Annotated in this window: 41 protein-coding genes; 29 read left to right on the forward strand and 12 right to left on the reverse strand. The window is 71.9% G+C overall.

Translation table 11 applies throughout. The features are described from left to right. From LG632_RS13525 to LG632_RS13540, 4 genes are all read left to right on the forward strand, one after another. Positions 1–1,204, forward strand: a 1,204-nt coding sequence (locus tag LG632_RS13525) for a vitamin B12 dependent-methionine synthase activation domain-containing protein (RefSeq protein ID WP_308108377.1), incomplete at its 5' end; no start/stop codon positions are given. 113 nt (positions 1,205–1,317) lie between these two features. Continuing rightward, on the forward strand, positions 1,318–2,019 hold the full coding sequence (locus LG632_RS13530; protein WP_226727273.1) for an HAD family hydrolase: 702 nt from the start codon (positions 1,318–1,320) through the stop codon (positions 2,017–2,019). A gap of 430 nt (positions 2,020–2,449) precedes the next feature. Beyond that, positions 2,450–4,054, forward strand: coding sequence for an ABC transporter substrate-binding protein (locus LG632_RS13535; protein WP_226727274.1), 1,605 nt, complete (start codon positions 2,450–2,452; stop codon positions 4,052–4,054). 73 nt (positions 4,055–4,127) lie between these two features. Next, positions 4,128–5,705, forward strand: a complete 1,578-nt coding sequence (locus LG632_RS13540) for an ABC transporter substrate-binding protein (protein ID WP_226727275.1) — start codon at positions 4,128–4,130, stop codon at positions 5,703–5,705. Positions 5,706–5,807: 102 nt separating this feature from the next. Here the strand turns inward: LG632_RS13540 and LG632_RS13545 are convergent, their stop codons facing one another. Together LG632_RS13545 and LG632_RS13550 are read right to left on the reverse strand one after the other, a co-directional pair. Beyond that, positions 5,808–6,479, reverse strand: coding sequence for a response regulator (locus LG632_RS13545; protein ID WP_226727276.1), 672 nt, complete (start codon positions 6,477–6,479; stop codon positions 5,808–5,810). A gap of 25 nt (positions 6,480–6,504) precedes the next feature. Continuing rightward, positions 6,505–7,392 carry a RecB family exonuclease gene (locus LG632_RS13550; protein WP_226727277.1) on the reverse strand — a complete coding sequence of 296 codons (888 nt, stop codon included), beginning with the start codon at positions 7,390–7,392 and terminating at the stop codon, positions 6,505–6,507. Between the two features lie 134 nt (positions 7,393–7,526). Between LG632_RS13550 and LG632_RS13555 the strand changes: the two genes are divergently transcribed. The 3 genes from LG632_RS13555 (at position 7,527) to LG632_RS13565 (ending at position 10,443) form a co-directional block, all read left to right on the forward strand. Continuing rightward, positions 7,527–8,726: a site-2 protease family protein gene (locus LG632_RS13555; protein WP_226727278.1), complete on the forward strand. Its 1,200-nt coding sequence runs from the start codon at positions 7,527–7,529 to the stop codon at positions 8,724–8,726. Positions 8,727–8,742: 16 nt separating this feature from the next. Then, positions 8,743–9,651: a tRNA (adenine-N1)-methyltransferase gene (locus LG632_RS13560; protein WP_226727279.1), complete on the forward strand. Its 909-nt coding sequence runs from the start codon at positions 8,743–8,745 to the stop codon at positions 9,649–9,651. Between the two features lie 219 nt (positions 9,652–9,870). Further along, positions 9,871–10,443, forward strand: a complete 573-nt coding sequence (locus LG632_RS13565; protein WP_226727280.1) for a hypothetical protein — start codon at positions 9,871–9,873, stop codon at positions 10,441–10,443. A gap of 4 nt (positions 10,444–10,447) precedes the next feature. Here LG632_RS13565 and LG632_RS13570 read toward each other — a convergent pair whose 3' ends face one another. Then, positions 10,448–10,768: a ferredoxin gene (locus LG632_RS13570; RefSeq protein WP_226727281.1), complete on the reverse strand. Its 321-nt coding sequence runs from the start codon at positions 10,766–10,768 to the stop codon at positions 10,448–10,450. A 264-nt stretch (positions 10,769–11,032) separates the two neighbouring features. Between LG632_RS13570 and arc the strand changes: the two genes are divergently transcribed. From arc to prcA, 6 genes are all read left to right on the forward strand, one after another. After that, positions 11,033–12,799, forward strand: a complete 1,767-nt coding sequence (gene arc / locus LG632_RS13575) for a proteasome ATPase (protein ID WP_226727282.1) — start codon at positions 11,033–11,035, stop codon at positions 12,797–12,799. 239 nt (positions 12,800–13,038) lie between these two features. Further along, positions 13,039–14,550 (forward strand): depupylase/deamidase Dop, encoded by a 1,512-nt coding sequence (dop, locus tag LG632_RS13580; protein ID WP_226727283.1) that lies wholly within the window; start codon positions 13,039–13,041, stop codon positions 14,548–14,550. A gap of 176 nt (positions 14,551–14,726) precedes the next feature. After that, positions 14,727–14,939 carry a ubiquitin-like protein Pup gene (locus LG632_RS13585; RefSeq protein ID WP_226727284.1) on the forward strand — a complete coding sequence of 71 codons (213 nt, stop codon included), beginning with the start codon at positions 14,727–14,729 and terminating at the stop codon, positions 14,937–14,939. A gap of 37 nt (positions 14,940–14,976) precedes the next feature. Beyond that, on the forward strand, positions 14,977–15,576 hold the full coding sequence (locus tag LG632_RS13590; protein WP_226727285.1) for an endonuclease VII domain-containing protein: 600 nt from the start codon (positions 14,977–14,979) through the stop codon (positions 15,574–15,576). Then, positions 15,528–16,367, forward strand: a complete 840-nt coding sequence (gene prcB, locus LG632_RS13595) for a proteasome subunit beta (RefSeq protein ID WP_226727286.1) — start codon at positions 15,528–15,530, stop codon at positions 16,365–16,367. Before LG632_RS13590 ends, prcB begins: the two co-directional genes overlap by 49 nt. Positions 16,368–16,413: 46 nt before the next feature. Then, positions 16,414–17,178, forward strand: coding sequence for a proteasome subunit alpha (prcA, locus tag LG632_RS13600; protein ID WP_226727287.1), 765 nt, complete (start codon positions 16,414–16,416; stop codon positions 17,176–17,178). Between the two features lie 105 nt (positions 17,179–17,283). Here prcA and LG632_RS13605 read toward each other — a convergent pair whose 3' ends face one another. Further along, positions 17,284–18,279, reverse strand: a complete 996-nt coding sequence (locus LG632_RS13605; RefSeq protein ID WP_226727288.1) for a LacI family DNA-binding transcriptional regulator — start codon at positions 18,277–18,279, stop codon at positions 17,284–17,286. Positions 18,280–18,444: 165 nt separating this feature from the next. Between LG632_RS13605 and LG632_RS13610 the strand changes: the two genes are divergently transcribed. The 12 genes from LG632_RS13610 to LG632_RS13665 all read left to right on the forward strand — a co-directional run bounded on the left by LG632_RS13610 (position 18,445) and on the right by LG632_RS13665 (position 30,375). Beyond that, complete coding sequence (locus LG632_RS13610; protein WP_226727289.1) at positions 18,445–19,680, forward strand: MFS transporter; 1,236 nt, start codon at positions 18,445–18,447, stop codon at positions 19,678–19,680. A gap of 57 nt (positions 19,681–19,737) precedes the next feature. Next, complete coding sequence (gene pafA, locus LG632_RS13615; RefSeq protein WP_226727290.1) at positions 19,738–21,099, forward strand: Pup--protein ligase; 1,362 nt, start codon at positions 19,738–19,740, stop codon at positions 21,097–21,099. Positions 21,100–21,201: 102 nt separating this feature from the next. Then, the gene (locus LG632_RS13620) at positions 21,202–22,143 is read left to right on the forward strand and encodes an FKBP-type peptidyl-prolyl cis-trans isomerase (protein WP_226727291.1); all 942 of its coding nucleotides are present in this window, start codon (positions 21,202–21,204) and stop codon (positions 22,141–22,143) included. A 71-nt stretch (positions 22,144–22,214) separates the two neighbouring features. Then, a complete protein-coding gene (locus LG632_RS13625; RefSeq protein ID WP_226727292.1) occupies positions 22,215–22,595 on the forward strand; it encodes an FKBP-type peptidyl-prolyl cis-trans isomerase in 381 nt (126 codons plus the stop codon). Between the two features lie 155 nt (positions 22,596–22,750). Then, positions 22,751–23,710, forward strand: a complete 960-nt coding sequence (locus LG632_RS13630) for a helix-turn-helix transcriptional regulator (RefSeq protein ID WP_226727293.1) — start codon at positions 22,751–22,753, stop codon at positions 23,708–23,710. Positions 23,711–23,785: 75 nt separating this feature from the next. Then, on the forward strand, positions 23,786–24,754 hold the full coding sequence (locus LG632_RS13635) for a helix-turn-helix transcriptional regulator (RefSeq protein WP_226727294.1): 969 nt from the start codon (positions 23,786–23,788) through the stop codon (positions 24,752–24,754). Positions 24,755–24,770: 16 nt separating this feature from the next. Then, the gene (locus tag LG632_RS13640) at positions 24,771–25,025 is read left to right on the forward strand and encodes a CpXC domain-containing protein (protein ID WP_226727295.1); all 255 of its coding nucleotides are present in this window, start codon (positions 24,771–24,773) and stop codon (positions 25,023–25,025) included. A gap of 54 nt (positions 25,026–25,079) precedes the next feature. Further along, positions 25,080–25,292, forward strand: a complete 213-nt coding sequence (locus LG632_RS13645; RefSeq protein ID WP_226727296.1) for a hypothetical protein — start codon at positions 25,080–25,082, stop codon at positions 25,290–25,292. Between the two features lie 101 nt (positions 25,293–25,393). Then, positions 25,394–25,681 carry a Sec-independent protein translocase subunit TatA gene (gene tatA / locus LG632_RS13650; RefSeq protein WP_226727297.1) on the forward strand — a complete coding sequence of 96 codons (288 nt, stop codon included), beginning with the start codon at positions 25,394–25,396 and terminating at the stop codon, positions 25,679–25,681. 51 nt (positions 25,682–25,732) lie between these two features. Next, a complete protein-coding gene (tatC, locus tag LG632_RS13655) occupies positions 25,733–26,698 on the forward strand; it encodes a twin-arginine translocase subunit TatC (protein ID WP_226727298.1) in 966 nt (321 codons plus the stop codon). Positions 26,699–26,816: 118 nt separating this feature from the next. Continuing rightward, complete coding sequence (locus LG632_RS13660; protein WP_226727299.1) at positions 26,817–29,645, forward strand: DEAD/DEAH box helicase; 2,829 nt, start codon at positions 26,817–26,819, stop codon at positions 29,643–29,645. Positions 29,646–29,736: 91 nt separating this feature from the next. After that, complete coding sequence (locus LG632_RS13665) at positions 29,737–30,375, forward strand: TetR/AcrR family transcriptional regulator (RefSeq protein ID WP_226727300.1); 639 nt, start codon at positions 29,737–29,739, stop codon at positions 30,373–30,375. Positions 30,376–30,421: 46 nt separating this feature from the next. Here the strand turns inward: LG632_RS13665 and LG632_RS13670 are convergent, their stop codons facing one another. The 4 genes from LG632_RS13670 to LG632_RS13685 are packed head-to-tail and all read right to left on the reverse strand — an operon-like array spanning position 30,422 to position 34,760. Then, positions 30,422–31,381, reverse strand: a complete 960-nt coding sequence (locus tag LG632_RS13670; RefSeq protein ID WP_226727301.1) for a pseudouridine synthase — start codon at positions 31,379–31,381, stop codon at positions 30,422–30,424. Between the two features lie 10 nt (positions 31,382–31,391). Then, a complete protein-coding gene (locus LG632_RS13675; protein ID WP_226727302.1) occupies positions 31,392–32,930 on the reverse strand; it encodes a serine hydrolase in 1,539 nt (512 codons plus the stop codon). Positions 32,931–32,978: 48 nt separating this feature from the next. Further along, positions 32,979–33,806 carry a siderophore-interacting protein gene (locus LG632_RS13680; RefSeq protein WP_226727303.1) on the reverse strand — a complete coding sequence of 276 codons (828 nt, stop codon included), beginning with the start codon at positions 33,804–33,806 and terminating at the stop codon, positions 32,979–32,981. A 36-nt stretch (positions 33,807–33,842) separates the two neighbouring features. Further along, positions 33,843–34,760: a 5'-3' exonuclease gene (locus LG632_RS13685; protein ID WP_226727313.1), complete on the reverse strand. Its 918-nt coding sequence runs from the start codon at positions 34,758–34,760 to the stop codon at positions 33,843–33,845. Positions 34,761–34,937: 177 nt separating this feature from the next. Between LG632_RS13685 and LG632_RS13690 the strand changes: the two genes are divergently transcribed. Both LG632_RS13690 and LG632_RS13695 read left to right on the forward strand, forming a co-directional pair. Further along, entirely contained in the window at positions 34,938–35,531 is a 594-nt protein-coding gene (locus LG632_RS13690) for a helix-turn-helix domain-containing protein (protein WP_226727304.1), read from the forward strand. A gap of 5 nt (positions 35,532–35,536) precedes the next feature. Next, a complete protein-coding gene (locus LG632_RS13695; RefSeq protein ID WP_226727305.1) occupies positions 35,537–36,274 on the forward strand; it encodes a helical backbone metal receptor in 738 nt (245 codons plus the stop codon). 19 nt (positions 36,275–36,293) lie between these two features. On the opposite strand, the gene LG632_RS13700 is transcribed toward LG632_RS13695, so the two are convergent. Beyond that, a complete protein-coding gene (locus tag LG632_RS13700; protein WP_226727306.1) occupies positions 36,294–37,454 on the reverse strand; it encodes a TDT family transporter in 1,161 nt (386 codons plus the stop codon). 70 nt (positions 37,455–37,524) lie between these two features. On the opposite strand from LG632_RS13700, the gene LG632_RS13705 reads away from it, so the two are divergent. Then, on the forward strand, positions 37,525–38,448 hold the full coding sequence (locus LG632_RS13705) for a LysR family transcriptional regulator (RefSeq protein WP_226727307.1): 924 nt from the start codon (positions 37,525–37,527) through the stop codon (positions 38,446–38,448). A gap of 76 nt (positions 38,449–38,524) precedes the next feature. Here the strand turns inward: LG632_RS13705 and LG632_RS13710 are convergent, their stop codons facing one another. The 3 genes from LG632_RS13710 to LG632_RS13720 all read right to left on the reverse strand — a co-directional run bounded on the left by LG632_RS13710 (position 38,525) and on the right by LG632_RS13720 (position 41,659). Further along, entirely contained in the window at positions 38,525–39,235 is a 711-nt protein-coding gene (locus LG632_RS13710; protein WP_226727308.1) for a gamma-glutamyl-gamma-aminobutyrate hydrolase family protein, read from the reverse strand. A gap of 54 nt (positions 39,236–39,289) precedes the next feature. Then, positions 39,290–40,759, reverse strand: a complete 1,470-nt coding sequence (eat, locus tag LG632_RS13715; RefSeq protein ID WP_226727309.1) for an ethanolamine permease — start codon at positions 40,757–40,759, stop codon at positions 39,290–39,292. Between the two features lie 132 nt (positions 40,760–40,891). Next, positions 40,892–41,659, reverse strand: a complete 768-nt coding sequence (locus LG632_RS13720; RefSeq protein WP_226727310.1) for a FadR/GntR family transcriptional regulator — start codon at positions 41,657–41,659, stop codon at positions 40,892–40,894. Between the two features lie 77 nt (positions 41,660–41,736). Here LG632_RS13720 and LG632_RS13725 point away from each other — a divergent pair, with 77 nt between their 5' ends. Beyond that, positions 41,737–43,101 carry a glutamine synthetase family protein gene (locus LG632_RS13725; protein ID WP_226727311.1) on the forward strand — a complete coding sequence of 455 codons (1,365 nt, stop codon included), beginning with the start codon at positions 41,737–41,739 and terminating at the stop codon, positions 43,099–43,101. Positions 43,102–43,293 lie beyond the last annotated feature (192 nt).

The raw sequence follows: 43,293 nt of genomic DNA on the forward strand, positions 1-43,293 counted from the left end.
GGTGTCGGCGATCGTGGAGGCCGCGCAGGAGCACAAGGCCGACGTCATCGGCATGTCGGGTCTGCTGGTGAAGTCCACGGTGATCATGAAGGAGAACCTGGAGGAGCTCAACCAGCGCAAGCTGGCCGCGAACTTCCCCGTCATCCTCGGGGGCGCCGCCCTGACCCGCGCCTACGTCGAGCAGGACCTGCACGAGATCTACGAGGGCGAGGTCCGCTACGCCCGGGACGCCTTCGAGGGCCTGCGCCTGATGGACGCCCTCGTCGCGGTCAAGCGCGGGGTGCCGGGCGCCGCCCTGCCCGAGCTCAAGCAGCGGCGCGTGCCCGCCCGGCCCGCCGGCGCGGCGGCCGTCGTCGCCGAGCCGGAGCGGCCGGAGGAGGGCGTGCGCTCCGACGTGGCCGTGGACAACCCGGTGCCCGCGCCCCCGTTCTGGGGCACCCGGGTCATCAAGGGCATCCCGCTCAAGGACTACGCCTCCTGGCTGGACGAGGGCGCCCTGTTCAAGGGCCAGTGGGGCCTGAAGCAGGCCCGCGCGGGCGGTCCGACGTACGAGGAGCTGGTCGAGTCCGAGGGCCGGCCCCGGCTGCGCGGCCTGCTGGAGAAGCTGCACACCGAGAACCTGCTGGAGGCGGCCGTCGTCTACGGCTACTTCCCCTGCGTCTCCAAGGGTGACGACCTCATCCTGCTGGACGAGCGGGGCAACGAGCGGACCCGGTTCACCTTCCCGCGCCAGCGCCGCGGCCGCCGGCTGTGCCTGGCGGACTTCTTCCGCCCGGAGGAGTCCGGCGAGACCGACGTCGTCGGCCTGCAGGTGGTGACCGTCGGCTCGAAGATCGGTGAGGCCACCGCCAAGCTGTTCGCCGCCGACTCCTACCGCGAGTACCTGGAGCTGCACGGCCTCTCCGTCCAGCTGGCCGAGGCCCTCGCCGAGTACTGGCACGCCCGCGTCCGCGCCGAGCTCGGCTTCGCGGGCGAGGACCCGAGCGACGTCCAGGACATGTTCGACCTCAAGTACCGCGGCGCCCGCTTCTCCCTCGGCTACGGGGCCTGCCCCGACCTGGAGGACCGCGCCAAGATCGCCGAGCTGCTCCAGCCGGAGCGGATCGGGGTCCACCTGTCGGAGGAGTTCCAGCTCCACCCGGAGCAGTCCACCGACGCGATCGTGATCCACCACCCCGAAGCGAAGTATTTCAACGCACGCTGAGGCGGATCGACGTACACTTGTCGGTCCCACACAGGCCGGTCGCCTGTTCCCCGGGGCACGCCCGTGGGGAGACGGCGGCCGGCCTTGTCGTCCCTCAGAGAGGTGTCACCGCCATGACCAGCACCGTTCCCGTTCCCCTACCCCTGACGGCCGACGGTTCGGCCCTGCAGGCGGTGCTGCTGGACATGGACGGGACGCTGGTCGACACCGAAGGCTTCTGGTGGGAGGCCGAGGTGTCCGTCTTCGGGGAGCTCGGACACCGACTGGAGGAGTCCTGGCGGGACGTGGTCGTCGGCGGGCCCATGAGCCGCAGCGCCCGCTTCCTGATCGAGGCCACCGGCGCCGCCATCAGCGTCGGCGAGCTGAGCGTGCTGCTCAACGAGCGCTTCGAGGCCCGGATCGCCGACCAGGTGCCGCTGATGCCCGGCGCCGAGCGGCTGCTGACCGAGCTGGCCCGGCACAACGTGCCCACCGCGCTGGTGTCCGCCTCGCACCGCCGGGTCATCGACAAGGTCCTGGCCTCCCTCGGCCCCGAGCGCTTCATGCTCACCGTGGCCGGGGACGAGGTGCCCCGCACCAAGCCGCACCCGGATCCGTACCTGCTGGCCGCCAAGGCGCTCGGCGCGCACCCGTCGCGCTGCGCCGTGGTCGAGGACACCGCGACCGGGGTGGCCGCCGCGGAGGCCGCCGGCTGCCGGGTGGTGGCGGTCCCCTCGGTCGGGCTGATCGCGCCGGCCCCGGGCCGGACCGTCGTCGGCTCGCTGGAGGACGTGGACCTGCCCTTCCTCCGCTCGCTCATCGCCCCGATGAACTGAGGATCTTTCGCCCCAGCCCTGCGGAGGCTGAAATTCCACTCTCATTCCGCACTCCGCCCGGGTGAGCTTCATCACCCGGGCGGACCCATTTCGGGGGTCTGAAGCACCCCCCGGCCTTACCTTGTGTCCGGATTGATCAGCTCCTGACCGAATCATCTGACAGTCGGGCATGTGCGCGCAGTTCGCGCCCATCACGGTGCGCTGACCATGCCCGTTCGTCCGGTTCCAGCCATAGCGTCCCGGCCCACTAAGGTCATCGCGGGCACTACGCCGCATCCCAGCCGTTCCGGTCGCACACCCACGTGCCGGGACAGCCGTGGACCGATCGTCACAACACCGGCCCGATCGTTCCGCCCTGAACGGGCGAGCGTGGCGCGGTGCCCTCTGCACGAGCTGTGAACCAAGTGCCGGTTGAGGGAGTACTTCCAGGATGAACCGCAAGACCATGGTGCTGACGGCCACGGCCGCTCTGCTCACCCCCGCGCTCGCCGGCTGCGGCAGCGCGACCGGAGGGGAAGCGGGCTCCGGGGCGATCGTCGTCGGGACCACCGACCGGTTCGAAGCCGCCGACTACGCCCCCGCCCCGTTCGACCCCGCCTACGCCTACGACGCCGGCGCCTGGAACATCCTCCGCCAGACCGTCCAGACGCTGATGCACACCCCGCGCGGCGGTGGCCAGCCCGTCCCGGAGGCCGCCTCCGACTGCCGCTTCACCGACGCCGGCAACGAGAGCTACCGCTGCACCCTGCGCCCCGGGCTGAAGTTCGCCAACGGCGACCCCCTCACCGCCAAGGACGTCAAGTTCTCCATCGACCGGGTCCTCGCCATCAAGGACGAGAACGGCCCCTCGGGGCTGCTCAGCACCCTGGACACCGTCGAGGTCAAGAGCGCCGACACCGTCGTCTTCCACCTGCGCACCCCGGACGCGACCTTCCCCTACAAGCTGTCCACGCCCGCCGCCGGCATCGTCAACCAGAAGATGTACGACGGCAAGAAGCTGCGCACCGGCTTCGCCGTCGACGGCTCGGGCCCGTACACGATGAAGGCCGACGTCAAGGACAACCGCCTGGTCCGGGCCGTCTTCACCAAGAACCCGAACTACAAGGGCGACATCAAGCTGCAGAACGACAAGGTCGAGCTGCGCACCTTCGAGGACTCCGACGCCGTCGGCAAGGCCCTGGCCGCCGGCGACGTCCACATGGTCTCGCGCACCCTGTCGCCCGCCCAGATCAAGGACTTCTCCGCCAAGCCGCCCAAGGGCGTCAAGCTGGTCCCGATGCCCGGCCTGGAGATCCGATACATCGGCTTCAACACCGATGCCCCCGTCGTCGGCAACAAGGCCGTGCGCCAGGCCCTGGCCGCCGCCGTCGACCGCAACAACCTCATCTCCAAGGTCTACGGCAAGTCCGCGCAGCCGCTGTACTCGCTGGTCCCCACCAACGTCAACGGCCACGTGAACTCGTTCTTCAACAAGTACGGCGAGGCCAACACCCAGAAGGCCGCCGCCCTGCTGAGCGCCGCCAAGGTCCAGACCCCGGTCAAGCTGACCCTGACCTACACCACCGACCACTACGGCGACGGCACCGCCGCCGAGTTCGAGGCGCTCAAGACCCAGCTCAACAGCACCGGGCTCTTCGACATCACCGTCCAGGGCAGCGAGTGGGCCAGCTTCCGGCCCTCGCAGAAGCAGGGCGAGTTCCCGGCCTACGGCCTGGGCTGGTTCCCCGACTTCCCGGACGCCGACAACTTCCTCGCCCCGTTCCTGGAGCAGGACAACTTCCTGGGCACGCCGTACGCGAACAACGCGGTGCGCACCAGGCTGATCCCCGAGTCCCGGCGTGCCGTCGACCGCAACGTCGCCGCGCCCGCCATCGGGGAGATGCAGGACATCGTCGCCGACGACGTGCCGGTCCTGCCGCTGTGGCAGGGCAAGCAGTACGTCGCCGCCCGCGACGGCATCACCGGAGTGGAGTGGTCCGTCAACGCCATCTCCGACCTCCAGCTGTGGGAACTCGGCCGAGGCGTCAGCGGCTGAGCCACACACCGCCGGCATGCGGACCGCGCGGGCCGGAAGCTTCGATCCAGAGAGACTGAGAAGGACGTTCGTCATGAGACGTAACCAGTGGCTGGCAGCCCCGCTCGGCGCCGCCACCGCAGCCGCGCTGCTCAGCGGCTGCGGTTCGCAGGACGGCAGCGCGGCCGGCGACGGCAAGGGCGTCGTGATGGGCATATCGGACAAGGTGAAGTCGGTGGACCCGGCCTCGGGTTACGACCCCGGCTCCTGGTTGCTGTTCAACAACGTCTTCCAGTCCCTGCTGAGCTTCCCCAAGGGCGGCACCACGCCCGAGCCCGACGCCGCGCAGAGCTGCGCCTTCGAGGGCAGCGACAGCAAGGTGTACAAGTGCGTGCTCCGCCCCGACCTGAAGTTCAGCAACGGCAACGCGCTGACCTCGAAGGACGTCAAGTTCTCCTTCGAGCGCACCCTGCGGATCAAGGACGAGGCCGGCCCCGCGGTGCTGCTCTCGTCGATCGCCGGCATCGACACCCCGGACGACAGGACCGTCGTCTTCCGCCTGAGGACCTCCGACGCCACCTTCCCGAGCAAGATCGCCTCGGGTGCGGGCGCCATCGTCGACAGCCGCGAGTACCCGGCGGACAAGCTCCGCACGGACAACAAGGCGGTCGGCTCCGGCGTCTACAAGCTGGACTCCTTCACCAGCAAGGCCGCCAACTTCTCGGTCAACGACTCCTACAAGGGCAAGGCCAAGGTCAAGAACACCGGCGTCACGCTGAAGTTCTTCGACGGCGACCAGGCGGGCCTGAAGTCCACCCTGGAGAGCGGCGACGTCGACTTCGCCTTCCGCGGCCTCGCCGCCAAGGACATCGCGGGCATCGCCTCCAAGAGCGGCCCCGGCAAGGTCGAGGTCGTCCAGGGCACCGGCGCCGAGGTCACCCACCTGGTCTTCAACGTCAACGACCCGGTGGCCGGCAAGCTCCCCATCCGCAAGGCCATGGCCTACCTGGTGGACCGCGACGCCCTGGTCAAGGACGTCTACGAGGGCACCGCCACGCCGCTGTACTCGATCATCCCCGCCGGCATCGGCTCCCACAACACCGCCTTCTTCGACCGCTACGGCGGCAGCCCCCAGCCCGAGAAGGCCAAGGCCGTCCTGAAGGCCGCCAACATCACCGGCAAGGTGAAGGTGACCCTGTACGGCACGCCCTCCCGCTACGGCCCCTCCACCGAGGCCCAGCTCCAGGTCATCGCCAAGCAGCTCAACGACAGCCAGCTCTTCGAAGCCGACGTCAAGCTGACGGAGTTCGACCAGTACGAGAAGGACATCGAGGCCGGCAAATACGGCGTCTACGTCATCGGCTGGGTGCCCGACTACCCCGACGCGGACAACTTCACCCAGCCGTTCTTCGGCCCGGGCAACGTCCTGCGCAACAACTACGACAACAAGGAGATCACCGGGACCATCATCCCGGCGACCAACACCAAGTCCGACCGCACCGCCGCCAACGCGGAGTACACGCGACTGCAGGACATCGTCGCCGACGAGGTCCCCGTCCTGCCGCTGTGGCAGAGCAAGCAGTACGCCGTGGCCCGGCCCAACGTCCAGGGCCTGCAGTGGTCGCTCGACCCGTCCACGATCTTCCGCTTCTGGGAGATCAGCAAGGGCTGACGCCCGCCAGGGCCCAACCCCACCGGGTACGCAGACGCCCGGGCCGCCTCCCGCGAGGCGGCCCGGGCGTCGCCCGTTCCCGGTCCGGCGGGGCGCCGGCGCCTACTGGGCGCCCGGGCGCACCAGCCCGCTCTCGTACGCGTAGACCGCCGCCTGCACCCGGTCGCGCAGCCCCAGCTTCGTCAGGACGTGACCCACATGGGTCTTCACCGTCGTCTCGCTCACGAACAGATCCGCCGCGATCTCCGCGTTCGACAGCCCCCGCGCCACCAGCTTCAGGACCTCCACCTCACGCTCGGTCAGCGTGCCCAGGGCGTCCGGCACCGGCTCCTCGCCCGACGGCAGATGACCGGCGTACTTGTCCAGCAGGCGGCGCGTGATGCTCGGCGCGAGCATCGCCTCGCCCGCCGCCACCACCCGGATCGCCTGCACCAGCTCGTTAGCCGGGGCGTCCTTGAGCAGGAAACCGCTCGCACCGGCGCGCAGCGCCTCGACCACGTACTCGTCCAGGTCGAACGTCGTCAGCACCAGCACCTTCGCCGGCCCGTCCCGGCCCGGACCGGTGATCTGCCGGGTCGCCTCGACCCCGTCCATCCGCGGCATCCGGATGTCCATCAGCACCACGTCGGGCTGCAGCGCCCGGACCTGGTCCAGCGCCTGCAGACCGTCACCGGCCTCCCCGACCACCGCCAGGTCCGACTCCGCCTCCAGGATCATCCGGAACCCGGTGCGCAGCAGAGGCTGGTCGTCGACCAGTAGGACGCGGATCGCCACGGAGTACCTCTTCGTCTCGGCGGTTTCAGGGGCCGGGCTCAATTCTGCCCTCCGGGAGCGCGAGCTCCGCCCGGGGCCTGATCATCAGCGGATACGGGGGCGGGGTGCCACCGAATTCCGGACAGACCGCCTGGTGGTCGCACCAGCCGCACAGCTTCGTCGGCCGCGGCCGCCAGTCACCCGTCTCCGTCGCCTCCTTGATCGCCTCCCACAGGGCGAGCAGCTTGCGCTCCACCCGCTCCAGGTCGGCGAGCACCGGGTCGTACGTCAGCACGTCCCCGCTGCCCAGGTACACCAGCTGCAGCCGGCGCGGCACGACCTGCTTGAGCCGCCACACCACCAGCGCGTAGAACTTCATCTGGAACAGCGCGCCCTCGGCGTACTCCGGCCGCGGCGCCTTGCCCGTCTTGTAGTCGACGATCCGCACCTCGCCCGTCGGCGCGACGTCCACCCGGTCGATGATCCCGCGCAGCCGCAGCCCCGACTCCAGCTCCGCCTCCACGAAGAACTCCCGCTCCACCGGCTCCAGCCGGGTCGGGTCCTCCAGGGTGAACCAGCGCTCCACCAGCGCCTCGGCCTCGGACATCCAGCGGGCCAGCTCCGCCCCGCCGTCGTCGGACGGGAACAGCTCGCCCAGCTCCGGCCGGGCCTCCAGCAGCCGGCCCCACTGCCCCGGCAGCAGCTCCTTCGCGCGCGGCGCCGTACGCTCGTCGGCCGGATGGTCGAAGAGCCGCTCCAGCACCGCGTGCACCAGCGTGCCGCGGGTGGCGGCCGCGCTCGGCTTCTCCGGCAGCCGGTCGATCACCCGGAACCGGTACAGCAGCGGGCACTGCATGAAATCGCTCGCCCGCGACGGGGACAGCGACGTGGGCGGGGCGGAAGCCGCGTCCGGACCGGGGGAGCTCGTCGTCATGACACATCACCCTACGGCCCGCCACCGACAGCCACGCGCATACCATCGACTGCGGACCCCCTCGCACTGCATGATCGAAGCATCACACCGCGCGACGGCGCGACCGGCAGGACAGCACCGAACGAAGGACAGCCGTGGCAGACACCGACGAGACCGGCGAGCGCGGAAGCGGGCGCTCCGAACCGGGCGGCGGGTTCCTCATGGGCCGCCCCTTCGGCGTCCCCGTCTACGTCTCGCCCAGCTGGTTCCTGGTCGCGGCCCTGATCACCTGGATCTTCGGCAACCAGCTCGACACCGTGCTGCCCGGCCTCGGCCTCGCCCGCTACCTCGTCGCCCTGTTCTTCGCCGTGGCCCTCTACGCCTCCGTGCTCGTCCACGAACTCGCCCACGCGGTCGCCGGCCTGCGCTTCAAGCTCGGCGTGCGCCGCATCCAGCTCCAGTTCGTCGGCGGGGCCACCCAGGTCGAGGAGGCCGGCACGCCCGGCCGCGAGTTCGTCCTCGCCTTCGTCGGACCGCTGCTCTCCCTCGTCCTCGCCGGCCTCTTCTACCTCGGCATGACCGCCGTCGACGCGCGTACCGTCCCCGGCGTCCTGCTGGCCGGCCTGATGATCGCCAACCTGATCGTCGCCGTCTTCAACCTGCTGCCCGGCCTGCCCCTGGACGGCGGCCGGATGCTCCGCGCCGTCGTCTGGGCCGTCACCGGCAAGGCCATGACCGGCACCGTCGCCGCCGCCTGGGTCGGCCGCGCCATCGCCCTGGCGGTCCTGCTGGGCCTGCCCCTGCTCACCGAGACCGGCTACCTCCGGGTCGGCGACGGCGAGAGCGGCGGCATGGACACCGTCATGAACGCGCTGCTCGCCGCCATCCTCGCCGCGATCATGTGGACCGGCGCCGGCAACAGCCTGCGCATGGCCCGGCTCCGGGAGAACCTCCCCGCCCTGCGCGCCCGCGGCCTGACCCGCCGCGCCGTGCCGGTGGAGTCCGCCACCCCGCTCTCCGAGGCCCTGCGCCGCGCCAACGAGGCCGGGGCCCGCGCCCTCGTCGTCGTCGACCCCCAGGGCGAGCCCACCGGCATCGTCCGCGAGAGCGCCATCGCCTCCGTCCCCGAGCACCGCCGCCCCTGGGTCGTCGTCAGCGCCCTGGCGCAGGACCTCACCGACGGCATGAAGGTTTCCTCCGACCTCGCCGGCCAGGACCTCCTCGAACACCTCCAGGCCACCCCCGCCACCGAGTACCTGGTGGTCGAGGAGGACGGCGCCGTCTACGGCGTGCTGTCCACCCAGGACGTCGAGCGGGCCTTCGTGAAGGCCATGGCACGGCCGCACTCCGGATAGCCCATACACTGGTCACATGTCCGAACCGACCGGTGCCGCCCGCCGTCGCGGGCCCTTCAAGGTCGGGGACCAGGTCCAGCTCACCGACCCCAAGGGACGCCACTACACGTTCACGCTCGAAGCCGGGAAGAACTTCCACACCCACAAGGGTTCCTTCCCGCACGACGAGCTGATCGGCGCTCCCGAGGGCAGTGTTGTCCGTACCACCGGGAACGTCGCGTACCTCGCGCTGCGTCCCCTGCTCCCCGACTACGTCCTGTCCATGCCCCGCGGCGCCGCCGTGGTCTACCCCAAGGACGCGGGCCAGATCCTGGCCTTCGCCGACATCTTCCCCGGCGCGCGCGTCGTGGAGGCGGGCGTGGGCTCCGGCTCACTGAGCAGCTTCCTGCTGCGCGCCATCGGCGACCAGGGCATGCTCCACAGCTACGAGCGCCGGGCGGACTTCGCCGAGATCGCCAAGGACAACGTCGAGCGCTACTTCGGCGGCCCGCACCCCGCGTGGCAGCTGACCGTCGGTGACCTCCAGGACAACCTGTCCGACACCGACGTCGACCGCGTGATCCTCGACATGCTGGCCCCCTGGGAGTGCCTGGAGGCCGTCTCCAAGGCGCTGGTGCCCGGCGGCATCCTGTGCTGCTACGTGGCCACCACCACCCAGCTGTCCAAGACCGTCGAGTCCATCCGCGAGATCGGCTGCTTCGCCGAGCCGCAGCCGTGGGAGTCGATGATCCGCAACTGGCACGTCGAGGGCCTCGCCGTCCGTCCGGACCACCGGATGATCGGCCACACCGGCTTCCTCGTCACCGCCCGCCGGCTCGCCGACGGCGTCGAGCCCCCGCTGCGCCGCCGCCGCCCCGCCAAGGGCGCGTACGGCGAGGACTACGAGGGCCCCGGCTCGGGCTCGGGCGGCTCCGGCCGCGGCTGACCCGGCCGCACGGCAGGCCGCCTCCCTCCGGAGGGCCGGCCGACACTCCAAACGGCAGGCGCCGGGACGCAGTTCACTCCGTCACAGGGGAACTGCGTCCCGGCGCCTTCGCGTTGCCCGGGCGCTGTCGCGCACATCGTGGACCCGGCCGTTCCACCCCGATGTGGGATGTGACACGATGCTGGTTCGCCGTCAGTCGTCCAACAGGAGACCGCTCGCGTGCCGCACAACCCCGCCGTCCTGGACCTGGCCCACACCCACACCCGGCCGGTGCACTGGGTCGCCACCGCGGCGGCGATGGCCGCCGCCATCGCGGTCGCCGGCCTGCTCCAGCCCGCCCCGGCCACCGGCGCCGACGCCAAGGGCCCGGCCCCGCGGGCCGCCGCCCCGGACCCCGCCGCCGCGCAGTACCCGCTGGACTGCCACGGCACCCCCGCCACCGTCACCGCCTCGGCCGAGGGCGACCTCGACGGCGACCGGCGCCCCGAGAGCGTCGTCGCCGTACGCTGCGACGCGGCCTCCGGCACCCCGCCCCACGCCGTCTACGTCCTCGTGCAGGACCCGGCGGCCGGGGCCGCGCCGCGCGTGGTCGCCACCCTCCTCGACGCCGCCGAGCGGCAGACCGCCACCGAGCTCGCCGTCCGTGGCCACGTGGTCACCGCCACCCTCCACGGCTACTCGACACCCTCGGTGCCCCGCTGCTGCCCCGACCGCCACCGCGTGGCCAGTTGGCGCTGGACCGGCGGAAAATTCAGCCAGGAGCTGACAGAGCTCAGCTCCGCGCGTGCCTGAACGATTACTCAGCGTCCGGGCCGTAGACCTCGACGCCGTCCGCGGCCCGCCGCACGTGGATGCAGTCGCCCGGGCACTCCTTCGCCGAGTCGATCACGTCCTGCAGCAAGGGGAGGGGAACCGGAGTGGTCGCCCCCGGGTCCTGCAGCAGCTCGTCGTCCGCGCTCTTGACGTACGCCAGACCGTCGATGTCCAGCTCGAACACCTCCGGCGCGTACTGCGCGCAGATCCCGTCCCCGGTGCAGAGGTCCTGGTCGATCCAGACCTCCAACGCCTCACCGGAATCTCCACCGGCGGCCGTGGGGGCCTCGTGCTGCACGGTCATGTCTCCTGCCGTTCCCTGCGCTCCGTGAACCGTCCCAGTCACAAGTCGCAGCAAGTCGCGCGAGCCCTGACGGGTGTTGAACACTTCGACCTTACAACCGGCCGCTTTCAGATGGTGACGGGTGGGTATTTCCTTGGCGTGAGGGAGTGCGCAAGGGTGAAGATCGGACAGACCTCTACCGTCTTTGTGATCTAGGGGTTTCAATCACCACCAGCCCAGGTAGGGTCAGGAAGCGTCCAGCTCCCCTTGGAGGAGGTGAGGACCGTGGCAGCCCACGACGACGACATCAACCGCGGCATCCGGCCGGGGCGGGGGTCCGACGACCCCGCCGGTCAGGTTGCCTATCTCGAGCAGGAAATCGCCGTCCTGCGACGTAAGCTCGCCGACTCTCCGCGACACACGAGGATTCTCGAAGAGCGGATCGTCGAGCTGCAGACAAACCTGGCCGGCGTCTCCGCACAAAACGAACGACTGGCAAATACCCTCCGTGAGGCACGCGACCAGATCGTGGCCCTCAAGGAGGAGGTCGACCGGCTCGCACAGCCGCCGGCCGGCTTCGGAGTCTTCCTCCAGTCCAACGAGGACGGCACCGTGGACATCTTCACGGGGGGCCGCAAGCTCCGCGTGAACGTCAGCCCCAGCGTCGACCCCGACGAGCTCCGGCGTGGCCAGGAGGTCATGCTCAACGAGGCGCTCAACGTGGTCGAGGCCATGGAGTTCGAGCGGGCCGGGGACATCGTCACCCTCAAGGAGATCCTCGAGGACGGCGAGCGCGCCCTGGTCATCGGGCACACCGACGAGGAGCGCGTGGTGCGGCTCGCAGAGCCGCTGCTCACCACCACCATCCGCCCCGGTGACGCCCTCCTGCTGGAACCCCGCTCCGGCTACGTCTACGAGGTCGTGCCCAAGAGCGAGGTCGAGGAGCTCGTCCTCGAAGAGGTCCCGGACATCGACTACGACAAGATCGGCGGCCTGGGCGACCAGATCGAGCTGATCCGCGACGCGGTCGAGCTGCCCTACCTCTACCCCGACCTCTTCAAGGAGCACGAACTGCGGCCGCCGAAGGGCATCCTGCTCTACGGCCCGCCCGGATGCGGCAAGACGCTGATCGCCAAGGCGGTCGCCAACTCACTTGCCAAGAAGGTCGCCGAGGTGACCGGCCAGCCCGCCGGGAAGTCCTACTTCCTGAACATCAAGGGCCCCGAGCTCCTCAACAAGTACGTCGGCGAGACCGAGCGGCACATCCGCCTCGTCTTCCAGCGCGCCCGCGAGAAGGCGAGCGAGGGGACCCCCGTCATCGTCTTCTTCGACGAGATGGAGTCCCTCTTCCGCACCCGCGGCTCCGGCGTCAGCTCGGACGTGGAGAACACCATCGTCCCGCAGCTGCTCGCCGAGATCGACGGCGTGGAGGGCCTGGAGAACGTCATCGTCATCGGCGCCTCCAACCGCGAGGACATGATCGACCCGGCCATCCTGCGCCCCGGCCGGCTCGACGTGAAGATCAAGATCGAGCGCCCCGACGCCGAGGCGGCGAAGGACATCTTCGCGAAGTACCTCAAGGCCTCGCTGCCCCTGCACGCCGACGACCTGGCCGAGCACCAGGGCTCGCCGGAGGTCGCCGTCCACAGCATGATCCAGACCGTCGTCGAGCAGATGTACGCCGAGTCCGAGGAGAACCGCTTCCTCGAGGTCACGTACGCCAACGGCGACAAGGAAGTCCTCTACTTCAAGGACTTCAACTCCGGAGCGATGATCCAGAACATCGTCGACCGGGCCAAGAAGATGGCGATCAAGGCCTTCCTGGAGCACAACCAGAAGGGCCTGCGGGTCTCCCACCTCCTCCAGGCCTGCGTGGACGAGTTCAAGGAGAACGAGGACCTGCCCAACACCACCAACCCGGACGACTGGGCCCGGATCTCCGGAAAGAAGGGCGAGCGGATCGTCTTCATCCGCACCCTCGTCACCGGAAAGCAGGGCGCGGACACCGGACGCTCCATCGACACGGTGGCCAACACCGGTCAGTACCTCTGATCCATCGGGGCGGCTGCGGATGCCCCTTCCGGGGCATCCGCAGCCGACTGTTTTCCAGCCGGAGCGGGCATCCGTTCTATGACTGAAATGATCTCCCCACAACAGCGCGGGGCCGCTCTAGGCTCTTCCGTACCGCCTCATCCGCAGTGCGGGGACGGGCACCGCACACGCACCGGAGCACCAGCGGTACTTGAGCGCCGCTCCCACGGAGGGGAGCGCCGCCGGGCAAGGAGGGCCGCATGACCGTACGGCGAGTAATGGGGATCGAGACGGAGTACGGGATCTCCGTCCCCGGTCACCCGAACGCCAATGCCATGCTCACCTCGTCCCAGATCGTCAACGCGTACGCGGCGGCGATGCACCGGGCGCGACGCGCCCGCTGGGACTTCGAGGAGGAGAACCCGCTGCGGGACGCCCGCGGCTTCGACCTCGCCCGCGAGGCCGCCGACGCCAGCCAGCTCACCGACGAGGACATCGGCCTGGCCAACGTGATCCTCACCAACGGCGCGCGGCTCTACGTCGACCACGCGCACCCCGAGTACAGCTCGCCGGAGATCACCAACCCCCGCGACGCCGTCCTGTGGGACAAGGCCGGCGAGCGGATCATGGCCGAGGCCGCCGAACGCGCGGCCCAGCTGCCCGGCGCCCAGCCGATCCTGCTCTACAAGAACAACACCGACAACAAGGGCGCCTCCTACGGCACGCACGAGAACTACCTGATGAAGCGGGAGACGCCCTTCTCGGACATCGTGCGCCACCTGACGCCCTTCTTCGTCAGCCGCCAGGTGATCACCGGGGCCGGCCGGGTCGGCATCGGCCAGGACGGCCGGGAGCACGGCTTCCAGATCAGCCAGCGGGCCGACTACTTCGAGGTCGAGGTGGGCCTGGAGACCACCCTCAAGCGGCCGATCATCAACACCCGCGACGAGCCGCACTCGGACGCGGAGAAGTACCGCCGCCTCCACGTGATCATCGGCGACGCGAACCTCTCCGAGATCTCCACCTACCTCAAGCTCGGCACGACCTCCCTGGTCCTGTCCATGATCGAGGACGGGTTCATCACCGTGGACCTGGCCGTGGACCAGCCGGTGCGCACCCTGCACCAGATCTCCCACGACCCCGACCTGCGCCACCTGATCACGCTGCGCAGCGGCCGCACCCTGACCGCCGTACAGCTTCAGATGGAGTACTTCGAGCTGGCCAGGAAGTACGTGGAGGAGCGTTTCGGCGTCGACGCGGACGAGCAGACCAAGGACGTCCTGTCGAGGTGGGAGGACGTGCTGGGCCGCCTGGAGAGCGACCCGATGAGCCTGTCCGGCGAGCTGGACTGGGTCGCCAAGCGGGAGCTCCTGGAGGGCTACCGGCGCCGCGACGGCCTGGACTGGGACGCGGCCCGCCTGCACCTGGTGGACCTGCAGTACGCGGACGTACGGCCCGACAAGGGCCTGTACAACCGCCTGGTGGCCCGCGGCAAGATGAAGCGGCTGCTGACCGAGGACGAGGTCGAGCGGGCCGAGAGCAAGCCGCCGGAGGACACCCGGGCCTACTTCCGCGGCCGCTGCCTGGAGCAGTACGCCGACGACGTGGCCGCGGCCTCCTGGGACTCGGTGATCTTCGACCTGCCGGGCCGGGACTCGCTGCAGCGCGTGCCCACGCTGGAGCCGCTGCGCGGGACCCGCAAGCACGTCAAGGAGCTCCTGGACCGCTGCCGCACGGCCGAGGACCTCGTCCGGGTGCTTTCCGGGGGCTGAGGGACGGCTGAAAGGCAGCGCGACCGGGAATCATGAAAGTACCCGGACGTTATGAAAGTACGGGGACGAATGCCGGACCCTCCTTGTAGGGTCCGGCGTAGGGTCTGATCTTGAGGGATCCCGATCCGGGGATCCCTCGTCATGAGAGCGTGCGAACCGAGCGGGGTGAGGTAGACATGGCGACCAAGGACACCGGCGGCGGACAGCAGAAGGCGACGCGCTCGACCGAGGAGGTCGAGGAGCAGACCGCCGAAGCGAGCTCCGACCTCAAGGAACGGCAGGAGAAGCTGTCGGACGACGTCGACTCCGTCCTCGACGAAATCGATGATGTGCTCGAGGAGAACGCCGAGGATTTCGTTCGGAGCTTCGTACAAAAAGGCGGCGAGTAGCCTTCGAATCCAAGGCGTGGCCGCCAATGTGTGATCCATGTCAGACGGATCAAAGTGGTGTCGTGGGTGTAACCGTGACATACCACTGAGCGGCTTCGCAGCAGATCGAAACCGAGGGGACGGCCTGCAGCCGAGGTGCCGGGAGTGCGTCGCCGCGTACAGCGCCGAGCGCTACCGGCGCCGTCAGGCAGCCAAGGGCAAGGTCGTCAGAGAGCACGTGGAGGTGCCCGCCGGGTGGAAGCTCTGCCGGCGGTGCGGTGAGGTCAAGCCGCACAGTGAATGGCACAAGAACTCAAGTGCCTCTGATGGTCTGTCCACGCGCTGCAAGGCGTGCCGGGTAGCTCAGGGCCGGGCAGGTCACCTCAAGCGTTCGTACGGAATGACCGAGGCGGAGCGCGACGAGATGGTCGCCGCTCAGGGCGGGGTGTGCGTGATCTGCAGAAAGGGGCCCGCAGAGCACGTGGATCACGATCATCAGACGGGTAGGGTTCGGGGCGTACTGTGCTTCGCCTGCAACTCCGCTCTGGGCAAGTTCAAGGATCGGCCGGACGTCATGAGGCGTGCAGCCGCTTACGTGGAAGGAAACCTGTGGAAGCCAACACTCGTAGCACAGGGCGTCTACCGGCAGCCTTCCTGACGCCGGGATCGTCCTCCTTCATGGACTTCCTGTCGGCGCACTCGCCCGAGCTGCTGCCGGGGAACCGGAAGCTGCCCGAGGGGATCGTCGAGGCGCCGCACGGGACGACCATCGTCGCGGCGACCTTCCCCGGCGGGGTCGTGCTCGCCGGTGACCGGCGGGCCACCATGGGGAACATGATCGCGCAGCGGGACATCGAGAAGGTGTTCCCGGCCGACGAGTACTCCGCGGTCGGCATCGCCGGCACGGCCGGCCTCGCCGTGGAGATGGTCAAGCTGTTCCAGCTGGAGCTCGAGCACTTCGAGAAGGTGGAGGGCGCCACGCTCTCGCTGGAGGGCAAGGCCAACCGGCTCTCGACCATGATCCGGAGCAATCTGGGCATGGCCATGCAGGGCCTGGCGGTCGTCCCGCTGTTCGCCGGCTGGGACGAGGCCAAGGAGAAGGGCCGCATCTTCTCCTACGACGTCACCGGCGGCCGCTCCGAGGAGCACGGCTACGCCGCCACCGGTTCCGGTTCGATCTTCGCCCGGGGCTCGATGAAGAAGCTCTACCGCGAGGACCTGACGGAGGAGCAGGCCACGACGCTGGTCGTGCAGGCCCTCTACGACGCGGCCGACGACGACTCGGCGACCGGTGGCCCGGACCTGGCCCGCCGGATCTTCCCGATCGTCACCGTCATCACCGACGAGGGCTTCCGCCGGCTGTCCGAGGCGGAGTCGTCGGAGCTCGCCCGCAAGGTCACCGACCGTCGCCTGGAGCAGCCCGACGGGCCGCGCGCCGCCCTGCTCTGACCCCTCGTCGCTCTGTAGAAGCCCAGAAGAAAGGGACGGACAGCCGGTGTCGACTCCGTTCTACGTCTCCCCCCAGCAGGCCATGGCCGACCGCGCCGAGTACGCCCGCAAGGGCATCGCGCGCGGCCGCAGCCTGGTCGTGCTGCAGTACGCCGACGGCATCGTGTTCGTCGGCGAGAACCCGTCCCGCGCCCTGCACAAGTTCAGCGAGATCTACGACCGGATCGGCTTCGCCGCCGCCGGCAAGTACAACGAGTACGAGAACCTGCGCATCGGTGGCGTCCGTTACGCCGATCTGCGGGGGTACACCTACGACCGTGACGACGTGACGGCCCGTGGGCTGGCGAACGTGTACGCGCAGACCCTCGGCACCATCTTCTCCTCGGCCGGTGAGAAGCCGTACGAGGTGGAGCTGGTGGTGGCGGAGGTCGGCACCACGGCCGCGGGCGACCAGATCTACCGGCTCCCGCACGACGGGTCGATCGTGGACGAGCACGGCTCGGTGGCGGTCGGTGGCAATGCCGAGCAGATCAGCAGCTACCTGGACCAGCGGCACCGGGACGGGATGACCCTGCCGGAGGCGCTCAAGCTCGCGGTGCAGGCGCTGTCGAGCCAGGCCAACGGCTCGGACCGGGAGATCCCGGCCGAGCGGCTGGAGGTCGCGGTGCTCGACCGCACGCGGTCGCAGCAGCGCAAGTTCAAGCGGATCCGGGGCCGGCAGCTCGCGCGGCTGCTGGAGCCGGTGCCGTCGGCGGACGCCCAGGCGGACGCCGTGTCCAACGACGAGGTGCCGGAGGACGACGCCGAGTAGGCGAGCCGCGTACGTTCCGGGAGCCCCGGTTCCGCCGTCCTGGCGGGCCGGGGCTCCGGCGTGTCCGGGGCCGGGCGGCCCGCCGCCGTGCCCGGGGGCCGCTGCTCAGGGCGCCGGCGGGGGTGCGGTGGAGTCCCGGACGACGAGCTCGACGGGGAGGTCGGGGGCGGTCCAGGGCCGGCCGTCCAGGACGGCCAGCAGGGCGGTCATGCCCTGTTCGCCGACCTGCTCGGCGGGCAGGTGGACGGTGGTGAGCTCCGGTTCCACGGCGGTGGCCAGGGCCAGGTCGTCGAAGCCGGTCACCGAGAGGTCCTCGGGGACGCGCAGGCCCAGGCGGCGGGCGGCCTTGCAGGCGCCGGCGGCGAGGATGTCGTCGTCGCAGACGACGGCGGTGGGGCGGTCGCCGGGGGCGGCCAGGGCCTCTTCCAGGGCGGCGCGGGCGGCCTGTACGGCGAGCGGGGAGCGCACGGTGCGCAGCCGGGCGTGCGGGCCCAGGGCGGCGGCGAGGGCGGCGGCCCGGACGTGGAACGTCCAGGTGTCGACGGCGGAGGCCAGGTGCAGGAAGTTCCGGTGTCCGAGGCCGAGCAGGTGCCCGGTGACCTGGTGCATGCCGTCGGCGATGGCGAGGTTGACGTGGGCGGAGCCGCCCGCGGCCGGGTCGCTGTCGAGCATGACCAGGGGGAGGGTGTCCCCGCCGATGGCTTCGAGGGCGTCGGCGGCCATCGAGGAGGCGATGACGCCGTCGAGGGCGGCGCGGGCGGAGGCGAAGGGGTCGCGGGCGGGGCCGGTGCCGTCGGGGGAGGGGTAGAGGACGACGCCGAAGCCGTGGGCGGCGGCGACGCGGGCGGCGCCGGTGTGGACGCGGGCGAAGAACTCGTTGGTGAGGGCGGGGACGACGAGCAGGGCGGTGCGGGTGCTGCCGAGGCGGAGGTTGCGGGCGGCGAGGTTGGGCCGGTAGCCGAGGGTGTCGGCGGCGTCGCGGACGAGGCCGGCGGTGCGTTCGGAGACGCGGCCGTGCCATTTGCCGCCGAGGACGAGGGAGACGGTGGCCTGGGAGACCCCGGCGGCGCGAGCGACGTCGCGGCTGGTGGGTCGCGTCACGCTGGGCTCCTGTCGTACGAGGTCAGGGCGGTGGTCGGGTGGTGGGTCGGGCGGTGGCCGGGCGGGCGTGGTGGACCGGCGGGCTGGGGCCATGGTACGTATGACGGGACACGTTATACGTATTACCTGCGATCCTCGGTGAGGTTCAGGGCGAAAGGGGCACATATGGCCGCCGGATACGCGCAGCTGCTGCGCACGCGGCACGCGGCGCGGCTGCTGATCGGCACGCTCATAGGACGGCTGCCCAATGCCACGGCGCCGATCGCGATCGTGCTGTTCGTGCGGGCGGAGGGCGGCAGTTACAGCCTGGCCGGGGCGCTGGCGGCGGTGTACGGCGTGGCCAACGCGGTCGGCCAGCCGCTGCTGGGCCGGGCGGTGGACCTCCACGGCCAGCCGCGGGTCCAGCTCCCGGCGGCGGTGGTCTCGGCCCTGGGCATGCTCTGGCTGGCCCTGGCCGGGACCGAACCGGTGGCGGGGGCGTACGCCGCCGCGGTGGTCGCCGGCCTGTTCACCCCGCCGCTGGAGGGCGGTCTGCGGGCGCTGTGGCCGAGCGTGCTGGGCGGGCGTGAGGAGCAGGTGCACGCGGCGTACGCGATGGACGCGGTGGCCCAGGAGGTCATGTTCACGGTGGGCCCGCTGCTGGTGACCACGCTGGCCGCGTTGGTGGACCCGGCGGCGGCGCTGCTGGTGATCAATGCGCTCGGGGTGCTGGGCGCGCTGTCGGTGGTGGTCAGTGAGCCGTCGCGGACCTGGCGCTCGGCGCCCCGGGAGGCGCACTGGCTGGGGGCCCTGCGCTCGGGCGGGCTGCTGGCCCTGCTGGGCTCGTTCTTCTTCGTCGGGGTGGCGCTGGGCTCCATCACGGTGGCCGGGGTGGCGTACGCCGACGACCACGGCAGTGACGCGGTGTACGGCTGGCTGATGGCGGCGCTGGGTCTCGGTGCGCTGGTCGGCGGCGTCTGCTACGGCGCCCGGCAGTGGCGGGGTGCGCCGGAGCGGCGGCTGCGGCTGCTGGTGGCGCTGCTGGCCGTGTGCTACGTACCGCTGCTGCTGACGCCCGGGCCGGTGGCGATGACGGCGCTGGCGGCGCTGGCGGGGGTGTTCCTGGCGCCCTCCATCGCGTGCGCGTTCATCGTGGTGGACCGGCACGCGCCGGTGGGCACGGTGACCGAGGCCTTCTCGTGGCTGGTGACCTTCTTCGGGGTGGGCAGCGCCATCGGCACGGCGCTGGCGGGTCCGGCCGTGGAAGTGGGCGGTGCCCCGGCGGGCTTCGGGGTGGCCGTGGCGGGCGGTGCGGCGGCGCTGCTGGTGCTGATGGCCACTCAGCGGGCGCTCGCGGCCCCCGCGGCGGGCGGTGCGGCGGCGGGTGCGGCGGGCGCGGCGGGCGTGCTGGTCGAGAACTGATCGAATCGGACTCCCGAACCCGGTTTCAGAACACGGTGGAAGGCGTAATGTTCAGTCATGGACCGCCGCATTTTCGGGCTGGAGAACGAGTACGGCGTCACGTGCACGTTCAGGGGACAGCGCCGACTGTCTCCTGACGAAGTGGCGCGCTACCTCTTCCGCCGTGTCGTGTCATGGGGCCGCAGCAGCAATGTCTTCCTGCGGAACGGCGCCCGCCTGTATCTCGACGTGGGTTCGCATCCGGAATATGCAACTCCCGAATGTGACAACGTGACCGAGTTGGTCACCCACGACAAAGCGGGCGAGCGCATTCTCGAAGGCCTGCTCGTCGACGCAGAACGCCGTCTGCACGAGGAGGGAATCGCCGGCGACGTCTATCTCTTCAAGAACAACACCGACTCGGCGGGCAACTCCTACGGCTGCCACGAGAACTACCTGGTGGCCCGGCACGGAGAATTCTCGCGCCTGGCGGACATTCTCATTCCGTTCCTGGTCACCCGGCAGCTGATCTGCGGCGCGGGGAAGGTGCTGCAGACCCCTCGGGGCGCGGTGTACTGCGTCAGCCAGCGGGCGGAGCACATCTGGGAGGGCGTCAGCTCCGCGACGACGCGTTCCCGTCCGATCATCAACACGCGGGACGAGCCGCACGCGGACGCCGAGCGCTACCGGCGCCTGCACGTGATCGTCGGCGACTCGAACATGTCCGAGACGACCATGCTGCTGAAGGTCGGGGCCACCGACCTGGTGCTGCGCATGATCGAGGCGGGCACGGTGATGCGCGACCTGACGCTGGAGAACCCGATCCGGGCGATCCGGGAGGTCAGCCACGACATCACGGGCCAGCGCAAGGTGCGCCTGGCCAGCGGCCGGGAGGCGTCGGCGCTGGAGATCCAGCGGGAGTACTTCGACAAGGCCGCCGACTTCGCCGAGCGCCGGGGCATCCGCACGGGCACGGTGGAGCAGGTCCTGGAGCTGTGGGGCCGGACCCTCGACGCGATCGAGCAGCAGGAGCTCGACCGGATCGAGACCGAGATCGACTGGGTGATGAAGTACCACCTCATCGAGCGGTACCGGGCCAAGAACAACATGACCATGTCGAACCCGCGGGTGGCGCAGATAGACCTCGCCTACCACGACATCCACCGCCGGCGGGGGCTGTACTACCTGCTGGAGCGCAAGGGGCAGGCCGCGCGGGTCTGCAACGACCTGAAGATCTTCGAGGGCAAGTCGGTGCCGCCGCAGACCACCCGGGCCCGGCTGCGCGGGGACTTCATCCGCCGGGCGCAGGAGCAGCGGCGGGACTTCACGGTGGACTGGGTCCACCTGAAGCTGAACGACCAGGCGCAGCGCACGGTGCTGTGCAAGGACCCGTTCCGGTCGGTCGACGACCGGGTGGAGAAGCTCATCGCGGGCATGTGAGCGGCTGTGTGATCAGCCACGGGGCCCCGTACGTCTCTCGTACGGGGCCCCGTACGGCTTAGAGTGGCGGCGACCATTTGCCGTCTGAGATCTGAGGAACACGTGCGCCGACTTGCCGGCCTGCTTGTCGTACCCCTTCTGCTGCTGTCGACAGCGGCCTGCGGCGACGACAGCGGCTCCGACTCCGCCCAGATGAAGAACGGGGTGCCCGCCGTCACCAAGGGTGCCAAGTTCGGGGAGAAGCCCACCCTGTCCAAGGGCAAGGGCGAGCCGCCCAAGGACCTCAAGGTGCAGGTCCTCAGCGAGGGCGACGGGCCCGCGCTGAAGAAGGGCGACGTGGCCCAGGTGAACTACTACGGTCAGGTGTGGGACGGCGACAAGCCGTTCGACACCAGCTTCGACCGCGGCCAGCCCTTCGACGTGACCGTGGGCGCGGGCATGGTCATCAAGGGCTGGGACCAGGGCCTGGAGGGCCAGAAGGTCGGCAGCCGCGTCGAGCTGGTGATCCCGCCGGACCTCGGGTACGGCGCGCAGGGTTCGGGCGAGAAGATCAAGCCGAACGCCACGCTGGTCTTCGTCGTCGACATCGTCAAGGGCGCCACCATCCCGGCCTCGGCCAAGGGCAAGGAGGTCGCGCAGGACAACAAGGACCTGCCGAAGATCGGCACGAACACGGACGGCAAGGAAGTGTCCGTCTCCGTGCCCAAGGACGTGAACCCGCCCGCGAAGCTGGTGTCGAACTACGTCCTGGAGGGCGACGGCGCCCCGGTGAAGGACACCGACAACGTCGTGGTGAAGTTCAACGGCAAGACGTGGAAGGACGACAAGACCTTCGAGAGCACGTACGCCACCGACCAGACGGTGACGTGGCCGATGGCGCAGCTGTCGGTCAAGGGCCTCAAGGAGGGTCTGCTCGGCAAGAAGGCCGGCAGCCGCATCCTGCTGGTCATCCCGCCGGACCAGGGCTTCGGCGACAAGGACCAGGGCACGATCCCGGCGAACTCGACGCTGGTGTTCAGCCTCGACATCCTGGCCGTGATGTAAGACTGTCCGGGTTGGTCCCCGGCCTGTGCCGGTCGGGGCCGCTACGTGTGACATTTCTGAGGAGCAGTTCCGTGAGCGACAAGCTCGAGAAGCCCGAGATCGACTTCCCCGAGGGCCCGGCCCCCAGCGACCTCGTGATCGAGGACATCTGGCTGGGCGACGGCCCGGAGGCCAAGGCCGGCAACACCGTCAAGGTCCACTACGTGGGCGTGGCCTTCTCCACCGGTGAGGAGTTCGACGCGTCCTGGAACCGCGGCTCCGCGCTGCAGTTCCAGCTGGGGGCCGGCCAGGTCATCGCGGGCTGGGACCGGGGCATCCAGGGCATGAAGGTCGGCGGCCGCCGCAAGCTGACCATCCCGGCCCACCTCGCCTACGGCGACCGCGGCGCCGGCGGCGGTGTGATCGCCCCGGGCGAAACCCTGATCTTCGTCTGCGACCTGATGGGCGTCTGATCCGTCCGGTCCTGACCGCTGAGGGGCCCCAGCCGTTTCGGCTGGGGCCCCTCGCTTTTGCCCGGGCCCGCCGGGACGGTACGGTCGCGGTCACGAGTGTGTACGTGTCAGACGACGTGTGCGTGGAGTGCGTTCAGAAGGGCGGAAGGGCGTCGATGGCGATTGCCAAGGCCGAGCGGCTGATGAACCTGGCGCTGTGCCTGCTGGGGACCCGCCGGCCGCTCAGCAAGCGCGAGCTGCGGGGTTCCATCGAGGCCTACATGGAGGCCGGCAACGACGAGTCCTTCAACCGCATGTTCGAGCGGGACAAGGACGACCTGCGCGAACTGGGTCTGGTCATCGAGACGGTGGAGAACCTGGAGGGCGAGACCGGCTACCTGGCCCGCCGCGACAGCAACACCCTGCCCCCGATCTCGCTGGACGCCGAGGAGGCCGCGGCGCTGGGCCTGGCCGCCAAGGTCTGGCAGCAGGCCCGCCTCGCCGGCGCGGCCAGCGGCGCGCTGCAGAAGCTGCGCGCGGGCGGCATGCCGGAGGCCGGTGACGCCTACGGCGGCCAGCAGAGCGTGATCGAGCCGCGCATCCCGGTGCACGAGGCGGCGTTCGAGCCGCTGATGCTGGCCTGCCGCGACCGGCGCCCGGTCACCTTCGACTACCGCAAGTCCAACGCGGCCCGGCCCGAGCCCCGCCAGGTGGAGCCCTGGGCGCTGGAGTGCTGGCGCGGCCACTGGTACCTGGCCGGCTTCGACCGGGACCGGGGGGCGGAGCGGGTGTTCCGGCTGTCCCGGATCTGCGGGAAGGTGCGCTCGCGGGCCGGGAAGTACACGGCCGAGGTGCCCGACGTGGTGACCGTACGGGAGACCGTGGCGAGCTGGGCGGGGGAGAGTGCCGACCGCACGGCCGTGATCCGGCTGCGGGCGGGGGCCGGGTACCCGCTGCGGGCCCGGGCGACCGCCGTGCGCGAGGGCGTCGCCGAGGGCTGGGACGAGCTGGAGATCCCGTACGGGCACGGGCTGGACGCCTGGCTCGTGGAGTTCGGGCCGGACGTGGTCGTCACGGGCCCCGAGGACCTGCGCGCCGACGTGCTGGACCGGCTGCGCGCCGTGGCCAGGGGCTGAGCCCGGCCCCGGGAGGTGCCCGGGAACCGTCCACCGATCGTGACAGACACGCCCTGAGGGGGAGTACGCAACCGCATGGCCGCGAACGCCATTGACCAGACCCGCCGGATGTTGTCGCTGGTGACGTATCTGCGCGAGCGCCCCGGGGCGCACGTCGCCGACGTCGCCCGCGCCTTCGGGATCACCGAGGACGAGCTGATCTCGGACCTGGACGTGCTGCCCATGTGCGGGACCAGCTTCCGGGGCGGGGACCTGCTCGACATCGACACCGACGGCGAGCGCATCTGGTGGCGCAACCCGGACGCGTCGGGGGAGTCCACGGCGGAGCCGCTGCGGCTGGCCGCCGACGAGGCCACCGCGCTGCTGGTGGCCGCCCGGGCGGTGGCCACGCTGCCGGGGCTGCGCGAGAGCGACCGGGACGCGCTGCTGCGGGCCACGGCCAAGCTGGAGGCGGCGGCGGGCGAGGCGGCGCTGGCCAGCGCGCGGCTGTCGGTGACCTTCGAGTCCGAGGGCGGGGTCTTCGCGGACGTCGACCGGGCCATCTCGGAGCGGCGCCGGATCTGGCTGCGGTACTACTCGCCGGCCCGGGACGAGCTGACCGAGCGCACGGTCGACCCGATCCGGCTGTTCGCGGTGGGGCACACCTACCTGGAGGGCTGGTGCCACCTGTCCGAGGCCCGGCGCACCTTCCGCCTGGACCGGGTGGCCGAGATCCGGCTGCTGGACGAGCGGGCCGAGCCGCCGGCCATCGAGCCCCGGGACCTGTCCGAGGGCCTGGTCCAGCCGGCCGCCGAGGACCCGGAGGTGGTCGTCGAGGTGGGTCCGGGCGGGCGCTGGGTGGCGGAGTACTACCCGCACGACAGCGCGCGCGAGCTGCCCGACGGCGGGCTGCGCATCACGCTGCGCACGCCGGACCCGGCCTCGCTGCGGCGCCTGGCGCTGCGGCTGGGGCGGGACGGGCGGATCGTGGCGCCTGGAGAGCTGGCGGAGAGTGCCCGGCAGGCCGCTCGTGAAGCACTCGCGGGGTACGGGGAACAGGACTGAGGGGGAGCGCGGGGCGATGTCTGGAACGTCTGGCTTGTCTGGTCTGTCGGCTGCCGTGGGTCCGGTCACCTTCAAGGCGGCCTGTCCCGACTGCCGAGCCCGCTTCGAGCTGGCCGCGGGCGCGCTGCGCCTGGCCATCGGCGGCACCCGGCGGACCACGTTCTACTCCTTCGTCTGCCCCGAGTGCGGCCGGTCGGTGCGCAAACCCGCCGGCGACCGCATCGTCGAACTGCTCACCGGCGGCGGCGTCAGCACCCTGCGCAGCCTCTGAAGGCGCGTCCGACCTGCTGCTCCGGTACCGCGTCGCACGCGCTAGGCTCGGCTCATGCTGTGGCCGATGCTCGCGATTGCCCTGGGGTTCGTAGGTGTGGCCGTGCTCGGGGTGCTGGCCGTACGGGTCGGGATCGAGGCACGGCGGCTGGGCCGGGAGGTCGCCCGCGCCGGCCACCGGATCGCGGCCGCCTCCGGCGAACTGGAGCAGGCCGCAGTGGATCTGGCCGCGCAAGCGGGGGTACCCCGGGGGATTGCCGGGCGTTAACCCCTGGGGGTTACGATCCTTGCCAGAACGCATTCCGGGCGGATAAGGCCCGGAATGCCGAGCCACCACAACCAGCCGCTTCGGTGAGAAGGAAGTCACACATGATCGGCAACCTGAAGCCTCTTGAGATCCTCCTGATCATCGCCGTGATCGTCCTGCTCTTCGGCGCCAAGAAGCTGCCCGAGATGGCCCGCTCCCTCGGCAAGTCGGCCCGCATCCTCAAGAGCGAGGCCAAGGCCATGAAGAACGACGGTGCGGCCGACGCCGCCCCGGCCGCCGACGCCGCCGCCCCGCAGCAGGCCACCGCCCCGCGCACCATCCAGGCCGCGCCCGGCGACGTGACCAGCTCCCGCCCGGTGACCGAGCCGAACCGCACCGCCCAGGGCTGATCGCGGGAGGTTCCCGCCAGTCGTCAGCCGTAACGAGACAAGGGACGTGGGTTGCTCAAGTCTGCCCGCAAGCAGGGGAAGCCAGCGAAGCCGACCAAGGACGCCGAGGGGCGGATGCCGCTGGTCGAGCACCTGCGTGAGCTGCGCAACCGCCTGCTGAAGTCGGTCCTGGCGATCCTCGTCATCACGGTGGTCGCGGCCTTCTTCTACAAGAACCTCATCGACTTCATGCTGAAGCCGATGCTGGACTCCGTCGGCTGCACCGACGGAGTGGTCACCCAGCGCAACGGCCGCCCCTGCGCCGACATGACCGTGAACGGCCTCATCGCGCCGTTCTCGATCGCTTTGAAGGTGTCGCTGACGGCCGGTGTGGTGCTCTCCGCGCCGGTGTGGCTCTACCAGCTGTGGGCCTTCACCGCCCCCGGCCTGCACAGCCACGAGAAGAAGTACGCGATGAGCTTCGTCGCGGCCGGTGCCCCGCTGTTCCTGGGCGGCGCGGTCCTCGCGTACAACATCCTCCCGCAGACCGCGACGATCCTGCTCGACTTCACCCCCGACCACGCCCGCAACCTGCTCCCGGTCGACGACTACCTCGACCTGGTCACCCGCATGGTCGTGGTCTTCGGTCTGGCGTTCGAGCTGCCGCTGCTGCTGATCCTGCTGAACTTCACCGGGGTGCTCTCCGCGAAGCGGCTGGCGGGCTGGTGGCGCGGCTTCGTCCTCGGCATCACGGTCTTCTCGGCCTTCGCCACGCCCACCGGTGACCCGCCGACCATGCTGGCGCTGGCCCTGCCGATCGTCGCCCTCTACTTCGTCGCGCTGGGGATCTGCCTGGTCAACGACCGCAGGCGGCGACGCAACGACCCGGACGCCGGACTCGACGCCGACCAGGCCTCCGAGCTGGACCTCACCCCTGCGGCGCTCGGCGAGGTGGAGCCGGTCGGTGGCCCGGCCGCCCTGCCCGAGCAGGCCGACGGCGGCCGGCAGCGGATCAACGGGTACGACGACGCCACCTGACGGTGACACCCGCGTCGCGGCGGGCAGGCACGGACGCCGTGCCTGCCCGCTGCGCCGTCCCAGGCTCCGGTAAAGATCGCGACTGTTGTCAGGGGTGGCGGGTAGGCTCGATCCCAAGATGACCGAGGACCTCTCACCCGCCGAGCGCTACGCCGCCGCCCGTGTCCGCGCCGCGGAGGAAGCCACCGCCCTGGCCCCCTTCCGCGAGATGTACGCGTTCGGGCTCGACCCGTTCCAGATCGAAGCCTGCAAGGCTCTGGAGGCCGGAAAGGGCGTGCTGGTCGCCGCCCCCACCGGCTCGGGCAAGACCATCGTCGGCGAGTTCGCCGTCCACCTGGCGCTGCGGCAGGGCCGCAAGTGCTTCTACACCACGCCCATCAAGGCGCTGTCGAACCAGAAGTACGCCGACCTCGTCAAGCGCTACGGCGCCGAGAAGGTCGGCCTGCTCACCGGTGACAACAGCGTCAACTCCGAGGCGCCGATCGTGGTCATGACCACCGAGGTGCTCCGCAACATGCTCTACGCGGGCTCCCAGTCGCTGCTGGGCCTCGGCTACGTCGTGATGGACGAGGTGCACTACCTCTCCGACCGGTTCCGCGGGGCCGTCTGGGAGGAAGTGATCATCCACCTCCCCGAGTCGGTGACCCTGGTGTCCCTGTCGGCGACGGTCTCCAACGCCGAGGAGTTCGGCGACTGGCTGGACACCGTACGCGGCGACACCGAGGTGATCGTCTCCGAGGAGCGGCCCGTACCGCTGTGGCAGCACGTCATGGCCGGCCGGCGCATCTACGACCTCTTCGAGGAGGAGAGCGACCACGGCGGCCGCGGCTCCGCCCGCCGCGAGGTCAACCCCGACCTGCTGCGGATGGCCCGCGAGGAGAACAGCCGCACGTACAACCCGCGCGACCGGCGGCGCGGCAAGATGGTCCGCGAGGCCGACCGCGAGCGCGAGCGGCGCTCCCGCGGCCGGATCTGGACCCCGGGCCGCCCGGAGGTCATCGAGCGCCTCGACAACGAGGGCCTGCTCCCGGCCATCACCTTCATCTTCAGCCGGGCCGGCTGCGAGGCCGCCGTCCAGCAGTGCCTCTACGCCGGGCTGCGGCTGAACAACGAGGAGGCCCGGCTCACCGTCCGCGGCATCGTCGAGGAACGCACGGCCGCCATCCCGGCGGAGGACCTCCACGTCCTCGGCTACTACGAGTGGCTGGAGGGGCTGGAGCGGGGCATCGCCGCCCACCACGCGGGCATGCTGCCGACCTTCAAGGAGGTCGTCGAGGAGCTGTTCGTCCGCGGCCTGGTCAAGGCCGTCTTCGCCACCGAGACCCTGGCGCTGGGCATCAACATGCCCGCGCGCACGGTGATCCTGGAGAAGCTGGTCAAGTGGAACGGCGAGCAGCACGCCGACATCACCCCCGGCGAGTACACCCAGCTCACCGGCCGGGCCGGCCGCCGGGGCATCGACGTCGAGGGCCACGCGGTGGTGCTGTGGCAGCGCGGCATGGACCCGGTCGCGCTCGCGGGACTGGCCGGCACGCGCACGTACCCGCTGCGCTCCAGCTTCAAGCCCTCGTACAACATGGCCGTCAACCTGGTGCAGCAGTTCGGCCGGCACCGCTCGCGCGAGCTGCTGGAGACCTCCTTCGCCCAGTTCCAGGCGGACCGCTCGGTCGTCGGGATCTCCCGGCAGGTCCAGCGCAACGAGGAGGGCCTGACCGGCTACCGCGAGGGCATGACCTGCCACCTCGGTGACTTCGAGGAGTACGCGCGGCTGCGCCGCGAGCTGAAGGACCGTGAGACGGAGCTGGCCAAGCAGGGCGCGGCCCAGCGCCGGGCGCAGGCCGCCCAGGCGCTGGAGCGGCTCAAGCCGGGCGACGTCATCCACGTGCCCACCGGCAAGTTCGCCGGGCTCGCCCTGGTCCTGGACCCGGGTGTGCCGGCCGGCCGGGTCGACCGGCACCGCGGGCAGGACTACCACGAGGGCCCGCGCCCGCTGGTGCTCACCGCCGAACGGCAGGTCAAGCGGCTGGCCGCGATCGACTTCCCGGTCCCGGTGGAGCCCATCGAGCGGATGCGCATCCCCCGCTCCTTCAACCCCCGCTCCCCGCAGTCGCGCCGCGACCTCGCGTCCGCGCTGCGCACCAAGGCCGGGCACATCACGCCCGACCGGCAGCGGCGCGGCCGGGCGGCGGCGGCCGACGACCGCGAGATCGCCCGGCTGCGGGCCGCGCTGCGCGCGCACCCCTGCCACGGCTGCGACGAGCGGGAGGACCACGCCCGCTGGGCCGAGCGGTACCACCGGCTGCTGCGCGACACCAAGCAGCTGGAGCGGCGCATCGAGGGCCGGACCAACACCATCGCGCGGACCTTCGACCGGATCCACGCCCTGCTGACCGAGCTCGACTACCTGCGCGAGGACGAGGTCACCGAGCACGGCCGGCGGCTGGCCCGGCTCTACGGCGAACTGGACCTGCTGGCCTCCGAGTGCCTGCGCGCCGGGATCTGGGAGGGCCTGAACCCGGCGGAGCTCGCCGCCTGCGTCTCGGCCCTGGTCTTCGAGGCGCGCCAGGCCGACGACGCGGTGGCACCGAAGGTGCCCGGCGGGGCCGCCAAGGCGGCGCTGGGCGAGATGGTCCGCATCTGGGGCCGGCTCGACGCGCTGGAGGAGGAGTACCGCATCAACCAGACCGAGGGCGTGGGCCAGCGCGAGCCGGACCTCGGCTTCGCCTGGGCGGCGTACCAGTGGGCCTCGGACAAGAGCCTGGACGAGGTGCTGCGCGAGGCGGAGATGCCGGCCGGTGACTTCGTGCGCTGGTGCAAGCAGGTCATCGACGTCCTCGGCCAGATCGCGGCCGCGGCTCCCGCCGAGGGCTCCACGGTGGCGCGAAACGCCCGGAAGGCCGTCGATGCGCTGCTGCGGGGTGTAGTGGCCTACAGCTCCGTCGGATAGGCCCTTTTGGGCCTTCCTCCGAAGTGGGTCATGGCCGGATGTGATCTCTTGCCATGAACGGATTTCGTCGTGCTGTGCGACGATCGAGGCCATGAACGGGCCAGGTAGACGGGTGGGACGCCCGCGCGCCGACCGGCTGAGACCGGACAGCGGGCGTCCACCGCGTGACGAGATCCTGTGCGCGGCCGCCGAGTTGTTCACCGTCCGCGGGTACGGATCCACCACCACCCGGGCGGTGGCCGAACGGGCGGGTCTGCGCCAGGCCACGATGTACCACTACTTCACCGGCAAGGAGCAACTCCTCGTCGAACTGCTGGAGTCCACGGTCGCCCCCTCGCTGCGGGCGGCCCGCCGGATCCTGGCCGAGGCCGAGCGCCCCGCCGAGGACCGGCTGTGGGAGCTGTGCCGCGCGGACGTCCTGCAGCTGTGCGGCGGCCCGTACAACCTGGGCGCCCTCTACCTGTTGCCGGAGGTCCGCGGCGAGCGCTTCCTCCGCTTTCGCCGGATGCGCGGCGAACTCAAGGACAGCTACCGCGCGTTGCTCGGCGCCACCGGCGCCGCTGCCGAACTCGGCGGTGACGCCCAGGCCTTGGCGCTGCGCAACGACCTGGTGTTCGGCCTGATCGAGGGCGTCATCCTGATCCACCGCTCGAACCCGCACCGGCCGCTGGAGACCTTCGCCGAGGCCACGGCGGACGCGGCGCTGCGGATCGCGGGGATACGGCGGTGACGGTGGTGACGGACGTGACCGCGGTGACGCAGGGGCCCGCGGGCCCTCACGCCGTCGCGCCGGCCGACCAGCCGGCGTAGTCCTCCCAGGCCTGGAGGGTCAGTCCCGTCTCGAAGCGGTGGACCCGGGAGGTGACGGGGTCGGTGAAGGCCAGGGTCCGGGCGAGCAGTTGCAGGGGCCGGCGGTAGTCGGTCGGGGCCGGGTCGGTCAGGACCGGGTAGACCGGGTCGCCGAGCAGGGGCAGCCCGAGGCTGTTCATGTGGACGCGCAGCTGGTGGGTGCGGCCGGTGCGGGGCACCAGCCGGTAGCGGCCCAGGGTGGCGGTGTGCGCGAGCAGCTCCACCTCCGTCTCGGCGTTGGGGGCGGCGCCGGGGACCTCGGTCGCCGCGATCACGCCGCGGGTCTTGTCGATGTGGCTGCGGACCGTGCGGGGGAAGGACAGCGACGGGTCGTACGCGGCCACTGCCTCGTACTCCTTGTGGACCAGGCGGCCCTGGAAGAGGTGCTGGTAGGCGCCGCGGTCCTCGGGGCGGACGCTGAACATCACCAGTCCGGCGGTCAGCCGGTCCAGGCGGTGCGCCGGACTGAGCGCGGGCAGCCCCAGCTCGTGGCGGAGCCGGGCCAGGGCGGTCTGGGTGATGTGCCCGCCGCGCGGGGTGGTGGCCAGGAAGTGCGGCTTGTCCACGACCAGCAGGTGCGCGTCGCGGTGGACCACCCGGATGGGGAACGGCACCGGCGGCTCCGGCGGCAGCTCCCGGTGGAACCACAGGTACGCGCCCGGCTCGTACGCATCCCCGGCCCGCACGGCCCGGCCGTCGGCGGCGACCACCTGCCCGGTGGCCAGCAGCCGCGCCACCGCCGCCGCACCCGCGCCGCCGGCGTAGTGGTCCGCCAGGAAGGCGCCCACGGTCGCGTGCCCGCCGTCGGCCGGCATGCGCAGCCGGACGGCGTCGATGCCGGCGCGCTGCGGCAGGGGCGACGGGGGAGCGGGCGTACGGCGTCTCATCCGGTCAAGCCTAGACGCGCGTGAACGTGCCCAGGCCGTCGGTGTCCAGGTACTCCACGCGGACCGTGCCGTCCCGGCCGAAGACCACGCCCGTGCGGCCCACCGCGTTCTCGCCCGCGGTCTCGAAGCTGAACGTGTCGCCGTCGTAGTGGGTCAGCGGGAACGTCATCGGCTTCGGCCCGAGGGAGAGGGTCAGGCCGCCGGAGGGGCCGCGCGCCACCGTGAGGCGGCCGTAGTACGGGTTGGTGTACGTGCCCGTGTACGCGTCGTCGGCGCGGGCCGGCCGGGCTCCGGCCGGGGGGTGGGCGTAGTCGGTGGGGGAGCGTTCGGCCTGCTCCTGCTGGGCGTAGAGGGAGGCGGCCAGGTCCAGCCAGTCGGCGGTGGGCCTGCCGTGCTCGGCGGTGTCGAAGAAGTCCAGGGCGATGGCGTCGGCCAGGCCGACGGGCGCGGCGTTGGTCAGGACGACGATGCCGAGCTCCTCCAGCGGGAGCAGCGTGACGTTGGTGTTGGCGCCGAGGGCGAAGGCGCCGGAGTGGCTCAGGCGCAGCCGGCCGGCGTCGTCGTAGCTCACGTTCCAGCCGAGCCCGTAGAAGCCGGTGCGGGCGGTCGCGGTGGCCGGCGGCTGGGAGACGACCGCCGGTACATGGGTGCGTTCCAGGGGCGCGGCGGCGATCACGCGTTTGCCGTCGAGCACGCCCTCGCCGAGCTGGAGCCGCATCCAGCGGGCCAGGTCGTTCACCGTGGAGCTGGCTCCTCCGGCCGGGGCCTGGGCGTCGGGGTCGCGGCCGGGGGACGGCTTCCAGCTGCCGTCCGCCGCCTTCACGTGCAGGACCGCGCGGTCCGGCCGGCGCGTGAAGTCCTCGTACGTCGTCCCCGTGCGCGTCATGCCGGCCGGCCCGAACAGCTCGGCCTCGCTGAGCTCCGCCCAGCTGGTGCCCTTGGCCCGGGCCACCGACTCGGCGGCGGCCGTGAGCCCGAAGTTGGTGTACGCGTAGCTGTCGCGGAACGGGGTCAGGGGCTCCAGGCGCAGCCGGTCGAGGATGTACGCCTGGTCGTAGCCCAGGTCCTCCAGCAGGTCGCCGGCGTGGTCGGGCAGGCCGCTGCGGTGGGCGAAGAGGTCGGCGGTGGTCACGTGGGAGCTGACCCACGGGTCCTTGAGGGCGAAGCCCGGCAGGTCCCGGTGGCGGTCCCAGTCCTCCGGCCGGTCGAGGGCGCCGGCGACGACCGTGGAGGCGAGCGGCTTGGAGAGGGAGGCGACCTGGAACACCGTGTCCGGGTCCACCTTCTCGGGCCGGCCGGCCTGCCGGACCCCGAAGCCCTTGACGTGGACCACCTTGTCGCGGTGCACGACGGCCACGGCGACCCCGGGGACGCCGGTGCGCTTCATGCCGTCGAGGACGTACCCGTCGAGGCGGTCCAGCGCGGTGCGCAGCCGGTCCTCGCCGATCTGCGGGCGCGGCGCGGGGGGCGGGCTGGGCGCGGCGGTCGCGGGGCCGGCGGCCAGCGCCACGACGAGCCCGGCGGCACCGAGCATCCGCGCCGTACGCATGGGCACATTCTCGCGCCGCCGGGGCGGGCCCGCACGCGGGCGGCGGGCCTACGCCTCCTGCTCGGCCTCGACCTGGGCGTTCCAGTCGCGCTTGATGGCGCGCCAGCCCTCGTCGGTCTCGCCGAGCCGCCAGTAGCCGGAGATCGACAGCCGTTCGCGCGGGACCCGGCGCTCGACGCGCAGGTAGTGCCGCAGCTGCTTGACGAAGCCGGCCTCGCCGTGGACGAACGCCTGCACGTCGGGGGAGGGGAAGTCCAGGGAGGTGACCGCGTCGACCAGGGCCTCGCCCACCGGGCGGGCCCCGCGATGGACCCAGACGGGCGTGATCCCGTCCGGCGTGGCGATCTTCTGTTCGTCGTCGGGTCCGTCGACCTCGACGAAGGCGAACACCTCGGCACCCGGCGGCATCGCCTCCATCGTCGCGGCGATCGCCGGCAGGGCCGACTCGTCGCCCGCCAGCAGGTGCCAGCCGGCCTCCGGGTCGGGGGCGTACGCGCCGCCCGGGCCGAGGAAGCGGACCGGCTCGCCGGGGCGCACCCGGGCGGCCCACGGGCCGGCCAGGCCCTCGTCGCCGTGGACGACGAAGTCGATGGTCAGCTCCAGGTGGGCGCGGTCCCACAACCGGACGGTGTACGCCCGCTGCCGGGGCCACTGCGCCCGGGGGAAGTGGGTCCGGATCTGCTCCAGGTCCCACGGCTCGGGGTAGGAGACGCCCTCGGGGGCGAACAGCAGCTTGACGTAGTGGTCGGTGAACTCGCCGGCGGCGAACCCGCGCAAGCCGTCACCGCCCAGGACGACGCGCACCATGTGCGGCGTGAGTCGCTCGGTGCGTACGACGACTGCGGTGCCGACTGTGCGAGCGCGTCCTTCAGCCACGGCGTCTCCCCTGACTCCCCTGGAACTTAGGTTAGCCTAAGCTAGCACGTCGGGGCGGAGTGCGGCAGTCAACCGGGCCACGGCGCCGCCCAGACCCCACCTTCGGGCCAGTGCCTCCACCACTTCAGGATGCGCCGGAACCGCCGGAACCGCCGGGTCGAACGGGGGCAGGGGGACGTCGGAGGCGACCTTGACCACCTTCGGCGCGACCTCGATGTACGGCCGGGATTCATCCAGTCGCCTGCGCTGCGTCGGAGTGAGCCCGGACGCCGGATCGGCGACGGCCGCCATGATCCCGGCCAGGTCCCCGTACGTCGCCAGCAGCTTCGCCGCCGTCTTCTCGCCGATCCCCGGCACGCCCGGCAGGCCGTCGCTCGGGTCGCCGCGCAGCAGCGCCAGGTCGGCGTAGCCGGGGCCGTCCACCCCGTACTTCTCGCGCAGCAGCGCCTCGTCGGTCACCTGGAGCGTGCCCACCCCCTTCAGCGGGTACAGCACCCGCCGCCGCCGGGCGTCGTCGACCAGCTGGTACAGGTCCCGGTCGCCGGTGACGATGTCCACCGGGCCGGCGGCCCGCGCCGTCAGGGTGCCGATGACGTCGTCCGCCTCGTACCCCGCGACGCCCACCCGGGCGATCCCGAACGCGTCCAGCGCGGCCTCGATGATCGGCACCTGCGGTGCGAGCGTGTCGGGCACCTCCTCCTCGTCCGGGCCGGCCGGCACCTCCTCGGCCACCCGGTGGGCCTTGTACGACGGGATCAGCTCCACCCGCCAGTGCGGCCGCCAGTCGGCGTCCATGCAGGCCACCAGGTCGTCCGGCCGATGGTCCTGGACCAGTCGGGCGATGAAGTCCAGCAGCCCGCGCACGGCGTTGACCGGGGTGCCGTCGGGGGCCCGTACCGAGTCGGGCACGCCGAAGTAGGCGCGGAAATACAGGGAAGCGGTGTCGAGAAGCATCAGGCGTCGGGTCACGCCCCGATCATGCCGCACGCCACGGACGGTGACCGGAGCGTCACGGGTGTTCACCGGCGGCTGAGACCCGGTCCGCCCGTGCACGCGAAACCAGGGGCCGATGCTGCGTAAGGTGCTTACAGCACATCCATGTGCGCCGGACAAGGGGAGGGCAGCCCCGCCATGGACGACAAGGAAAAGGAAAAGGACGTCAAGGAACCGCTCAGGGTCGGAGTGGCCGTGCGCAAGCGGCGCCGGGCGCTCCAGCTCACCCTCGCCGCCGTCTCGGCGCGCAGCGGCCTCTCGGTGCCCTTCCTCAGCCAGATAGAGAACGAACGGGCCCGGCCCAGCATGCGGTCCCTGGAGCGGGTCGCCGACGCGCTCGGGACCACGGCCGTCGAGCTGCTCGCCGCGTCCGACACCGCGCGCACCGTGGACCTGGTCCGCGCGGCCGACGGGTCCGGGCTGGAACCGGTGCCGGGCGTGCGTCCGCTGGTGCGCGGGCACCACCAGCTGCACGCGATGGAGTTCACCGGCGACCAGGACGCCGGGCGCGAGTACCAGCACCGCAACGACGAGCTGATGTACGTGGTCTCCGGTGCCTGCCAGGTGGAGGCGGAGGGCCGGGCCTACCGGCTGGAGTGCGGCGACTCGCTGTTCCTGTCGGGCGGGGTGCGCCACCGCTGGCGCTCGGTCACCGAGGACACCCGGATCCTCGTGGTCGCGGTGGGCGACCACATCCACGCGACCCCCGAACCCCCCTCCCCCCGGCACTGACCGCGATGACCGGCCCGCGCGCCCGCCTCCGGGCGGTCTCCCTCGTCCCGTCGCTGACCGAGGCCGTGGCCCTCAGCGGGCCGCCCGGGCTGCTCGTGGGCGTCACCGACTGGTGCACCCACCCGGGGGACCTGGACGCGGCGCGGATCGGCGGGACGAAGAACCCGGACGTGGCCGCGATCACCGCGCTGCGCCCCGACCTGGTGATCGCCAACGAGGAGGAGAACCGGGCCCCGGACCTCGCCGCGCTGGAGGCCGCCGGGATCCCGGTCCTGGTGACCGTCGTGCGCAGCCTGCCGCAGGCCTTCACCGAGCTGGACCGGCTGCTGACCGGCGCGCTGGGGCTGGCCCGGCCCGGCTGGCTGACCGACGCGGAGAAGGCCTGGGCGGGCGTGGAGGCGGTCGGCACCCGGCGGGCGTTCGTACCGGTGTGGCGGCGGCCGTGGATGGTGCTGGGCCGCGACACCTTCGCCGGGGACCTGCTGGCCCGGCTGGGGGTGGTCAACGCCTACGGCGCCCACCCCGAGCGCTACCCGAAGGTGCCGGCCGAGGAGCTGGCGGCCTCCGGCTGCGACCTGGTCGTGCTGCCGGACGAGCCCTACCGCTTCACCGGCGACGACGGCCCGGAGGCCTTCCCCCGGATCCCCGCCGCCCTGGTCAGCGGGCGGCACCTGACCTGGTACGGGCCCTCGCTGGTGGAGGCCCCGGCGGTGCTGGCCCGGGCGCTGGACGCGGCGCGCTGAGCGGCGTGCGGCGGGCCGGTCAGCGGGGTGCGGCCAGCAGCCGGCCGGTGGCCAGCCCGCGCAGGGTGTGCGCGGCGGCGGCCGCCCAGGCGACGACCAGGAAGGTGAACAGCCCGGCCGCGAGCCATTCGAAGGCCACCAGCCCGGTGTGCCGGGCCAGGCCCTCGGCGCCGGTGACACAGGTGCCGACGGGGAAGGTGAAGGCCCACCAGGTCATCGCGAAGGGCATCCCGGCGCGTGCCGCCCGCACCACCAGCGCCAGGGCCAGCGCCAGCCACAGCAGGGCGAAGCCGATCACCGGGACGCCGTAGACCACGGCGAAGGCGGTCAGGCCCCCGGTGTAGGGGCTGCCCAGGTCGCCCAGGGCGGCCTGGTCGGCGAGCTGGTTGACGGCGGTGACGGACTGGCCCAGGGGGCCGAGCACCAGGAACAGGGTCGGGGTCAGCGCGAGCGGCAGCGGCCCTGCCACGATCAGGCGGCCGAGGATCAGCGGCAGCAGCGTCAAGGTGGCCAGCAGGCTGATGCCGAACAGGGCGTAGCAGCCCAGCAGCAGCGTCGCGCGGGCCTGACCGGCGGGCAGGTGCGGGATGAGCAGGGGGCCGACGGCCGCCGAGACCATGGGGGCCACCAGCGGCAGCAGCCACACCGGGGTCGCCTGGGAGGGCTCGACCTCGTGCCGCACGACCATCAGGTACGGGACGGCGACGGCCGCGACCAGGCCGATCGCGGTGCCGGCGGTGAACAGGACGGCGTCCACGGCGACGGCGGCGCCCGCACCGAGGACGTCCTCGCCGACCAGCAGCGTGGCGGCGCCCACCGCCAGCAGGGCCATGGCCAGGCAGCCGTAGAAGGGGGCGACGGCCGGGTCGAGCAGGTGGGCGCGGGCCTGGTCGCGATGGTGCAGCCAGTGCCCGGCGCGGGCGGTGAGGACCACGGCGAGCGCGAGGGCGGACAGGGCCCAGACGGCGGTGCAGGCGGTGCGCAGCCCCGGGACGTCGTACGGGAAGGACGCGCCGGCGGTGGCGATGACGGCGGTGCCCATGACGCAGGCGTACCAGTTCGGGCCGAGGTGGCGCAGTGCCGGTAGGCGGCGCGGACCCGGGGACGCCACGGGGTGGGGCGAGGGCTGGTGGTGCTGGGCAGCTGGTTGCGGATGCCGGATCTCGGCGACGGTGGCCATGGCTCCAGCCTGGTCCCGGCCCGGCGGCCGGCGTAGAGGGCGTCTTCCTATGAGGCCATAAACTGAATTTATGAGCAGGAGGAACGTGCCGCTGGCCCACCGGGTGCCCGATCTCGGCGCCCTGGAACTGCTGCTGGCGGTCGCCAGGCTCGGCAGCCTCGGCGCGGCCGCCCGGGAGCTGGGCATCACCCAGCCCGCGGCCAGCAGCCGGATCCGGGCCATGGAGACCACACTGGGCGTGGCGCTCGTCGACCGCTCCCCGCGCGGCTCGACGCTCACGGCCGAGGGTGTGCTGGTCACGGACTGGGCGCGGCGGGTCGTGGAGGCGGCCGAGGCCTTCGACGCGGGCGCCCAGGCGCTGCGCGGCCGGCGGGACTCGCGGCTGCGGGTGGCGGCCAGCATGACCATCGCCGAGTACCTGCTGCCGGGCTGGCTCATCGCCCTGCGGGCGCAGTGGCCGGGCACGGCGGTCTCGCTCCAGGCCGGCAACTCGGCGCTGGTCGCCCGCCGGGTGCTGGAGCACGAGGCGGACCTGGGCTTCGTCGAGGGCGTGAGCGCGCCCGACGGGCTGTCCTCGACGGTGATCGCGCAGGACCGGCTGGTCGTCGCGGTCGCCCCCGGCCATCCGTGGGCCCGCCGCAGGAGCCCGGTCCCGGCGGCCGAACTCGCGCGGACCCCGCTGGTGCTGCGCGAACGCGGCTCGGGCACCCGGCAGGTCCTGGACGCGGCCCTGGCCGCGCACGGCGGGCTCGCCGCGCCCCTGCTGGAACTGGCCTCGACCACCGCGGTCAAGGCGGCGGCGGTCAGCGGGGCCGGTCCCTGCGTGCTGTCGGAACTGGCCGTGGTGGACGAGCTGGCCGGGCGCCGGCTGATCGAGGTCCCGGTCGCCGACGCGGTGCTCGGGCGCGCGCTGCGCGCGGTCTGGCCCACCGGTACCCGGCCCGCGGGGCCGGCCCGCGACCTGCTGTCCTTGACCCGGGCACCGGCGCGCTGACTGCGGCCCGGGCCCGCGGCGGGGCGCCGGAGGGCGGCGGGGCGGGCCGGAGGGCGGCGGGGCCGGGCCGGAGGGCTCAGACCGCGGCGACCGCCGTGCGGGCCAGGGCCGCCTCGACCAGGGCGCCCATCACCCGGGTGTCCTTGTCCCGCTCCGGGTGCCACTGCACCCCCATCACCCAGCGGTCCGGGTCCGGGAGCTCGACGGCCTCCACCGTGCCGTCCGCCGCGTGCGCCGAGACCACCAGGCCCCGGCCGAGCCGGTCGACGGCCTGGTGGTGGTACGTCGGAACCTCGGCTTCCTCCGGCACCAGCGCGGCGTACCGGGTGCCCGCCACCGGGGTGACGGGGTGCCAGGACATCACGCCCGGCGCCTCCACGTGCCCGTCGAGGTGCTGGATCAAGGTGCCGCCCAGCGCCACGTTCAGCGCCTGCATGCCCCGGCAGATGCCCAGCACCGGCATCCCGGCCTCCAACGCCGCCCCGATCAGGGCCAGCTCCCAGGCGTCCCGCTCGGTGGCCGGCGCCCCGGTACGGGGGTCGCGCTCGGCGCCGTAGCGGGCCGGGTCCACGTCCGGGCCGCCTGCCACGACCAGGCCGTCCACCCGGCTCAGCACCTCCGCCGCCGACGCCGGTTCGTCGGGCGGGAGCAGCACGGCCGCGCCGCCCGCCGCCTGGACCAGCCGGTGGTACCCGGTCGGGGTGAGGACCGTGGGGACGCGGTCCCACACGCCGAAGCGGGTGGACGACTCCACGTAGGTGGTGATGCCGATGAGCGGCCTGGGCACGGGGGGTACCTCCAACGGGTGACGAGGGGTCGGGAGGGGAGGGGGACGGGGCGGTCAGTCGCGGTTCAGCTCGGCCTCGGCCGCCGCCAGCGCCGCGAACTCCTCCTCGGGCGCGGTGGCGACCAGCCGGTGCCGACTGTAGATCGCGAAGTAGCCCAGCGCGGCCGCGTACACGGCCAGTGCGATGAATGCGGCGTCCTTGTCCACCAGGAAGGTGGCCACCAGGGCCGCCAGGGCCAGTACGAAGGCCACCGTCGAGGTGGCCGCGCCGCCCGGAGTGCGGTACGGCCGGGGCAGGTGCGGCTCCCGGCGGCGCAGCACGATGTGCGACAGGGCCATCAGGGCGTAGGAGATGGCCGCCCCGAACACCGCGATGTTGAGCAGCCGCTGGCCGTCCCCGGTGGCGGCGGCGAGCGCGAACCCGAGGGCGCCGGGGATCAGCAGCCCCAGGTAGGGGGCCTTGCGCCGGGAGGTCAGGGACAGGAACCGGGGGAGGTAGCCGGCCCGGGAGAGGGCGAACAGCTGGCGCGAGCCGGCGTAGATGAGCGAGAAGAAGGAGGCCACGAGGCCCGCCAGGCCCGCGTAGTTGACGAAGGTCCGCAGCCACGCCAGGCGGTGGTTGCCGTCCAGGGCGACCAGCAGCGGGTCCCCGGCCTCCTTGATGGCGTCGGCACCGCGCGCGCCGGTCGAGGCGAGGAAGGTCAGCAGGGCGAGCAGGGCCAGGACGCCCATGGACAGGGTGAGGGCGCGGGGCATGGAGCGCACCGGGTCCTTGGCCTCCTCGGCGGCGAGCGGGACGCCCTCCACGCCGAGGAAGAACCACATGCCGAACGGGAACGCCGCCCAGATGCCGAGGACGCCGAGCGGCAGCCAGGAGCCGGCGCCGAAGGCGGTGGGGTCCACGGGCACGTCGTGGAGTTTGCCGGGGTCGAATTCGGTGAAGGCTCCGACCGCGAAGATCAGCAGGGCGGCGACGGCGACGGCGGTGACGGCGAGCGAGAAGCGCAGGGCCTCGCCGACGCCCCAGAGGTGGACGCCGATGAAGAGCGCGAAGCAGGCGAGGTAGACGGGCCAGCCGGAGGTGAGCCCGAACAGACCGAGGGATTCGACGTACTTACCGATGAAGACCACGATCGCGGCGGGCGCGAGGACGTACTCGATGAGGATCGCCGTGCCGGTCAGGAAGCCGCCCCAGGGCCCGAGCGCCCGCCGGGCGAAGCCGTAGCCGCCGCCGGCCGTGGGCAGGATCGCGGACAGCTCGGCGAGGGAGAAGACCAGGCAGGCGTACATGACGCCCATCAGGACGGTGGCGACGGCCAGCCCGCCGAAGCCGCCCTCCTTCAGGCCCGCGTTCCAGCCGGAGAAGTCGCCGGAGACGACGTAGGCCACGCCGAGCCCGGTCAGCAGCAGCCAGCCCGCGGAGCCGCGGCGCAGGGTGCGGCGTTCGAGGTAGCCGTCGTCGCCCTCGGGGGACGGCGGGGGTCCGGGCGCGGCGGCGATGCGCGCCTCGATGTCGTCGGCCATGTGCGCTCCTGCCTCAAGGCAATGGTTTTGCCGCGTACCTTTGCCTGTCGAGTGGGGAGCGCGCAAGACCCTTGCGTTAAACCCCCGTTACGCCCGGCGCGCCCGGCCCCTGCGGTGCCGTGCGCCCGCCCGTCACGCCAGGAACCCGCGCAGCAGGGCGGCCGTGCCGCAGCAGTGCTCGCGCATCACCGCGCGGGCGGCCTCCGCGTCCCGGTCCAGTACGGCGTCCACCAGGACGGTGTGCTGCTGCTGGGAGTGCTCGAGGTTGCGCACCAGCAGCGGGATGCAGTCCAGCAGGTCGTTGACGGTGGCCCGGACGGCGGCGTACTGCGCGGTCAGCGTGGCGGAACCGGCCAGTTCGCACAGGGCCAGGTGGAAGAGGGTGTCCTGGCGGCGGTAGTCGGCCAGCGGCGCGTCGTGGGTGGCGGCCAGCGCCGCCCGCAGCCGGGCCCGCCCGGGTCCGGTGAGCCCCTGGGAGGCGCACAGCCCGGCCGCGCCCACCTCCAGGACCTCGCGGAAGCGCAGCACGTCCTCTATGTCCACCGCGGCGACCCGGCGGCGCAGCTCCTCCTCGGCGCCCACGGCCGGGGTGTCGGGCCGGGGCAGCACGAACGTCCCGCCGTACCGGCCCCGCCGGGACTCCACCAGGCCCTGGTCCTGGAGGACCTTGAGCACCTCGCGCAACGTCACCCGGCTGATGCCCATCCGCTCGGCCAACTCCCGCTCCGGGGGCAGGCGTTCGCCGGCGGGCACCAGGCCCAGCCGGACCACCTGGAGGATCTGCTCCAGGGCCTCCTCGAAGCCGTTGCCCGCCCGCACCTGGCGCAGCACCGGATTGAGCCCGCCCCAGCCGGGCGGCGCCCCCAGGCCCGTGCCGCCCTCGCCGGCCGTGTTCGTCATCTCGGCCCTTCCCCTTCCCAAGCAATGGTTCTTTTCAATACCTTAGGCCTACTCGGCGCACCGAAGGAGAGAATCCCGTGGTAGACCGCACGCCGCCGCTCGCCGTCGAGGAGCTCCGGGCCCTCGTCGCCAGCGGTGAGATCGACACAGTCGTCCTGGCCTTCCCCGACATGCAGGGACGGCTCCAGGGCAAGCGGTTCGCCGCACCGTTCTTCCTGGACGAGGTCCTGTCCCACGGCACGGAGGGCTGCAACTACCTCCTCGCCGTCGACACCGACATGAACACCGTCGACGGCTACGAGATGTCCTCCTGGGACCGCGGCTACGGCGACTTCGCGATGCACCCCGACCCGGCCACCCTGCGCCGCGTCCCGTGGAACGCGGGCACCGCGATGCTCCTGGCCGACCTCGCCTGGCACGACGGCAGCCCCGTCGTCGCCGCCCCCCGCCAGATCCTGCGCCGCCAGCTGGAGCGCCTCGCCGAGCTCGGGCTCACCGCCCAGGTCGGCACCGAGCTGGAGTTCATGGTCTTCAAGGACACCTACGAGCAGGCCTGGGACGCCGGCTACCGCGGCCTGACCCCCGCCAACCAGTACAACATCGACTACTCGGTCCTCGGCACCGGCCGGATCGAGCCCCTGCTGCGCCGCATCCGCAACGAGATGCAGGCCGCCGGGCTGACCGTGGAGTCCGCCAAGGGCGAGTGCAACCTCGGCCAGCACGAGATCGCCTTCCGCTACGACGAGGCCCTGGTCACCTGCGACCAGCACGCCGTCTACAAGACCGGGGCCAAGGAGATCGCCGCCCAGGAGGGCGTCTCGCTCACCTTCATGGCCAAGTTCGACGAGCGCGAAGGCAACTCCTGTCACATCCACCTCTCCCTGAGCGACGCCGACGGCCGCAACGCGATGGCCGGGGACGGGCCGGGCGGCATGTCCGACACCATGCGCCACTTCCTGGCCGGCCAGCTGGCCGCACTGCGCGACTTCTCCCTTCTCTACGCCCCGAACATCAACTCGTACAAGCGATTCCGGCCGGGCTCCTTCGCCCCCACCGCCGTCGCCTGGGGCGTGGACAACCGCACCTGCGCCCTGCGCGTCGTCGGCCACGGCCGCTCGATGCGCTTCGAGAACCGCCTGCCCGGCGGCGACGTCAACCCCTACCTCGCCGTCGCCGCCCTGGTCGCCGCCGGCCTGTACGGCGTCGAGAACCGCCTGGAACTGCCCGAGGCCTGTTCCGGCAACGCCTACGGCGCCGACTACGAGCACGTCCCCACCACCCTGCGGGAGGCTGCCGAGCTCTGGGAGAACAGCGAGATCGCCAAGGCCGCCTTCGGCCCGGAGGTGGTCGCCCACTACCGCAACATGGCCCGCGTCGAACTCGACGCCTACGACTCCGCGGTGACCGACTGGGAACTGCGCCGCTCCTTCGAACGACTGTGAGGAACCCCGTGCCCGTCGAGCCGGACCCCGTCCAGCTGGAAGTGCTCAACCCGGCCACCGAAGAACTCGTCGCCCTCGTCCCGGCCGCCACACGGGACGATGTCGACGCCGCCGTCGCCCGGGCCGCCGCGGCCCCGCGGGGGGGGGGCCGCGCCCCCCCCCCCCCCCGCGGCCCCCGGGGGGGGGGGGGCG

Source organism: Streptomyces antimicrobicus (assembly GCF_020532625.1).
Taxonomy (GTDB): Bacteria; Actinomycetota; Actinomycetes; order Streptomycetales; family Streptomycetaceae; genus Streptomyces; species Streptomyces antimicrobicus.

What these genes read in the sequence shown, in the direction of transcription:
- LG632_RS13530 (WP_226727273.1), top strand. Translation starts at nt 1,318, where the DNA reads ATGACCAGCACCGTTCCCGTTCCCCTACCCCTGACGGCCGACGGTTCG.
- LG632_RS13535 (WP_226727274.1), top strand. Translation starts at nt 2,450, where the DNA reads ATGAACCGCAAGACCATGGTGCTGACGGCCACGGCCGCTCTGCTCACC.
- LG632_RS13540 (WP_226727275.1), top strand. Translation starts at nt 4,128, where the DNA reads ATGAGACGTAACCAGTGGCTGGCAGCCCCGCTCGGCGCCGCCACCGCA.
- LG632_RS13550 (WP_226727277.1), bottom strand. Translation starts at nt 7,392, where the DNA reads ATGACGACGAGCTCCCCCGGTCCGGACGCGGCTTCCGCCCCGCCCACG.
- LG632_RS13560 (WP_226727279.1), top strand. Translation starts at nt 8,743, where the DNA reads ATGTCCGAACCGACCGGTGCCGCCCGCCGTCGCGGGCCCTTCAAGGTC.
- LG632_RS13570 (WP_226727281.1), bottom strand. Translation starts at nt 10,768, where the DNA reads ATGACCGTGCAGCACGAGGCCCCCACGGCCGCCGGTGGAGATTCCGGT.
- dop (WP_226727283.1), top strand. Translation starts at nt 13,039, where the DNA reads ATGACCGTACGGCGAGTAATGGGGATCGAGACGGAGTACGGGATCTCC.
- LG632_RS13585 (WP_226727284.1), top strand. Translation starts at nt 14,727, where the DNA reads ATGGCGACCAAGGACACCGGCGGCGGACAGCAGAAGGCGACGCGCTCG.
- LG632_RS13590 (WP_226727285.1), top strand. Translation starts at nt 14,977, where the DNA reads ATGTCAGACGGATCAAAGTGGTGTCGTGGGTGTAACCGTGACATACCA.
- LG632_RS13610 (WP_226727289.1), top strand. Translation starts at nt 18,445, where the DNA reads ATGGCCGCCGGATACGCGCAGCTGCTGCGCACGCGGCACGCGGCGCGG.
- pafA (WP_226727290.1), top strand. Translation starts at nt 19,738, where the DNA reads ATGGACCGCCGCATTTTCGGGCTGGAGAACGAGTACGGCGTCACGTGC.
- LG632_RS13630 (WP_226727293.1), top strand. Translation starts at nt 22,751, where the DNA reads ATGGCGATTGCCAAGGCCGAGCGGCTGATGAACCTGGCGCTGTGCCTG.
- LG632_RS13635 (WP_226727294.1), top strand. Translation starts at nt 23,786, where the DNA reads ATGGCCGCGAACGCCATTGACCAGACCCGCCGGATGTTGTCGCTGGTG.
- LG632_RS13640 (WP_226727295.1), top strand. Translation starts at nt 24,771, where the DNA reads ATGTCTGGAACGTCTGGCTTGTCTGGTCTGTCGGCTGCCGTGGGTCCG.
- LG632_RS13645 (WP_226727296.1), top strand. Translation starts at nt 25,080, where the DNA reads ATGCTGTGGCCGATGCTCGCGATTGCCCTGGGGTTCGTAGGTGTGGCC.
- tatA (WP_226727297.1), top strand. Translation starts at nt 25,394, where the DNA reads ATGATCGGCAACCTGAAGCCTCTTGAGATCCTCCTGATCATCGCCGTG.
- LG632_RS13660 (WP_226727299.1), top strand. Translation starts at nt 26,817, where the DNA reads ATGACCGAGGACCTCTCACCCGCCGAGCGCTACGCCGCCGCCCGTGTC.
- LG632_RS13665 (WP_226727300.1), top strand. Translation starts at nt 29,737, where the DNA reads ATGAACGGGCCAGGTAGACGGGTGGGACGCCCGCGCGCCGACCGGCTG.
- LG632_RS13670 (WP_226727301.1), bottom strand. Translation starts at nt 31,381, where the DNA reads ATGAGACGCCGTACGCCCGCTCCCCCGTCGCCCCTGCCGCAGCGCGCC.
- LG632_RS13675 (WP_226727302.1), bottom strand. Translation starts at nt 32,930, where the DNA reads ATGCGTACGGCGCGGATGCTCGGTGCCGCCGGGCTCGTCGTGGCGCTG.
- LG632_RS13685 (WP_226727313.1), bottom strand. Translation starts at nt 34,760, where the DNA reads ATGCTTCTCGACACCGCTTCCCTGTATTTCCGCGCCTACTTCGGCGTG.
- LG632_RS13690 (WP_226727304.1), top strand. Translation starts at nt 34,938, where the DNA reads ATGGACGACAAGGAAAAGGAAAAGGACGTCAAGGAACCGCTCAGGGTC.
- LG632_RS13695 (WP_226727305.1), top strand. Translation starts at nt 35,537, where the DNA reads ATGACCGGCCCGCGCGCCCGCCTCCGGGCGGTCTCCCTCGTCCCGTCG.
- LG632_RS13700 (WP_226727306.1), bottom strand. Translation starts at nt 37,454, where the DNA reads ATGGCCACCGTCGCCGAGATCCGGCATCCGCAACCAGCTGCCCAGCAC.
- LG632_RS13705 (WP_226727307.1), top strand. Translation starts at nt 37,525, where the DNA reads ATGAGCAGGAGGAACGTGCCGCTGGCCCACCGGGTGCCCGATCTCGGC.
- eat (WP_226727309.1), bottom strand. Translation starts at nt 40,759, where the DNA reads ATGGCCGACGACATCGAGGCGCGCATCGCCGCCGCGCCCGGACCCCCG.
- LG632_RS13720 (WP_226727310.1), bottom strand. Translation starts at nt 41,659, where the DNA reads ATGACGAACACGGCCGGCGAGGGCGGCACGGGCCTGGGGGCGCCGCCC.